This is a genomic window from Amycolatopsis thermalba (genome assembly GCF_003385215.1).
In the GTDB taxonomy this organism is placed as follows: domain Bacteria; phylum Actinomycetota; class Actinomycetes; order Mycobacteriales; family Pseudonocardiaceae; genus Amycolatopsis_E; species Amycolatopsis_E thermalba.
Genome location: NZ_PQHW01000050.1, coordinates 1 through 46921, shown reverse-complemented (window position 1 = coordinate 46921; position 46921 = coordinate 1). Strand labels below are relative to the sequence as shown.

Annotated in this window: 44 protein-coding genes and 2 pseudogenes; 15 read left to right on the top strand and 31 right to left on the bottom strand. The window is 72.0% G+C overall.

From position 1 onward, the window contains the following. Nucleotides 1-159 precede the first annotated feature (159 nt). Nucleotides 160-343, bottom strand: a pseudogene (locus tag D0D15_RS37105) (transposase); the annotation flags it as partial. Nucleotides 344-592: 249 nt separating this feature from the next. Then, complete coding sequence (locus D0D15_RS20265; protein WP_094005279.1) at nt 593-1174, bottom strand: DUF2867 domain-containing protein; 582 nt, start codon at nt 1172-1174, stop codon at nt 593-595. On the opposite strand from D0D15_RS20265, the gene D0D15_RS20260 reads away from it, so the two are divergent. Next, on the top strand, nt 1173-1802 hold the full coding sequence (locus D0D15_RS20260; RefSeq protein ID WP_233157239.1) for a TetR/AcrR family transcriptional regulator: 630 nt from the start codon (nt 1173-1175) through the stop codon (nt 1800-1802). The two genes, D0D15_RS20265 and D0D15_RS20260, sit on opposite strands and share 2 nt — an antisense overlap. 56 nt (nt 1803-1858) lie before the next feature. On the opposite strand, the gene D0D15_RS20255 is transcribed toward D0D15_RS20260, so the two are convergent. Genes D0D15_RS20255 through D0D15_RS20230 form a run of 6 tightly spaced genes read right to left on the bottom strand, consistent with a single transcriptional unit; the run spans nt 1859 to nt 9533 of the window. Further along, a complete protein-coding gene (locus D0D15_RS20255; RefSeq protein ID WP_094005278.1) occupies nt 1859-2527 on the bottom strand; it encodes a TetR/AcrR family transcriptional regulator in 669 nt (222 codons plus the stop codon). 54 nt (nt 2528-2581) lie between these two features. Continuing rightward, nucleotides 2582-4129 carry a sugar ABC transporter ATP-binding protein gene (locus D0D15_RS20250; RefSeq protein WP_094005277.1) on the bottom strand — a complete coding sequence of 516 codons (1548 nt, stop codon included), beginning with the start codon at nt 4127-4129 and terminating at the stop codon, nt 2582-2584. Further along, nucleotides 4126-5247 (bottom strand): SMP-30/gluconolactonase/LRE family protein, encoded by a 1122-nt coding sequence (locus tag D0D15_RS20245; RefSeq protein ID WP_094005276.1) that lies wholly within the window; start codon nt 5245-5247, stop codon nt 4126-4128. The genes D0D15_RS20250 and D0D15_RS20245 overlap by 4 nt, the downstream gene beginning before the upstream one ends. A 9-nt stretch (nt 5248-5256) precedes the next feature. After that, the gene (locus D0D15_RS20240) at nt 5257-7458 is read right to left on the bottom strand and encodes an ABC transporter permease (protein ID WP_233157238.1); all 2202 of its coding nucleotides are present in this window, start codon (nt 7456-7458) and stop codon (nt 5257-5259) included. Between the two features lie 21 nt (nt 7459-7479). Further along, complete coding sequence (locus tag D0D15_RS20235) at nt 7480-8556, bottom strand: sugar ABC transporter substrate-binding protein (RefSeq protein ID WP_094005274.1); 1077 nt, start codon at nt 8554-8556, stop codon at nt 7480-7482. Between the two features lie 38 nt (nt 8557-8594). Continuing rightward, nucleotides 8595-9533: an ABC transporter permease gene (locus tag D0D15_RS20230; RefSeq protein WP_115944659.1), complete on the bottom strand. Its 939-nt coding sequence runs from the start codon at nt 9531-9533 to the stop codon at nt 8595-8597. Between the two features lie 532 nt (nt 9534-10065). Here D0D15_RS20230 and D0D15_RS20225 point away from each other — a divergent pair. Together D0D15_RS20225 and D0D15_RS20220 are read left to right on the top strand one after the other, a co-directional pair. Continuing rightward, entirely contained in the window at nt 10066-11010 is a 945-nt protein-coding gene (locus D0D15_RS20225; RefSeq protein ID WP_094005272.1) for an NAD(P)H-dependent flavin oxidoreductase, read from the top strand. Then, nucleotides 11010-12575 (top strand): AMP-binding protein, encoded by a 1566-nt coding sequence (locus tag D0D15_RS20220; RefSeq protein ID WP_094005271.1) that lies wholly within the window; start codon nt 11010-11012, stop codon nt 12573-12575. The genes D0D15_RS20225 and D0D15_RS20220 overlap by 1 nt, the downstream gene beginning before the upstream one ends. Nucleotides 12576-12579: 4 nt before the next feature. On the opposite strand, the gene D0D15_RS20215 is transcribed toward D0D15_RS20220, so the two are convergent. From D0D15_RS20215 to D0D15_RS20205, 3 genes are all read right to left on the bottom strand, one after another. Beyond that, nucleotides 12580-13443 carry a hypothetical protein gene (locus D0D15_RS20215; RefSeq protein WP_115944658.1) on the bottom strand — a complete coding sequence of 288 codons (864 nt, stop codon included), beginning with the start codon at nt 13441-13443 and terminating at the stop codon, nt 12580-12582. Beyond that, a complete protein-coding gene (locus D0D15_RS20210) occupies nt 13436-13888 on the bottom strand; it encodes a hypothetical protein (RefSeq protein WP_094005269.1) in 453 nt (150 codons plus the stop codon). Before D0D15_RS20210 ends, D0D15_RS20215 begins: the two co-directional genes overlap by 8 nt. 88 nt (nt 13889-13976) lie before the next feature. Continuing rightward, on the bottom strand, nt 13977-14732 hold the full coding sequence (locus D0D15_RS20205; RefSeq protein WP_094005268.1) for a DUF3592 domain-containing protein: 756 nt from the start codon (nt 14730-14732) through the stop codon (nt 13977-13979). A gap of 179 nt (nt 14733-14911) precedes the next feature. Between D0D15_RS20205 and D0D15_RS20200 the strand changes: the two are divergent. Further along, a pseudogene (locus D0D15_RS20200) lies at nt 14912-16161 on the top strand (MFS transporter). A gap of 279 nt (nt 16162-16440) precedes the next feature. Then, nucleotides 16441-16638, top strand: coding sequence for a hypothetical protein (locus D0D15_RS37100; protein WP_233157237.1), 198 nt, complete (start codon nt 16441-16443; stop codon nt 16636-16638). A gap of 20 nt (nt 16639-16658) precedes the next feature. Here D0D15_RS37100 and D0D15_RS20190 read toward each other — a convergent pair whose 3' ends face one another. Then, entirely contained in the window at nt 16659-17834 is a 1176-nt protein-coding gene (locus D0D15_RS20190; RefSeq protein WP_115944657.1) for an NAD(P)/FAD-dependent oxidoreductase, read from the bottom strand. Between the two features lie 249 nt (nt 17835-18083). Between D0D15_RS20190 and D0D15_RS20185 the strand changes: the two genes are divergently transcribed. Beyond that, the gene (locus tag D0D15_RS20185; protein ID WP_094005266.1) at nt 18084-19448 is read left to right on the top strand and encodes a M14 family zinc carboxypeptidase; all 1365 of its coding nucleotides are present in this window, start codon (nt 18084-18086) and stop codon (nt 19446-19448) included. A gap of 367 nt (nt 19449-19815) precedes the next feature. On the opposite strand, the gene catC is transcribed toward D0D15_RS20185, so the two are convergent. The 4 genes from catC to D0D15_RS20165 are packed head-to-tail and all read right to left on the bottom strand — an operon-like array spanning nt 19816 to nt 23009. Next, entirely contained in the window at nt 19816-20097 is a 282-nt protein-coding gene (catC, locus tag D0D15_RS20180; RefSeq protein ID WP_094005265.1) for a muconolactone Delta-isomerase, read from the bottom strand. Between the two features lie 21 nt (nt 20098-20118). Continuing rightward, nucleotides 20119-20964, bottom strand: a complete 846-nt coding sequence (gene catA / locus D0D15_RS20175; RefSeq protein ID WP_094005264.1) for a catechol 1,2-dioxygenase — start codon at nt 20962-20964, stop codon at nt 20119-20121. Nucleotides 20965-21000: 36 nt separating this feature from the next. Next, nucleotides 21001-22104, bottom strand: a complete 1104-nt coding sequence (locus D0D15_RS20170; protein ID WP_094005263.1) for a mandelate racemase/muconate lactonizing enzyme family protein — start codon at nt 22102-22104, stop codon at nt 21001-21003. After that, entirely contained in the window at nt 22101-23009 is a 909-nt protein-coding gene (locus tag D0D15_RS20165; RefSeq protein WP_115944656.1) for a LysR substrate-binding domain-containing protein, read from the bottom strand. Before D0D15_RS20165 ends, D0D15_RS20170 begins: the two co-directional genes overlap by 4 nt. A gap of 217 nt (nt 23010-23226) precedes the next feature. Here D0D15_RS20165 and benA point away from each other — a divergent pair, with 217 nt between their 5' ends. From benA to D0D15_RS20140, 5 genes are all read left to right on the top strand, one after another. After that, nucleotides 23227-24576: a benzoate 1,2-dioxygenase large subunit gene (benA, locus tag D0D15_RS20160; RefSeq protein ID WP_094005261.1), complete on the top strand. Its 1350-nt coding sequence runs from the start codon at nt 23227-23229 to the stop codon at nt 24574-24576. Then, nucleotides 24573-25079 (top strand): benzoate 1,2-dioxygenase small subunit, encoded by a 507-nt coding sequence (gene benB / locus D0D15_RS20155; protein ID WP_094005260.1) that lies wholly within the window; start codon nt 24573-24575, stop codon nt 25077-25079. The genes benA and benB overlap by 4 nt, the downstream gene beginning before the upstream one ends. A 208-nt stretch (nt 25080-25287) precedes the next feature. Further along, nucleotides 25288-27456, top strand: a complete 2169-nt coding sequence (benC, locus tag D0D15_RS37590; RefSeq protein ID WP_115944655.1) for a benzoate 1,2-dioxygenase electron transfer component BenC — start codon at nt 25288-25290, stop codon at nt 27454-27456. 62 nt (nt 27457-27518) lie between these two features. Then, complete coding sequence (locus D0D15_RS20145) at nt 27519-28829, top strand: MFS transporter (protein ID WP_094005258.1); 1311 nt, start codon at nt 27519-27521, stop codon at nt 28827-28829. 9 nt (nt 28830-28838) lie between these two features. Further along, on the top strand, nt 28839-31430 hold the full coding sequence (locus tag D0D15_RS20140) for a helix-turn-helix transcriptional regulator (protein ID WP_115944654.1): 2592 nt from the start codon (nt 28839-28841) through the stop codon (nt 31428-31430). Here the strand turns inward: D0D15_RS20140 and D0D15_RS20135 are convergent. Together D0D15_RS20135 and D0D15_RS20130 are read right to left on the bottom strand one after the other, a co-directional pair. Continuing rightward, the gene (locus D0D15_RS20135) at nt 31425-32660 is read right to left on the bottom strand and encodes a benzoate/H(+) symporter BenE family transporter (RefSeq protein WP_094005256.1); all 1236 of its coding nucleotides are present in this window, start codon (nt 32658-32660) and stop codon (nt 31425-31427) included. The genes D0D15_RS20140 and D0D15_RS20135 overlap by 6 nt on opposite strands. Before the next feature lie 61 nt (nt 32661-32721). Next, entirely contained in the window at nt 32722-32907 is a 186-nt protein-coding gene (locus D0D15_RS20130; RefSeq protein WP_094005255.1) for a CsbD family protein, read from the bottom strand. 43 nt (nt 32908-32950) lie between these two features. Between D0D15_RS20130 and D0D15_RS20125 the strand changes: the two genes are divergently transcribed. The 3 genes from D0D15_RS20125 (at nt 32951) to D0D15_RS20115 (ending at nt 34495) form a co-directional block, all read left to right on the top strand. Further along, nucleotides 32951-33424 (top strand): RrF2 family transcriptional regulator, encoded by a 474-nt coding sequence (locus tag D0D15_RS20125; protein ID WP_094005254.1) that lies wholly within the window; start codon nt 32951-32953, stop codon nt 33422-33424. A 92-nt stretch (nt 33425-33516) separates the two neighbouring features. Next, nucleotides 33517-33909, top strand: a complete 393-nt coding sequence (locus tag D0D15_RS20120; RefSeq protein WP_158224422.1) for an MFS transporter — start codon at nt 33517-33519, stop codon at nt 33907-33909. Nucleotides 33910-33946: 37 nt separating this feature from the next. After that, nucleotides 33947-34495: an MFS transporter gene (locus D0D15_RS20115; RefSeq protein WP_094005252.1), complete on the top strand. Its 549-nt coding sequence runs from the start codon at nt 33947-33949 to the stop codon at nt 34493-34495. On the opposite strand, the gene ligD is transcribed toward D0D15_RS20115, so the two are convergent. The 13 genes from ligD to D0D15_RS20050 form a co-directional block, all read right to left on the bottom strand. Further along, a complete protein-coding gene (ligD, locus tag D0D15_RS20110) occupies nt 34444-35373 on the bottom strand; it encodes a non-homologous end-joining DNA ligase (protein WP_115944653.1) in 930 nt (309 codons plus the stop codon). The two genes, D0D15_RS20115 and ligD, sit on opposite strands and share 52 nt — an antisense overlap. 67 nt (nt 35374-35440) lie before the next feature. Then, nucleotides 35441-36820: an MFS transporter gene (locus tag D0D15_RS20105; protein ID WP_167481524.1), complete on the bottom strand. Its 1380-nt coding sequence runs from the start codon at nt 36818-36820 to the stop codon at nt 35441-35443. Continuing rightward, nucleotides 36817-37404, bottom strand: coding sequence for a dienelactone hydrolase family protein (locus D0D15_RS20100; protein WP_094005249.1), 588 nt, complete (start codon nt 37402-37404; stop codon nt 36817-36819). Before D0D15_RS20100 ends, D0D15_RS20105 begins: the two co-directional genes overlap by 4 nt. Then, nucleotides 37404-39023, bottom strand: coding sequence for a thiamine pyrophosphate-binding protein (locus tag D0D15_RS20095; RefSeq protein WP_094005248.1), 1620 nt, complete (start codon nt 39021-39023; stop codon nt 37404-37406). The genes D0D15_RS20100 and D0D15_RS20095 overlap by 1 nt, the downstream gene beginning before the upstream one ends. A gap of 10 nt (nt 39024-39033) precedes the next feature. Continuing rightward, nucleotides 39034-39813 carry an SDR family oxidoreductase gene (locus tag D0D15_RS20090; RefSeq protein ID WP_094005247.1) on the bottom strand — a complete coding sequence of 260 codons (780 nt, stop codon included), beginning with the start codon at nt 39811-39813 and terminating at the stop codon, nt 39034-39036. Nucleotides 39814-39821: 8 nt separating this feature from the next. Continuing rightward, nucleotides 39822-40556 carry an SDR family oxidoreductase gene (locus D0D15_RS20085; RefSeq protein ID WP_094005246.1) on the bottom strand — a complete coding sequence of 245 codons (735 nt, stop codon included), beginning with the start codon at nt 40554-40556 and terminating at the stop codon, nt 39822-39824. After that, on the bottom strand, nt 40547-41260 hold the full coding sequence (locus D0D15_RS20080; RefSeq protein ID WP_094005245.1) for an alpha/beta fold hydrolase: 714 nt from the start codon (nt 41258-41260) through the stop codon (nt 40547-40549). Before D0D15_RS20080 ends, D0D15_RS20085 begins: the two co-directional genes overlap by 10 nt. After that, complete coding sequence (locus D0D15_RS20075; RefSeq protein ID WP_167481523.1) at nt 41257-42033, bottom strand: aspartate dehydrogenase domain-containing protein; 777 nt, start codon at nt 42031-42033, stop codon at nt 41257-41259. Before D0D15_RS20075 ends, D0D15_RS20080 begins: the two co-directional genes overlap by 4 nt. Then, on the bottom strand, nt 42030-42953 hold the full coding sequence (locus tag D0D15_RS20070; protein ID WP_094005243.1) for a VOC family protein: 924 nt from the start codon (nt 42951-42953) through the stop codon (nt 42030-42032). Before D0D15_RS20070 ends, D0D15_RS20075 begins: the two co-directional genes overlap by 4 nt. A gap of 21 nt (nt 42954-42974) precedes the next feature. Beyond that, a complete protein-coding gene (locus D0D15_RS20065) occupies nt 42975-44018 on the bottom strand; it encodes an aromatic ring-hydroxylating oxygenase subunit alpha (protein ID WP_233157235.1) in 1044 nt (347 codons plus the stop codon). Next, nucleotides 44015-44206, bottom strand: a complete 192-nt coding sequence (locus D0D15_RS20060) for a recombinase-like helix-turn-helix domain-containing protein (RefSeq protein ID WP_094005242.1) — start codon at nt 44204-44206, stop codon at nt 44015-44017. Before D0D15_RS20060 ends, D0D15_RS20065 begins: the two co-directional genes overlap by 4 nt. 4 nt (nt 44207-44210) lie before the next feature. Next, on the bottom strand, nt 44211-45146 hold the full coding sequence (locus D0D15_RS20055; protein ID WP_094005241.1) for a PDR/VanB family oxidoreductase: 936 nt from the start codon (nt 45144-45146) through the stop codon (nt 44211-44213). 4 nt (nt 45147-45150) lie between these two features. Next, on the bottom strand, nt 45151-45660 hold the full coding sequence (locus D0D15_RS20050; protein ID WP_094005240.1) for a cupin domain-containing protein: 510 nt from the start codon (nt 45658-45660) through the stop codon (nt 45151-45153). A 183-nt stretch (nt 45661-45843) separates the two neighbouring features. Between D0D15_RS20050 and D0D15_RS20045 the strand changes: the two genes are divergently transcribed. Continuing rightward, the coding region (locus tag D0D15_RS20045) for an aldehyde dehydrogenase family protein (protein ID WP_115944661.1) at nt 45844-46921 on the top strand (1078 nt) is incomplete at its 3' end.

The following is a 46921-nucleotide window of genomic DNA, read 5'->3' as shown; positions in this document are numbered from 1 at the left end:
GCCCAGACGGGCCAACTCGACGGCGCGCTGACGGAACTCAGGCGGGTGTGGTGCAGGCACCGCAACATCCTCCCCGGTAACCGACGGTCACCTCAGGTCAGGTGTCCGGGCCACAGGGCCAAGCTCATCGTTGGACGATGTTGCGGCGTGTGTGGCGTGGCTGGAGTGGCCCTTGTCGCCAGAACCTGCTCGGCCGGGTCGGCGGACGGCCGGGGCCTGGCCTGCGGAACTCGGTGCCTGCCATGACCTGCGTGAACATGGTGCAGTCGTGGACGTTGCCGCCGGTCAACACGATCGACAAGAGCCGTCCGTGACCGTCGCAGGCGAGGTGGATCTTGGTGGTGGGTCACGCTACGCCACCCGGGTCTTGGCCTTGAACAACATCCCCATTGATCACCCGGGGGGTCATCAACCCGCGGACGTCCCTTCGCCCCCGACGCCGGCAGCAATGGCTCGATCACCCGCCACTGCACATCAGCCAGCTCGCGCCTACGCACCACCCAAGAGCACACCGACTTTGAGGACACGCCCTAGTCCACCCCACGGCGCACAAGGTGCCCACCGCCCAGGAAGACCGCTCAGTGCCGCTGCTTCACCGCGCCAGCCACGCGCGTTCCCACTGCCGGGTCAGCGCCGGGTAGACGACGAGGTACCGGAACGGCGCGATCACGGCCATGTAGAGCCGGCCGAACCAGCCGTTGGGCTTGACGAGCACCGCCATCCGCAGTTCGTGGTCGCCATCCGCGCCGCGCGTCCAGCCGAGGTGCATCACGGGGTGCACGGTCTTGTTCGCCAGCTCGCGCGCGGCTTCCGTGTCCGTCTCGTAGACGGCCTTGAGCGGCATCACGTCGCTGTCCGGGCCGCGCGGGGCGTTGCGGAGGTCGGTGGGCAACCGGTCGCGGAGCGAGGCGACCCGGCGGCCGACGCCCGCGGATGGATCGTCCCAGCCCAGGAGCGCGCCGATCCGCCAGCGCAGGGCGAACAGGAACCTCGCCGCTTTCGGCTGGTGCGCTAGGCCACCTGCGGCGCGCATCGCGGCGAGCATCGCCGGGAAGTCGCCGGGGCCGGCGCCGGGGGTGCGGAACGACCACACGTCCTCGACCGCGAAGTCGCTGGTGAACTCGTGGATCCGCCACGGGTGGCCGGTGTGGGCGGATGCAGGCAGTCGGGACATGGCGCCACCTCGTTTTATACGGTGCCGTATAGTTGATCTGTACGGTACCGTACAGCAGCGAGCCGATCAACGGAGGTGTGCGATTCCCGCCGTCGCCCGCACGACACGTGCCAGGTGGATCGAGGCCGGTCTGGAAGCGCTCGCCCAGGGCGGGCCGGACGCGGTCCGCGTCGAGGCGCTCGCCGCCCGGCTCGGCGTCACGAAGGGCGGGTTCTACGGCTACTTCGACGGCCGTCCCGCGTTGCTGGCCGAGATGCTCGACGAGTGGGAACGCCGGTGCACCAAGGAAATCCTCGCGACGGTGGCGGGTGACGACGTGGTCGAGCAGTACCGGCGCGTCGGCCGGCTGAGCTTCAGCGAGGACCTGCATCGGATCGACCTGGCGGTGCGCGCGTGGGCCCGCCACGACGACTCGGTCGCGGAGCGGCTGCGGCGGATCGACAACGAGCGGATGGACTTCCTGCGGAAGGTGTTCGGCAGTTTCCTGACCGACCCGGACGAGATCGAGGCGCGCAGCACGCTCGCGTTCGCGCTGGCCATCGGGCGGCACTTCATCGCCGCCGACCACCCGAACCGCACGAAGCACGAGGCGATCCACCTGGCGGGCGAACACCTCCTGCGGCGGTAAGGGGGATGACGCCTCGCTCGAGACCGACCGCCGGTGGAGCGAGCTGGGCCTCCGCGTCACCGGTCGGGGACACCCTCGAGGTGTTTCGGGCGCTCGTGGATTCCCACCGTCATCAGGGCGATGTCGATGTAGCGCTGGGCGACCTCCTCGGGCGCCATCGGGCCGGTCGGGTGGTACCAGCGGGCTATGGACTGGCACATGCCGAGCAGGGCGCGGGCCGTCTCGGCGGGCTGGGCCACCGTGAAGATCCCCTGGACCGCACCGTCGGTGACGACGCGGACCAGCAGGTCCTCCACCTCCTTGCGGATCGCCGCGTAGCGCCTGCGGTTCGGGGCCGACAGGTAGCGCAGTTCGACGTCCAGGGTGGCCAGCTTGACGCGGTGCGTCATGTACAGCACGACCGCCTCGATCATGTTCACGAACTGCAGGTCGGGCCGGTCACCGGCGTCCTCCACCGCCGCGCGGGCCCGCCACGCCACCTCGAGCGTGCCCTTCTCCAGCAGCGCGACGAACACGCCCTCCTTGTTCTCGTGGTGGTAGTACAGCGACGGCACCGTCTGGCCGACCCGGCGGGCGATGTCCCGCACCGAGGTGCCGTAGAACCCGCGCTCGTAGAACGCCTGCAGCGCCGCGGCCAGCAGGGGGGTCAGGTCGAGCGGCTCGAAATTGCGCCAGTCGTCCCGCCCGCCCCGCGCGGGGCGGGTCTTCCTCGCTGCTGCTTTCACGCCTGTCCACCCGACTTTCGTCCGTCGCCGGTGCCTGCCAAGGTTACGCCCACCTCAGTAGATCGCGGCGTACATGATCTTCTCCTGCGTCGCCTCCGCGCGGCTGAACTCCGCAACCGCGCGGCCGAACCTGGTGACCAGGATGCGGTCCGACACGGCGAGGATCTCCGGCAGGTAGGAGGATATGACGATCACCGCCTTGCCCTCGTCGGCGAGGGTGCGGATCAGGTGGTGGATCTCGTCGATCGCGCCGACGTCGACGCCGCGCGTGGGCTCGTCGAAGATGACCACCTCCGGCTCGGCGACCAGCGACTTGCCGACCACCACCTTCTGCTGGTTCCCGCCGGACAGCTCGATGATCTTCGCGTCCGCGTTGATCGCCTTGATGCGCAGCTTCGCCGACCACTCGTCGGCGACGCGCCTGCGCTGCGATCCGGCCAGCAGCCACTGCCGGCGGCCCCGGCGGGAGGCGAGGTACCCGAGGTAGATGTTGTCGGCCACGGTCATCGTCTCGAAGAACCCGTCGAGCTTGCGGTCCTCGGTGATGTAGACGATGCCGTCGTCGATGGCCTGCTTGGGCACCCGGTAGCGGACCGGTTTGCCGTTGAGCAGCACCCGCCCGCCGTGGATCCGGTTGCGTTTCAGCGCGCCGGTGATGATCTTCGCCGTCTCCGTCCGGCCGCTGCCGATCAGCCCGGCGATGCCGAGCACCTCACCGGCGTAGGCCGAGAACGACATGTTCTTCACGACGTTGCCCAGGATCAGGTTCTCGACCTCCAGCACCCGGCGGCGCCGGACGTGGCCCTCGCGGGCGGCCGGGCGGTTCCGCGCGGCCCCGTCCAGCGACCGGCCCACCATGTACTTGACGATCTCGTCCCGCGAGGTCTGCTTCGCGTCCAGGCAGGCGACCCGCTTGCCGTCACGCAGAACGGTGACGCGGTTGGCGATGGCGAGCGATTCCTCCAGCGCGTGGGACACGTAGATGATGCCCAGGCCCGCGGTCCGCAGGTCCTCGATCACGTTGAACAGGTGCAGGGTCTCCTCAGGCGTGAGGCTCGCGGTCGGCTCGTCGAAGATGACGATGCGCGCGCCGGTGCGCAGGGCCCGCGCGATCTCGACCATCTGCTTCTTCGCCGCGCCGAGGTTGGACACGTACGCCGTCGGGTCGACGTGGAAGTTCATCGACTGCAGCAGCTGCTGGGCGCCGATGTTCAGCGAGCGGAACCGGGTCAGCAGCTTTTCGTGGCCGAGCTCGATGTTCTGCGCCGCCGTCATCGTCGGCACCAGGCTCGTCTCCTGGTAGACCATCGCGATGCCGTGGTCGAGCGCTTCGTGCGGGCGCCGGAACGAGACCTCCTCCCCGCCGATGCGCACCACTCCGCTCGAATGCTGCACCGCCCCGGCGAGGATCTTGCACAGCGTCGACTTGCCCGCGCCGTTCTCGCCGACCAGCGCGTGCACCTCGCCGGCCCGCAGGTCGAAGTCGACCTCGGAGATGGCGTGCACCCCGCGGTAGGTCTTGGTCACCTTCGCCATGTCCACCAGCAGCGTGCCGCCGCCTGCCGGGTCGATGTCGAGCTGGTCCACCAGCGACTGGCTCATTGCGCGTCACCCGCCCTCGTGATCAGGACCTCGTCGCCACCGCGGACCGCGATGAACAACCGGTCGCCGTACTGCTTCACCGACGTCACCCCGTGCCGCCGACCGCCGCCGCGGCTGTGCAGGCTGCGGAGCGGGTACCCGTCGGGATCCAGCCGGGTCACCAGGCCGTAGGACCGGGGCGGCGCCCACGGTTTGATCACGCCGAGCTTGCGGATCTGACCGCCCTGCAGGGGTTCCAGCCCCGAGTCGAGGCCGCGCAGCGCGGGGCGGATCCACAGGTCCGGTTCGATCGTGCGCATCATCTCCTCGACGTAGTCGCGCTGGGTGAGGACGAACTCGACCAGCTGGGTGCGCAACGCGAACACCGCGAGCCAGTACCCGCCGCCGGAGGCCGGGCTGATCCGCCCCGGGTAGCCGGGCAGGTTGTCCCGCAGCACGTCCGGGCGGCTCGTGTCCGCCAGCGGGTACCGCACCAGCCGGTGCGACCACGCCTCGCTGACGACGAGTGCGTCCTCGTCCGCGGTGAGCGTGACCCCGCTGGGGTGGGCGAGTCCGCGGGCCAGCACCGTGGTCCGGCGGGTCCGCGGGTCGTACCGCAGGAGCCGGCCGAGGGCGTTCTGCTCCATCAGGTCGCGCACCCAGTCCGCGCCGTGGTGGCGCACGGAGCCGTCGGTGAGGTAGATCGTCCCGTCGCCGGCCACCGCGACATCGGTCAGGCAGCGAGTGGGCACGCCGTCGGAGTCGGCGTCGACGAGGACCTCGGTGCCGCCGCCCTGGTCGACGCGGACGAGCCCGAGACCCGCCACGCACACCAGCAGCCCGCCCTCGTGGTCGAGTGCGATCGCGCCGGCGTCACCGGGCACGGTCGCGGTGACCTCGTGGTGGGCGAAGTTCAGGCCGTACCGCCGGACCACCTTGTCGGCCGTGGTGACGTGGAGCGATCCGTACGCGTCGCGCACCACGTCGTCGGGCTCGGGCAGCTCGTCGATCGACTCCTCGATGCGCTCCAGCGCGTCGTTCGGGGTCAGCCCGCCGTCCAGCGGCGGGATCGCCCGCGCGCCGGACCGGCCGGGGAACAGGAACTCCTTGACCAGTTCCCACGCTTCCACTCGTGGCATGGTTCCTCCTCAGCTCACCGACGCGTGGCGCGTCCGGCGTGCCTCGCCGGCGGCCGCGGCGGGGACCTCACGCACCTTGATCCGGCCGATGCGGTTGTTCTCCAGCCCGCCGATGTACAGGTAGCCGTCGTGCTCGCGCATCGACGTGATGGTGGAGTGCTTCTTCCCGCCCGGGTCCCAGTAGGTGTCGAGCACCTCGCCCCGCTCGGACACCCGCACCACGCAGCCGTGGTTCATGCTGGGGTAGAGCCATTCGTCGCGCGGGATGCGCTTCATCATGCGGCGGCGGAACTTCGGCATCCGCATCGCGAGGTCGTAGGCGGGGGAGCGCATGCCGCAGATCGCGACCCAGTAGGCCCCGCCGGAGCCGCGGTTGATGTTGTCCACGTAGCCGGGGAAGTTGTCCATGAACACCTCGAGCCGGCCCTTCTTCGGGCCGCTGTGCCAGTACCGCAGGATGCGGCACAGCCAGGTTTGGGCGATCAGCACCGACTCGCCGTCGTGGGAGCAGCACACCCCGTTGGGGAACACCAGGTCCGGCACCGCGGTGCGGGTCCTGCCGGTGGCCGGGTCGTAGCACAACAGACGCCCGTTGGGCCGCCCCTCGATGCCGTCGAGGACCCAGTCGGCCATCTCGAACCGGTTGGTGGCCTCGCTGAAGTAGATCTTGCCGTCCGGCGCGATGTCGAGGTCGTCGGGCAGGCGCAGCCGCGAGTCGTCCCGCAGGCGGGTCCAGGTCCGGTTCGTCTCGTCGGACAGCTTGCGGTGCTTGCCGTCGGGCGAGACCGCGTACAGGCCCATGCCGCCGACGCAGACGATCAGGTCGCCCGCGGAGTCGAAGGCCAGCCCCAGCGGGTGGCCGCCGATGCGCGCGAAGATCTCCCGGTCGCGGTAGTCCTCGCCGGAGAACCGCAGGATCCAGCCCTGCCGGGTGCCGCAGTAGATCCGGCCCTGGTCGTCGAGGATGACGTCCTCCGGCCCTTCGACCTCACCGAGACCGATCTCCTCGGCGTCGCTGAGACGGTCGTTGATCTCGTACCGGGTGCCCGAGCCGGGCCGCACGTCCGGCGGGGTGCCGTACTCGACGAGCGTGGGGTTGACGTAGGTCTTCTGGATCGCCTTGCCGCGGTTCTTGCCCCACTTCGTATCCAGACCGACGGCGATGATCAGCACGACGGCCAGCGCCGTCTGCAGCACCTCGCCGCCGACGTCCATCAGCAGCAGACCCTTGCCGAGCAGGCTGATCGTGGCCGCGCCGATGAACGCCCGCCACACCGTGCCCTTGCCGCCGGAGAGGCTGATGCCGCCGAGGATCACCGCGGTCAGCACGCTCAGTTCCATGCCCTCGCCGACGCGGGCGCTCGCGCTGCCCAGGCGCGCGGCGTAGAAGACGCCGGCCAGCGCGCACAGGGCGCCGGAGATCACGTAACCCAGCAGCAGCACCCGTTCCACCCGGATACCGGCGTGCCGCGCGGCCCGCCTGCTCGCGCCGACGGCGGTCACGTGCCAGCCGAACCGCGACCGGCTGAGCAGGATGTGCCCCGCGACGAGCACGACGAGCAGCGTGACGAAGCTGAACGGGATGCCGGCCACCTTGCCCGTGCTGAACCAGTCCCACACCGGGTCCATCAGGAACACCGTCGCGGTCTGCGCGGAGTAGTGCAGGTCCAGCAGGTTGAGGACGCCGCGGAAGATGATCAGCGTGACGAGTGTGGTGAGGAACGGCCGCGCCTTGAGGTAGGCCACGATCGACCCGTTCACCGACCCGAGGACCGCGCCGACGACGATCGTCAGCAGGATCGCCGGCACGACGGGCACACCGACGACGGTGATCAGCAGGAGCACCACGATGTTGCACAGCCCGAACATCGAGCCGACGGACAGGTCGATCCCGCCGGAGATCATCACGACCGCCATGCCGAGGCAGACCAGCGAGATCTCGGCGAGCTCGGTGGCCGAGGACAACAGGTTCGCGGTGGTGGCGAAACCCGGTGCGGCGATCGAGAAGAAGACGATCACCCCGACCAGGATCGCCAGCGGGATGGCGGGTTCCATCCACCGCTTCTCGAACAGCTCGGCGAACAACTGCTGCGGGGAGAACCGGTACCGCAGGTGGCGCAGCCGGGTGCCGAGGTTCTCGTTCTCCAGAACGTTGCGCTCCGGAGGCCGGCGCCGGGCGGGCACGGGCCGGACTTCCGTACTTGCCGTCATGGCGGTCCCTCTCGGTGCCGGTCAGGAAACGGTGAGCCCGTCGCTCTTGCCGTCGTAACACATGTTGGGCTGGTTCCAGTTGGTCTTGTCGATCTTCACCAGCGGGGTGTAGTCGGCGATGCGTGCGGTGCCGGGCGCCTGCCCGGACTGCAGGAGGTACTTGGCGATGGCGACGATGTCCTTGCCCTGGGTGGGCACCGAGTAGCCGTAGGACTGGTGGAACATGCCGTCGCGGATGCCCTCGCAGGTGATGGAGCTGTGGTCGGAGGTGAACACCTTGACCTGCCCGAGCTTGCCGGCCTCCTTGATCGCCGCGGCCGAGCCGTACTGCATCTGGTCCCAGAAACCCCAGCTGGCGCACAGGTTCGGGTGCTGCTGGATCACGGTCGCCGTGATGTCGTGCGCCTTGGTGCGGTCCCAGTTCGCCGCCTGGGTGGACACGATCTTGATCTCCGGGTGCTGGTCGAAGATCTCCTTCGCGCCCGCCATCACGTCGAGCGTGAAGCCGGAGGTCGCGTCGCCCTGCACGATCTGCACCTCGTGCGAGGTGGGGGTGTTCGCGCCGCACTCGTTGACGATGTCGGTCGCGATGCGACGGCCCAGGTCGATGGTGTCGGCGCCGACGAAGGCGTCCGACTTGTAGTTGCTCACCATGTTGATCTGGATGACGTAGATCCCGGCCTGCTCGGCCTGCTGGATGAGCTTGGCGAGGATCTGCACGTCGAAGTTGTGCACCACCAGGACGGCGGGTTTCTCGTTGATCAGCGACTGCACCGCTTCGGCCTGTTTCGCGGTGTCCCAGTTGGGATCGCGCAGGACGTAGTTCAGCCCGGCCGCCTTGAAGCCGGTCTCCATCTGGCGGTTCCACTCCTCCATGAGCGGGGTGCCCAGTCCCACCGGGACGAACGCGACCGTCTTGCCCTCGATGCTGCGCAGGGCGTGGTTGCGCAGTTCACCGGCGGAGGCGGTCGGCGGGATCTGGCCGCTGCCCGCCGACGTCGAGTTCGCCCTGGTGCCGGTGGAACATCCGGTGGCGATCAGCACCGCGGCGGCGCCGAGTGCGAGCGCGCGGACCGCGCGGGTACGAAGTGGACGCATGGGAGGACCTCCTTGTCCTTCGGTGGATGTCTGGGGTGTCAGTCGCCCTGGCGGACGGTCTCTTCGTCGCGCGGGTGCAGCCGGTTGTCCAGCACGAGGGCCGCGAGCAGGATGAGACCCTTGACGATGTCCTGCTCGTGGGTGTTCATGTTCATGATCGTCATGCCGTTGAGCATGATCCCGATCAGCGCGGTGCCGGCCACCACGCTCGCGACGCTGCCGCGTCCGCCGACCAGGCTGATGCCGCCGACCACGACGACGAGCAGCACGTCGTAGATCAGCGAACCGTCGATGACCTGGGTGTTGAGCCCGCCGACCGCGCCGGCGGTGACCAGGCCGCCGACGAGCGCGGTCGCGGCGCTGGCCGTGTACTCGAACACGGTCAGCGGCCGCACGGCGATGCCGGTGAGCGCGGCCGCGCCGGCGTTGTCCCCGTGGGCGTAGATGAAGCGTCCCCCGCGGGTGCGGGAGAGCATCAGCTGGGCGAGCACGGCGACGACCGCGAACACGATGATGGGGACCGGGATGCCGAAGACGGTGCCCTGTCCCAGGGCGAGGACGAACTGGCGGTCGCCGGGCAGCTCCGCGATCAGTCCGTCCAGGACGGTGGTGCGGGCGAGACCGTAGACCAGCAGGCCGGAGGCCAGCGTCGCGAACAGGGCCGGGATCTCCACGAAGGCGATCAGGAACCCGTTCAGCAGCCCCATGATGACGACGATGCCGAGGCCGGTCAGCAGGGCGACCGGGGTGCTGACCGGTGTGCGCATCAGCTGGATCGCCACCGCGGTGGCCACGCCCATCGAGGCGATGAGGGACAGGTCCATCCCCCTGGCGATCACCACGACCGCCATGGCCACCCCGAAGATCCCCAGTGCGGACACACTGCGGACCAGGTTGACCAGGTTGTCGACGTTGAGGAACCCGTCGAGGGTCAGGCTGAAGACCACGAACAGGGCCACGACCACGAACAGGACCACTTGCTCCTGGGAAATCCGGTTCGCGAATGACGGTCGGGACCTCGGTAGAACTGCGCTCATCGCTACTCCGTTGTCCGATGCGCGGGCTGTCTAGCGAGCACTAGATAGGATTGACGGAAAAGATACACGGGTTCGTTTTCCAGACAAGTCCGCGTGGTCCGCGGGGGCGAGTTACCACCCGTTGGGGTGAGGTGGGCCGCGCCCGTGGTGGGGTGGCGGGGTAACGCTTCGGCATCGCGGACCGCGTCCGGCCGGTGTCTGCAAGTGCTCCATGTCGAGCAAAAGTCCATGTCGGGCAAGGAAGTTTCAGTCCTGAATGGTCAAAGCTTCAACCGACTACGTGGTGCCGGCCGGGTTGTCCGCGATGCGAACTTGACAAACCGGCCGCTTCATGCCCTACTTATCGGGCGTTAGATAGACACACGAACGCGACCGGGAGCGGTGTGACGTATTCGCCGTCGCGCTGATTTCCTTTTGCCGATTCTTCCCTTTTCTTTTCGTGCCGATCAGTCCTCGCTCGGAGAAAAACCGCATGCTTCCTTCTTCCTGGGCCGCGCGGCTGCGGTTGCCGTTGATCGCGGCGCCCATGACGGCCGTTTCGGGTCCCGATCTCGTCGTCGCCGCGTGCCGCCAGGGCGTCGTCGGCTCGTTCCCGACGCACAACGCGCGGACTCCCGCCCAGCTCGGCCGGTGGCTGACCCACATCCGGGAGGCCCTGCCCGCCGCGGCTGCCCCGGTCGCGCCCAACCTGGTCGTGCACCGGTCGAACCCCCGGCTGCGGGAGGACGTGGACTGTCTCGTGCGGCACGGCGCCGAGGTGGTGATCACCAGCGTCGGATCCCCGGAGCCGGTGATCGGGCCGCTGCACGACGCCGGGGCGCTCGTGTTCGCCGACGTCGCGACCCTGCGCCACGTGGACCGGGCCCTGGCGGCCGGCGCCGACGGTCTGGTGCTGCTGACCTCCGGAGCCGGTGGGCAGACGGGGTGGAACAACCCGTTCGCCTTCGTCCGCGCGGTGCGGGAGCGCTACGACGGGCCCGTGGTCCTCGCCGGCGGCGTCAGCGACGGTGTCGCGCTGCTCGCCGCCCGCCTGCTGGGCGCGGACCTGGCGTACATGGGCACCAGGTTCATCGCCACCGAGGAGAGCCTCGCCGGTGACGACTACCGGCGGGCGCTCGTCGAGGCCTCGCTCGACGACATCGTGCTCTCCCGCGGGCCGAGCGGGTTGCCCGCCAACTTCCTCGCCGCCTCGCTCGCCACCGCCGGCCACGGCCCGGACCAGCCCGCCCGGTTCGACTTCCGGACGCTGCTCGAGCGACCGCGGGCCTGGGCGGCCGGCCAGAGCGCGCACGGCGTGCACCGCGTGCAGAGCGTCGCCGATCTGGTCGAGACGACCCGGGCGGAATACGCCTCGGCCCTCCGGGCCGTTCCCGTCGATCCCCTGCCCGAGGCCTGCGCGGCCGGAAAGGAGTTCTGATGTCGTTGTGGGGAACGCTGCCCAGCGTCCTGGACCGCGCCTGCGCGTACTACCCGGACCGGGTGGCCATCGTGGACGGCGACCGCCGGATCCGGTACCGGGAGCTGCGGGAGTGGTCCGACCGCGTCGGCAACGGCCTGCACGAGCTCGGCGTGCGGAAAGGGGACCGGGTCGGGCTGCTGATGCCGAACTGCCTGGAGTTCATCCCGACGCAGCACGGGATCTGGAAGGCCGGTGCGGCGACGGTGCAGATGCCGGCCCGGGCCTCCGCCGAGGACCTCGCGTTCTTCCTCGAGCAGTCCGAAGCTTCGACGCTGGTCTACCACTCCCAGTTCGAGCCGGTCGTCGGGAAGTTCCGCGGCCGGCTGCCGGGCATCCGGCGGTACATCCGGCTGGGCGGCGGGGAGGACCTGGCGGACACCTGGGACTACGGGATGGTGTTCAGCGCGGCGCCGACGGAGACGCCGGTCCCCGAGCCCGCGCCGGGCGACCTCGCCTACGTCGCCTTCACCTCGGGCACGACGGGCACGCCCAAGGGCGTCATCTACACCCACGAGGCCTGGTCGCACTACATCGTGACGGCGGGCCTGGAGATCGCCGACACCCGCCCCGGCGAGGTGTTCGCCCACGGCGCGCCGCTCACGCACTTCACGGGCGCGTTCGTGCTGCCGACGTTCATGCGCGGCGGGACGAACGTCATGCTGCCCACCCTGGACATCGACCTGCTGCTCGACACCGTGGCGAAGGAGCGGGTCACCGCGACCGCGGTGGTGCCGACCGCGCTGTACCTGCTGCTCGACCACCCGCGCTTGGCGGACACGGACCTCTCGTCGCTGCGCACGGTCGTCTACGCCGGTTCGCCGATCGCGCCCGAACGCCTGCGCCAGGCGCTGGCCGCGCTCGGGCCGATCTTCGTGCAGACCTACGCCGGCCACGAGCCCGGCTTCATGACGACGCTGCGCAAGGAGGACCACCGGTTCGGCACGCCGGAGGAGGTCGCGCGGCTGGCGTCCGCCGGGCGGCCGATGTTCCACGTCGAGATGAGCATCCAGGACGAGTCCGACCGGATCCTGCCGGTCGGCGACGTGGGGGAGGTCTGCACCCGGCAGGAGGGGCAGATGGTCGGCTACCTCGATCCCGCGCTGGACGGCGAGGCGATCCGCGACGGCTGGGTGCACTCCGGCGACATCGGCTACCTCGACGACGACGGCTACCTCTACCTCGTCGACCGCAAGAAGGACATGATCGTGTCGGGCGGGTTCAACGTGTTCCCGAGGCAGGTGGAGGACGTGCTGGCCCAGCACCCCGCGGTCGCGCAGTGCGCGGTGTTCGGCGTGCCCGACCCGAAGTGGGGCGAGGCGGTCAAGGCGGTCGTCGTGCCGAAACCGGGGTCCGACGTGGCTGCCGGGGAGCTGATCGCGCTGGTCAAGGAGCACAAGGGCAGTGTGTGGGCGCCCAAGTCGGTGGACTTCGTGTCCGCGTTGCCCCTGAACGCGTCGGGAAAGGTGGACAAGAAGTCGCTGCGTGCTCCGTACTGGGCCGGGCAGGGCAGGCGCATCGGCTGAGGGGTCAGCATCCGGGGGCGCGCGTGCCCGGTGGGCTGAACTCCAGCCAGAGCGTGTTCGTGCGGGGGAGGACGTACGTGGGGCTCTCCGGGCGGCGCCAGTCGTCCGGGACGAGGACGTACTGGTTGCCCGACTGGAGCAGCAGTTTGAGCCCGGGGTAGCGGTACTGGAACGCGCCGTCCGGGGCGGGGCAGTGCACTTCGCCCGGGAGGTTGAGCTTCTGGGCGCTGTAGAGGACCGCCGCGGGGCGGCCGGCGAGCGCGCGTTCGGTTTCGAAGGCCCGGCGGACGCCGACCTGGCCCGCGTAGTCGGCCACCGCCCAGAACAGGCCGAACGTCACCAGCGCGTACGCCACCAGCCATTCGGCGACCCCGTGCGCGGTCCACCGCCGCCACGCGAAGACCAGCAGCACCACGGCCAGCGCGAAACCGAGCCCGGGCAGCGCGGTGAACCGCCGGAAGGGCACCGGGTCCAGCGCGACCGCCAACGTCACCGCGAGCAGCGCCGCGCCCAGCACCGCGGCCACGGGCGTCGCCCGGCGCAGGAACGTGTGCCAGGCCCGGCGGGAGAGCCGGAAGCGCAGGAACCGGATCACGCCGAGCGCCAGGAACACCGCCCCGGCCAGCTCGGCGATCGGCAGCAGCAGCCCGTCCACCCCGCGCGCCAGTATCTCCGGCGTGGTCTGCCCGAGCAGCGTGTAGTGCACCCGGAAGTAGCTGAAGAACACCTGCGTGGTCAGGAACCCGAAGTAGTAGAGCAGACCGGTCAGCAGCGTCGCGTTCGCGGCCAGCGTGCCGACCACCCGCAGCGCGCGGGCCGGGCCGGCCGCCTGCCGCGGGCGCGGCGGCGACAGCCGGGTCCTAGCCACCGGACTCGGTGGTGTCCGGAGTGGACTCTTCGGCGGTGGTTTCCTCCGTCGTCTCACAGGGTTTCGCCCTGATCGTGATCGTGCCGCCCGGGAGCACCGGGTCCGGCCCGATGCTCGCCGCGCACTCGCCCCGCCCGGAGACCACCACCTTCACCCCGCAGAGGCCGGGCCCGCACTCCTCGCGCAGGGTCGCGAGGATCTCCGCCCGCGCACCCGCCACCCCCGCGAGCAGCAGCGTGCTGTCGTAGTCGATCGGGCTGCCCGGCACCCCGGGCGGCTCGCTCTTCGACGTGCGGGTCGTCGTCGGGTCCGCGCCCGTGCCGGCCGTCTCGGTCGTGGTGACTTCGGCCGGGCTGTCCGCCGGCTGCTCGCCCGGGATCGGCGACCCGCCCGCGCACCCCGCGAGGGCCGCGCCGATCAGCAACGCACCGTGGTAGCTCCGCATAGCTCACCGTCCTGGCGGGAGTTCCTGCCTATCAGGACGCACCCGGAGCGCGACCTGATACAGCAGCCGGCTCCTCCCTTCGGGTGAATCAGCGCGCGCGGGCGGGCAGCAGCGGTGTGCTCGCCCGTGCCGGGACGGCGTACCGGCTCTTCCCGCCGTCACGGGGGAACAACACGGTCATCCAGGTGCCTTCGCCGCCGATCCAGGCCGGCTGCGGCCCGGCGCTCGCGAAGCGCGTCGGCCGGCGGCTCGACAGGTCTCCGCTCAGCTCGATCCCACCGCCCTCGGCGTAGTTCGCGAACACCCGCCCGACCGGGGTCACCACGACCGACGCCGGGTGCCACCCGGTGCGGCGCACCGACCAGTACCTGCGGGCCCAGCTCGCCGCCGCGAACGCGGCGACCGGCGTGCCGGCGAGCCCGGCCAGCAGCGGGACGAGGTTCCAGAAGGACCGGACGGGATCGTCGTTCTCGTCGTCGAGGGTGCGGACGCGAGCGGGGTCCGCGGGGTCGTAGGCGACCAGGACCTGTTGGTACACCTCGAACCGCTGCCCGGTGCTGAGCTTGATCACCGCGGCGCGGCGGGTGTCCCCGACCGGGTAGGTGACTTCGATCGTCGCGTCTCCCCGGCGCGGATGCGGCGCCGTCACGACGGTGGCCGGGACGCGCGTTCCGTGCTCCAGCAGTTCCCGCACGCGGGCCCTGGCGAACCTGTGCCAGTGGACGGCCTCGGTCGCCAGGAGGACGGCCGCCGCGGACAGCAGGATGGCGATCGCCAGCGCGACGCCGGTCTCGCTGCCGGAGAGATCGCCCCCGATCGCTCCCGTCAGGACCACGCCGATCACGGCGACGACGGCGAGGCATGAGCCGGCGAACCGGTTCCGGGTTCTCCGTCGTCGTCGGACGCAATGTCCGTGGTCATGATCCCAAACTACTCACCCATCCGTGTGACTGGTGCCACAACCGCGGCGGAACTCCTCAGGGTCAGCAATTAACCATTTGGTCCATTGAGAGCGAGCACGACGTGGTGGCTCAGCCGGGTGCCGACAGGGCGCGTCCGCGGCAGGCGGCATTCGCCGCCTGGGTCGGCAGCGCTCTGGAGTACTACGCCTTCTTCATCTACGGCACGGCCGCGGCGCTGGTGTTCGGCAAGATCTTCTTCCCGGTCTCGGACCCGGCGACCGGCACGTTGCTGGCCCTGTCCACCTTCGGCGTCGGGTACGTGTCGCGGCCGTTGGGCGCGATCCTGCTCGGCCACCTCGGCGACCGGTTCGGGCGCAAGCGGGTGCTCGTGCTCACCCTGCTCCTGATGGGCGTGTCCACGGTGCTGGTCGGCTGCCTGCCCGGCTACCAGACCGCCGGGGTCGCCGCGCCGGTCATGCTCGTCGCGCTGCGGCTGCTGCAGGGGCTGTCCGCGGGCGGCGAGCAGGCGAGCGCGAACTCGATGCCGCTGGAACACGCGCCGGAGAACCAGCGCGCCTACTACACCAGCTTCACCCTCAGCGGCACCCAGGCCGGGCAGATCGTCGCCACCGCCGCGTGCCTCCCGGTCGCCGCGCTGCCGCAGGACGCACTCCTGTCCTGGGGTGGCGCGTGCCGTTCTGGGGCAGCGCGCTGATGGGTTCTCGTCGGCTACCCGGTGCGCCGCACGGTCGAGGAGACCCCGGTCTTCGAGCAGGAGGTCCGCACCGGCGAGGTCACCAAGCTGCCGCTGATCGTGCTGCTGCGCGAGCACTGGGCCGACGTGCTACGGGTGATCGTCGCGGCGCTCATCGCGTGCTCGCCAACGTCGCCGCCGTCGTCTCGATCCCGCTGTGGGCGAGGCTCGCCGACCGGGTCGGCCGCAAGCCGCTGTTCATCGCCGGTTCGCTGGGCTGCGCGGTGCTGATCTTCGCCTACCTCGGCGCCATCGCGGCCGGCAGCTGGGGGCTGATCTTCGCCGTCGGCATCGTCCTGTTCGGCGTCGTCTACACCGCCACCAGCGCGGTGTAGCCCGCCTTCTACGGCGAGATGTTCCCGGCCCGCGTGCGGCTGTCCGTTACCGCGATCGGCACCCAGATCGGGTTCGCCATCAGCGGCTTCCTGCCGACCGTGGCCGCCGCGGTCGCCGGTGACGGCACCGGCGCGTGGCTCGGCGTGGCGATCTTCACCGCGGCGCTGTGCCTGGTCAACGTGATCGCCGTGGCCACCGCGCGGGAGACCTACCGCGTCCCGACCGCGCGGCTGGGCATCGAGGAAACCGCTCCGGCGGAGCCGGTGGGCGCTGTGCGGTGAGCGAGTACGAGGTCCACGCCCTCTGCTACGGCCGCCGGAACGGCACCCGCGGACAGCACTTCCTCGGGCGGCCGACCGAGCTGCTGGCCTCGATCGTGGTCGCCGCGGCGGGAGCTGGACTACTGGACCGGACCGTGGGCGCTGGACCACTCCGCGGCGACCGGTTGTCCGAAGTGGACGGAGATGTGGAGGTCCGGCCCGGGCTGAGCGTGCACCTCGTGGGCGGGCACACGGCCGGGATGCAGATCGTCGCGCGTCGCGACCGCCGCCGGGCCGGTCGTGGTGGCCTCGGACGCCGGCCACTTCCACGAGAACCTCGACGACGACCGGCCCGCGCCGCTGCTGCACTCGATGCCCGGGGTCTACGGCGCGTTCGACCGGATCCGCGAACTGGGCGGCGTCGTGCTGCCCGGGCACGATCCGGAGGTGCTGGCGCGGTACCCGGCCGTGGCGCGGGACGTCGTCCGCGTCGCCTGAGGCCGGGTACCGGCACGGCGTCAGGCCGCTCGGTCCAGGGCGGCCGGCGCCCCGTCCCGCACCAGACGGCGGCGCTTGTCGTCCGTGGCCCACCACTTCCGCTTGCCCGGGTGGCGCGCCTCGTAGCCCATCTGCCACACGATGCTCCGGCAGATGACCTCCTTCACCACCGCGCCGAGCCGGCCGCCGAGGTAGGAGGCCTTCGCGGTGTCGTCCTTCGTCGAGAACTGGAAGATGCCGTGGCGACGGCCCAGGCTGATGCACTGCCCGGCGAACCCGACGTCGATCGGGGCGGGCTCGGTGCCCGCGATCCGGGCCAGGACCGTCTGGGCGGCCTGCGGGCCCACCTGCACCGCGGCCTGGCAGCTCATCCGGACCGGCAGGCCCGAGGGCGCCGCCGAATCCCCGGCCGCGACGATGCGCTCGTCGTCCACACTGGTCAGGGTCTCGTCGGTGAGCAGGCGGCCCAGCGCGTCGGTGGTCAGGCCGCTGCGGGCGGCGAGGCCGGGCACACCGAACCCGGCGGTCCACAGGGTCACGCCGGAGGTGAGGGTGCGGCCGTCGCTGAGCTGGACGGCGTCGCGGGTCACCGCGGTCACCGCGGGTCCTTCGAGGACGGTCACCCCCAGCTTCGCGAGCCGCCGGGCGACCGACCGCCGTCCACGCGGGTGCAGGTACGGGCCGAGCTCGCCGCCGCAGACCAGCGTCACGGCGCGGCCCCGCCCGGCCAGTTCGGCGGCGGTCTCGATGCCGGTCGGGCCGGCGCCGACGATCGTCAGCTCGGCGGCGGCTTCGACGAGCGGCCGGGCGCGCTCGGCTTCTTCGAGCGTGGCGAGCGGGTGGGCGAACTCGGCCGCGCCCGGCACGCTCGGGTCCGCGCTGCCGCTGCCCACCGCGTAGACCAGGTAGTCGTAGCCGATCGTGCCGCCACCGGCGAGGGTCACGCTCCGCTGGGCGGTGTCGATCCGCGTCGCGGTGTCCACCACCAGCCGGATGCCCTCACGCAGGATCTTGCGGTAGCCGACGACCGCGGGGTGCGTGCCGCCGACGAGCTGGTGCAGGCGGACCCGGTCGACGAACTCCGGGCGCGGGTTGACCACGGTGACGGTCACGTCGGCGCGCTGGGTCAGCCGGTTCGCGGCCATGACTCCGGCATAACCGCCGCCGATCACGACCACTTCGGTGTTGCCGCTCATGGTGTCTCCTTTCCAGGGGGTCGACCATCAGACAAAGCGGCCCCGCGGAGCGTGACAGCGCGTGACCTGGATCACTCCGCTGGCGGACGAGAGATCGCCGTCGCCCGGATCCGCGTGAAGCTGGACCAGGTGGCCGGCGACCTCGGTACCACGTGACGCTCCACTCGTTTCGCCTGGTCGGCTCTCGCCCGCCGCGACACATTCGGATGAACTGGACCGAGCACGAAACGACGGACGAGGAGGGGGCCCGTGGCGCTGCCGGAATGGCTGGTCAAGGAGATCGACGAAGTAGGAGACCACCCGGCGTTCGCGGGCGTCGACGAGCTGCACCGCCGGTTGCGCGGGCTCGCCGCGGGCTACGGCGAGATCGCGACGCTCCAGCGCGTGGGCACGTCCCGGCACGGCGAGCCGCTGCTGTGCCTGACGATCGACGGCGAGCCGGGCGATCCCACCGCGCTGGTCTTCGGCCTGCCGCACCCCAACGAGCCCATCGGCGGGCTCACCGCGCTGCACCTGGCCGAGCGGCTGTGCGCCGATCCCGGGCTGCGGGCGCGGCTGCGGCACCGGTGGCGGATCATCGCGTGCATCGACCCGGACGGGCTGCGGCTCAACGAGGGCTGGCTGGCCGGCCCGTTCACCCGGGAGCACTACGCGCGGCACTTCTACCGCCCGGCCGGTCCCGACCAGGTCGAGTGGACGTTCCCGCTGGACTACAAGGACGCCTACTTCGACGCGGCGCTGCCGGAGACGCAGGCGCTGATGCGGCTGATCGACTCCGACCGCCCGGATCTGGTGTGCTCGCTGCACAACAGCGAGCTGGGCGGGGTCTACTACTACCTCAGCCGGCCCGAGCCCGCGCTGCACCGGGTGTTGCAGGCGCTGCCCGGGCACGCCGGGCTGCCGCTGGACCGCGGTGAGCCGGAGGCGCCCTACATCGTGCGGCTGGACGACGCGATCTTCCAGGGCACGTCGATCAGCCGGGCCTACGACTACCTGACCGGCCGGGGCGAGCCGTGGACCAACTCGGCCGGCGACAGCACGGCGTCCTACGCGGGCCGGTACGGGGCGCTCACGCTGGTGACCGAGCTGCCGTACTGGACGTCGGACACCGCGGACGACGAGAGCCCGGCCGGCATCGGGTACGCGTCGGCGCTGGCCGCGCACGCCCGGGCGGTGGCGGACCTGTCGTCGCTGATGACGGACACCATCGAGGCGGTGTCCGGGGCGCTGATGGTGCCGGACTCCCCCTTCTGGCGGGCGAGCCGCTCCTTCGCGACGATGATGGCGGCCGGGGCGCGCAGTGCCCGGTCCCGCAGCACAACCCCGGAGGCCGACCGCCCGGCGACGGTGGCCGAAGTGGCGTCCCTGGCGGAGGCGACGCACAGTTTCCGGTTGCGGTACGGGGGGATTCTGTTGCGGGCGCTGGACGGTGAGCTGGCGGTGGGGAACACGCGGCCGCCGGTGCGGGTCGCGCGGGACCGGGTGGCCGCCCGGCACGCGGAGTGGCTGGCCGAGGACGCCGCGCTGGGCGACTACCGGACGATCCCGATCCGCCACCTGGTGGCGACGCAGTACGGAGCGGTGCTCGCCGCTGCCTCGCAGGTGGCTGGGTGAGTAGCCGCTACGCGGGTGGTTGCGCTGCGCGCGGCTGACAGCGCCGGCTTCGCTCCGCTACGCCCCGATTTTCCATTGTTTCAACGGCCGAGCAGGGGAGCGGGGGAGGGCTGGGCGGCAGGTGGGTCATCTGCCGTTGCCGGGCGTCACAAACCGCCACCCGGCAACGCAAAGCACCAACCCCCACGAGCCACCCCTCTCCCGCAACCCGATCCCCAGCCAAATCGGTTGCCGAGCAGTCGGGTCAAGGTACTCTTTCCCGCCTTGACGCGACTTCTCGGCAACCGAACAATTGAAGATCGGGTTCGGGAGGGGCAGATCGGGGCGTAGCGAAGCGAAGCCGGCGCAGTAGATACGCGCGTAGCGCCTACTCCACCACCTTGGAAGGATGCGTAGCCAACGGCATCACCCGAATATCCATGTACGGGAACAACGGCAACCCCGACAACAGCTCGTGCAGTTCGTCGTTCGACCCCACGTCGAAGATCGAGATGTTCGAGTACTCACCCACGATGCGCCACAGGTGCGGCCACTTCCCCTCCCGTTGCAGCTGCTGGCTGTACGCCTTCTCCCGGGCGACGATGTCCGCCCGCACCGACGGGTCCATATCGGACGGCAACCGAACATCCATCCGGACGTGGAACAACATGGGTGAGTCCTCCAGAGACGATCAAGCGGGGTCGAGCACGAAACCGTAGGACACCGTCTCGCCGCCGTCGCCCGGTTTCGGGTCCAGCAGCAGCTCCGGCTTGACCGCCGAGGCGATGTCGTCCTCATTGTGCTCGTCGCCGGGGAAGTACAGCTGCGCGGTCAGCAGTTCGTGGCCCGGCGCGGACACCTTGACGTGCAGGTGCGCCGGGCGCCACGCGTGCCAGCCCGCGGCGGCGATGAGCTTGCCGCACGCGCCGTCGGTCGGGATCTGGTACGGCGCGGGCCGCACGGTGTGGATCTCGAACGAGCCGTCCTCCGCCACCGAGAAGGTGCCGCGCAGATTCCACTCCGGGATGCCCGGCGCGAACTGCGAGTACAGGCCGTCGGCGTCGGCGTGCCACAGCTCGACCTTCGCGTCCTTCAGCGGCGTACCATCGACCGAGGTGACCGTGCCGGTCCACACCAGCGGCGTGCCGCCCTCGTCCGCGCGCATCGGCACCGAGCCGCGCGAGCCCTGCTCGGGCGCGCCGGGCACGTAGTACGGGCCTTCGATCGTGCCCTTGTTGCCCTTGCGGTGCGCGGTGGCGACCTCCTCCACCACGTGCTCCACCCACACGTCCAGGAACAGCGGCCACTCGCCGTCCTCGCCGACCTGGATCAGCCACGCCTTCAGCGCGTTGTACTCGTCGTAGGTGACCTTGTGCTTGCGGATCGTCTCGTGCACCGCCGACAGCACCTCACGGGCGAGCGTCGACACCCGCTCCTTCGGGGTGCCGGCCACGGCGGCGAACTTGTCCGTCTTGAACCGCTGCGTGGCGCTGGCACCCGATTCGGCGGCCGCGGGAGCGTGGTGGGTGGCGGTCATGGGATCCTCCTTGATTCCTTGATATCCGGGGAAGTTTCAGCGGTCCTGGCGGTAGCGTTCGAGCTTGGCCGGGTCGATCTCGATCCCGAGCCCGGCGCCGGGCCGGATGTGCAGCTCACCGTCGTGGATCTCCAGCGGTTCGGTGAGCAGGTCGTCGCTCATGTCGAGGAAGTTGGACAGCTCGCCCGCCCGCCGCGAGGTGAGCGCGTAGGACGCGCCGAACGCGACGGTGCACACCGAACCGATCTGGCCGTCGATCTGGTTGCCCATCACGACCTCCAGGCCCAGTCCCTCGGCGAGGTGGTGCACGCGCTGCGAGTGGGTGAAGCCGGTGCGCGCGGTCTTGATGCTGATCGCGGTGGCCGAGCCGGCCAGGATCTCGCGGGTCACGTCGGCCGGGGTGACGGCCGATTCGTCGGCGATGAACGGCACGTCCAGCTGCGACACCAGCCAGCGGCGGCCCAGCACGTCGTCGGCCGGGCACAGCTCCTCGGCGAACAGCAGGCCGAGGTCGGCCATCTCCTTCATGGCCACGGCCGACTCCGAGGCGGTCCAGCCCCGGTTGCCGTCCACGTACAACTCGACGTCGTCGCCCATGCCCTCGCGCAGGGCCCGCACGACGGCGGTGTCCAGGGAGACCGGGCGGCGCCCGACCTTGACCTTGAACGTGGTGATGCCGTGCTCGTCGCGCATGCGCTGGGCTTCGGCGACCATCGCCGACGGCTCGTCGAACCCGAGCATGTGCGACACGCGCATCCGGTCGGTGTAGCCGCCGAGCAGCTCGGTGACCTGCACGTCCAGGGTGCGGCCGAGCGCGTCCCACACGGCCATGTCGATGGCCGCCTTCGCGGCCGGGTTGCCGACCGTGCGTGCCAGGCGCGAGGCCATGGTCTCGCGTTCGAGCAGGGTCAGTCCGATCACCTGCGGGGCGAAGATCTTCTCGATCACCGCGATGATCCCGGCCTGCGTCTCGCCGTAGGTGAACGGCCGCGGCGGTGCCTCGGCCACGCCGGTGATCCCGTCGTCGGTGTGCACCCGCACCAGCACGTGCTCGGCCACGTGCACCTCGCCGGAGGCGAACTTGAGCGGTTTGCGGTACGGGATGGCGAACGGGATCGCCTCCACGCGCGTGATCTTCATCGGCTGACCTCGGATGCTTGTGGTTGCGGGGCGAGGGCGGCCTCGAGGACGTCGAGGACCGACCGGACGAGCGGGGAGTCGTTGTCGCGGCGCCAGGCGAGGGCGAGTTCGACCGTGCCGGCGTCGGCGAGGTCGCGGAACACGACCCCGGCCAGCGGCAGCGCGCGGGCCGACGCGGGCACCACCGCGACGCCGAGCCCGCCGGCGACCAGCGCCACCAGCACCGCCGTGCCGGCCGCTTCGTGCTCGCGGCGCGGGCTGAACCCGGCGGCCTGGCAGCTGCGCATGACGGCGTCGTTGACCACGGAGTCCTTGCCGGCGTAGCTGATGAACCCCTCCGTGCGCAGGTCGGCCACCGACACCGCGGGCTCGACCGCGAGCCGGTGGTCGGCGGGCACGGCGAGGATCAGCGGCTCGACCTCCAGGGTGTGCAGCTCGATGTCCTCGCCCTGCGCGGGCGGGCGCAGCACGGCCAGGTCGAGGCCGCCGTTGCGGAGCCCGTCGCACTGGGCCGGGGTGAGCAGGTCCGCGTGCACCTCGACGGCCACCCCGGGCAGGTCCCGCTTGACCGCGCGGGCGATGCGCGGCAGGTGCGAGAACGCCGAGGTGCCGGTGAACCCGACCCGGACCAGGCCCAGGCGGCCGTCGGCGATGCGGCGCACGCCGCGGACGCTGTCCTCGACCGTGTCCAGCACCCGGCGCGCCTCGGCCAGGAGGAACTCACCCGCCGGGGTGAGCCGGACCTGCCGGGTGGTGCGGGTGAACAGGGGCGCGCCCAGCTCGGCCTCCAGCTGCCGGATCGCGTGCGACAGGGCCGGCTGCGCCATGTGCAGGCGCTCGGCGGCCTTCCCGAAGTGGCAGGTGTCGGCCACGGCGGTGAAGTACCGCAGATGACGCAGCTCCATCGCTGGCCTCCTTCCCGCTCCTCGTGGATTCATTCACCGTAGGTACGGGTATTGAGTCAAGACAAGGAGCGATTCGGTCTGGATTGATCGATGACATCGATTGATAGCACCCTGAGTCAGGACTAGGTAATCGCCCGGTGTGACTGGGGCCACGGGTTGTCATGGTCGGGGGAACACGCAGAGCCGAGCAGTGCCGCTGAGGCCGTTGGAGGTTTCCATGACCGAGACCGTGGACCACGTGTCGGCCGTCCTCGCCGACGCCGTCGTGGAGGACCGCGAGGCCGGGATCTACCGCGCGAACCGCCGGATCTTCACCGACGAGGAGATCTTCGAACTCGAGATGAAGCACATCTTCGAGGGCAACTGGATCTACCTCGCCCACGAGAGCCAGATCCCGAACCCGGGCGACTGCTTCACCACCTACATCGGACGGCAGCCGGTGGTGATCACGCGCGACTCCGGCGGCGAGCTGCACTGCCTGATCAACGCCTGCGCGCACCGGGGCGCGATGATCTGCCGCCGCAAGACCGACAACCGGATGACCCTGACCTGCCCCTTTCACGGCTGGACCTTCCGCAACGACGGCAAGCTGCTCAAGGTCAAGGACCCCGACGGCGCCGGGTACCCGGCCTCGTTCAACACCGGCGGCTCGCACGACCTGACCCGCGTGGCCCGCTTCGACAGCTACCGCGGGTTCCTGTTCGGCAGCCTCAACGCCGACGTGCTGCCTCTGGAAGAGCACCTCGGGGACACCACGAAGATCATCGACATGCTGGTGGACCAGTCCCCGGAGGGGCTGGAGGTGCTGCGCGGCTCGTCCACCTACACCTTCGACGGCAACTGGAAGGTGCAGGCCGAAAACGGCGCCGACGGCTACCACGTCACCGCGACGCACTGGAACTACGCGGCCACCACCGCGCGGCGCAACACCGGTGAGTCCACGAACGACACCAAGACCCTCGACGCCGGCAGCTGGGGCAAGTCCGGCGGCGGCTACTGGTCCTTCCCGCACGGGCACCTGTGCCTGTGGACGTGGGCGGCCAACCCGCAGGACCGTCCACTGTGGAACCGGATGGACGAGCTGAAGGCGGAGTTCGGCGACGCCAAGGGCGAGTTCATGGTCAAGGGCTCCCGCAACCTGTGCCTGTACCCCAACGTCTACCTGATGGACCAGTTCTCCACGCAGATCCGGCACTTCCGGCCGATCGCGCCGGACAAGACCGAGGTGACGATCTACTGCATCGCGCCCAAGGGCGAGAGCGCCGACGCGCGCGCCTGGCGGATCCGGCAGTACGAGGACTTCTTCAACGCCTCCGGCATGGCCACCCCGGACGACCTGGAGGAGTTCCGCTCCTGCCAGCTCACCTTCCGCGCCACCGCCGCGCCGTGGAACGACATGAGCCGCGGCGCCGAGCACTGGCTGACCGGCCCGGACGAGGTCGCGCTGGCCCTGGACATGAAGGGCGTCATCTCGGCGGGGCAGAAGAACGAGGACGAGGGGCTGTACCCGGTCCAGCACGGCTACTGGCGGGACACCCTGCGCAAGGCGATCGGAGCGGCGGAATGACCACCGGGATCAAGACCATCACCCAGACCGACATCGAGCAGTTCCTCTACCGCGAGGCGCGCTACCTCGACGACCGCGAGTTCGAGAAGTGGCTGGACTGCTACGCCGACGACGTCGTGTTCTGGATGCCCTCCTGGGGCGACGACGACCTGCTGACCGAGGACCCGCGGAGCCAGATCTCGCTCATCTACTACCCGAACAAGGGCGGGCTGGAGGACCGGGTGTTCCGGATCCGCACCGAGCGGTCCAGCGCCACGTCGATCCCGGAGCCGCGCACCAGCCACAACATCACCAACGTCGAGCTGATCGAGCGCCGCGGCGACATCGTGGACGTGCGCTTCAACTGGCACACCATGTACTTCCGCTACAAGACGGTCGACCCGTACTACGGCACGTCGTTCTACACGATCGACTTCTCCGGCGAATCCCCGCTGATCCGCCGCAAGACGGTGATCCTCAAGAACGACTACATCCACCACGTCGTCGACGTCTACCACATCTAGGACTGTCACGGGCTGGTTTGCGTGGCGGTGCGGGTGGCGGAACCTCAGACGCCCCCTCGCTGTGGGATCGCCTCCTCATGAATGCCAATTCACCACGTCGGCGCTGTCCTCGCGAGGGGACGTCTGAGAACCCGCGGCGGTGCCGGTTCACGGCCCACCACAAGCGGCTTCGCCGCTTCACCACCTCGCCCGAGCACCAGGAGTCACCATGGCTTTCCAGGTCGCACTGTCCTTCGAGGACGGTGTCACCCGCTTCATCAGGTGCGAGCCGGACCAGACGGTCGCCGACGCGTCCTACCGGCAGCGCATCAACATCCCGCTGGACTGCCGCGACGGGGCGTGCGGGACGTGCAAGGCGTTCTGCGAGTCCGGTGAGTACGACGGCGGCACCTACATCGACGACGCGTTGTCCCCGGACGAAGCGTCGCGGGGGTATGTGCTGCCGTGCAGCATGAAGCCGAAGTCCGATCTGGTGCTGCAGATCGCCAGCACGTCGGCGGTGGCGAAGACGCAGGCGGCGACCTACCCGGCGACGCTCACCGCGCTGGAGCGGTTGTCGCCGACCACGGTCGCCCTCACGCTGGAGACGCCGGACCGCGACCAGCTGGCGTTCCTGCCCGGGCAGTACGTCAACATCGAGGTCCCCGGCACCGGTCAGACGCGCTCGTACTCGTTCAGCAACGCCCCGGACGACAAGCAGCTGACGTTCCTGGTGAAGCTCACGCCGGGCGGGGTCATGTCGGACTACCTCACCGAGCGGGCCGCGCCCGGGGACGAGCTGACCTTCACCGGCCCGCACGGCAGCTTCTTCCTGCGCGAGGCCGACCGGCCGGTGCTGCTGACCGGCGGCGGCACCGGGCTGGCGCCGATCCTGTCGATCGTGCGGGCCCTGCGCGGCTCCGCCCGGCGGGCGCACCTGATCTACGGCGTCACCACCGACGACGACCTGGTCGAGATGGACACGCTCGCCGCGCTGGCCGCCGAGGTCGAGGGGCTCACCTGGGACTACTGCGTCGCCGACCCGGATTCGAGCGCCCCGAACAAGGGTTACGTGACCAGCCTGATCCGCGACGAGCACCTGCACGGCGGCGAGGTGGCGGTGTACCTGTGCGGCCCGCCGCCGATGGTCGAGGCGGTGCGCCGGCACTTCGCCGACACGGGCGTGGAACCGGCGGGCTTCTACTACGAGAAGTTCGCGTTGTCGGCCGCCGCGGTGGCGACCAAGGCCGATCCCGAGCCCGAGGCCGTCCCGGTCACCCCGGCTCCGGCCCGGCCGGCACCGGCCGCTCCGGTTTCGTCTGCCCCGGAACCGGTGGGGGCGAGCCGGGCCGTCGCCGGGCAGCGGATCTTCCCGCTCGCCGAGGTCGCGCCGCTCCACGGCGGCTCGCCTCGGCCCGCGGCCGAGGAGGCGGCCACGGCTCGTGCCATCGCCGGTCAGGTCATCTGGCCGGGACAGGGCACCGGCGGCGCCCTCGACCCCGGCGACTCCCCGCGACCCACCGCGTCCCGCACCATCGCGGGCCAGGAAATGCTGCCCCGGCAGGACATCACCCCCGCGTTCGAGGCGGGGGACCGGCCGGCCGCGCGGCGGACGGAGTTCCTCAGCCCGGGCCGCTTCGCCGGCAAGGTCGTCGTGGTGACCGGCGCCGCGCAGGGCATCGGTGCGCGGGTCGCGCGGCGGATCAGCGCCGAGGGCGGCACGGTCGTCCTCGCCGACCGCGCGGACCTGGTGACCGCCGTCGCCGACGAGCTCAGCGGCGAAACCCTGCCGGTGCTCGCCGACCTGGAGACCTGGGCGGGCGCGCAGGCGGTGGCCGCGGCGGCGCTGACCCGGTACGGCCGCATCGACGTGCTGGTCAACAACGTCGGCGGGGCCATCTGGTTCAAGCCGTTCACCGAGTTCACCCCGGCGCAGATCGACGCCGAGATCCGCCGGTCGCTGATGACCACGCTGTACTCGTGCCGCGCCGCGCTGCCGTCGATGGCCGCGCGGGGACACGGCGTGATCGTCAACGTCTCCTCGGCCGCCACCCGGGGCATCCACCGCATCCCGTACTCGGCGGCCAAGGGCGGCATCAACGCCATCACGGCCTCGCTCGCGCTGGAGTACGCCGACGCGGGCATCCGGGTGGTCGCGACCGCGCCCGGCGGCACCGAAGCGCCGCCGCGCCGGATCAGCCGCGGCGGGTCGGCGCTGGAGACCGAGCAGGAGCGGGCCTGGTTCCAGGCGCACATCGACCAGACCGTGCAGTCGTCGCTGATGAAGCGCTACGGCACGCTCGACGAGCAGGCCGCCGCGATCGCGTTCCTGGCCTCCGACGAGGCCTCCTACATCACCGGCACCGTCCTGCCGGTGGCCGGGGGCGACCTCGGCTGACATCCCCGGCGGCCCCGCCCGGGGCCGCTGTTTCCTCCCCACACCCCACCCCGGGAGCCATCATGTCCGACACCGACGCAACGAAGCGCCGGCGCACCGTGTCCTGGGTGGTCGCCCTGTCGGCGATCGCCCTCGTCTTCGACGGGTACGACCTGGTCGTCTACGGCACCGTCCTGCCCACCCTGCTCGCCGACCCCAGCCAGCTCGGCCACATCAGCGCCGGCCAGGCCGGGGCACTGGGCAGCTACGCCCTGGTCGGCGTGCTCGTCGGCGCACTGGCCGCGGGCGCCCTCGGCGACTGGATCGGCCGCCGCAAGATCATGCTGATCAACCTGGCCTGGTTCTCGATCGGGATGGGGCTGACCGCCCTGACGCAGAACGTCACCGCGTTCGGCTTCGGCCGGTTCTTCACCGGCATCGGGGTCGGCGCGCTGGTCGCGACCGTCGGCGCTCTGGTGGCCGAGTTCGCGCCGGCCGGACGCCGCAACCGGCTCAACGCGATCGTCTACAGTGGAGTGCCCGCCGGTGGCGTGCTCGCCTCACTGCTGGCGATCGTGCTGGCCGACGACGTCGGGTGGCGCGGGCTGTTCTGGGTCGGCGCGCTGCCGATCGTGCTGGTCCTGCCGCTGGCGATCGTCAAGCTGCCGGAGTCGGCGAAGTGGCTGGCCGCCCGCGGCCGGGACGCCGAGGCGCGGGCGGTGTCGGAGCGCACCGGGGTCCCGCTGGTGCCGGAGCCGCCGGTGACCGACCGCGTCGGCTTCCCGGCGCTGGCGACCCGGGCCCTGGCCTGGCCGACCGCGCTGCTCGGGCTGATGAGCTTCGCCGGGCTGCTGCTGACCTACGGCCTGAACACGTGGCTGCCGAAGATCATGTCCGACAACGGGTACGGCAAGAGCTACTCGCTGACCTTCCTGCTGGTCCTCAACCTCGGTGCGATCGTCGGCGGCGTGCTGGCCTCGCTGTGGGCGGACCGGGCGGGGGCGAAGCGGGTCGTGGTCACCACGTTCGTGCTCGCCGCGATCACGCTCGCGCTGCTGCCGCTGGACCTGCCGCTGGTCGCGCTGCTGCTCGCGGTGGCGGTGGCCGGGGTCGGCACGATCGGCACCCAGGTGCTGATCTACGGGCTGGTGTCCAACTACTACCCGACGCGGGCGCGCGCCGCCGGGGTGGCGTGGTGCGCCGGGTTCGGCCGGCTCGGCGGGATCGTGGGCCCGGTCGTCGGCGGCCTGCTGGTCGGCGCCGGTCTCGGCGGGACCACGGCGTTCTTCATCTTCGCCGGGGTGGCGCTCGCCGCGGCGCTGGTCACCGCCCTGGTGCCGCGGGCCGACCACGCCGGCGTTCCGGTGGCCGCGGTCGCGCCGGAGCCCGCCTAGAGTGACCATGTGGTCCACCGTCGCCCGCAGCTGATCGCCCGCGCCGCCGCGCTCGCCGCACTGGGCAGCGCGACGGCGTCGGCGTTCGTGCTGGTCACCGGCCCGGCCGGGGTGGGACGGTCCGCGCTGGCCGACGAGTTCGCCGCCCGGCACGGCGGGGCGAGGCGGCGCGCGGCCGGGGCGCCGTGGGAGACCGGCCGCGCCGGGGGAGTGCTGGCCCAGCTCGGTGGCGCCGACGGGGTGGCCATTGTGGACGATGCGCAGTGGGCGGACCTGGAGTCCTTGCGCACGCTGGTCTCCGCCGTCCGGCACGACCACGACGGCCGGCTGCTCGTGGTCGCCACGTGCGTGAGCGGCGACCACCACGTGCCCGCGGCGGCGCTGGAACTGCTGCACCGCGCCGCGACCACGACCGTGCGCCTGGAGCCGCTCACCGCGTGCGAGGTCGGCGACCTGGCCGCGGCGCACGGCGTCCTGCTGCACCCGTCGATGGCCGAGCGGCTGTGGCGGCACACCGGCGGCATCCCGCGCCACGTCGTGCAGCTGCTCGGCGAGGTGCCGGCCGCGACGTGGGCCCGGTTCGACCCGGACCTGCCCGCGCCCGCCGTGGTCGCCGCGCGGGTGTGCGAGGCCCTGGAGTCGTGCTCGCCCGCGGCGCGGCGGCTGGTCGAGGCGATCGCGGTGCTCGGGCCGGGCACCGCGGTGCGGGACGCCGCGTCGCTGGCCGGGGCCGGCGGCGACGTGCTGCCGCTGCTCGACGAGGCGTGTGCCGCGGGACTGGCCGAGTTCGCCCCGCACGGCCTCACCGAAGCCGGCCCGCCGGACCCGATGGTGCGCGCCGCCGTGCTCGCCGCGATGGGCCCGGCCGCCGCCGCGGACGCGCACCGCCGGGCCGCCGACCTCATCGAGGACCCGGTCCGCCGCATGCACCTGCTGGTCGCCGCGTCCCCGGTGCCGGACGCGGCGGTCGCCGACCGGCTCGACGAGCTGGCCGCCGAACTCGCCGCCGAGGGCGCGTGGGGCGTGGCGGCCTCGTTGCTGTCCGACGCCAGCCGCCTCACCGACGACCGGCTGAAGCGGGAAAGCCGCCTCACCCGCGCGGTGGACGCGTTGATCGGCGCCGGGGACGCGTTCGCCGCGGCCGCGCTGGTCCCGGAGGTGGAGAGCCTGCGGGAGACGCCGCTGCGCAACGCCGTCCTGGGGTACCTGGCGATCGTGCGCGGCCGCGCCGCCGAGGCGGAAACGCGGCTGGGCCGGGCCTGGGACCTGGTCAACGCCGGACGCGAGCCGGACGTCGCGGCGCTGATCTGCCAGCGCTACGTGCTGCACTCGCTGGCGCGGTGCCGCGCCGAGGACCTGGTGCGGTGGGCGGACCGGGCGATCTCGCTGGTGCCCGCGGACGCCCCGGCCGCGGTCGAGGCGGCGGCGATCCGCGGGCTGGGCACGGCCGGCAGCGGCCGCGCGGACGAGGCGCTGGCCGGGTACGCCGAGCTGGCCGGACGGGTGCAGCACGGCGCGCAGGCGCAGCGGATCCAGATGGGCCGCGGCTGGCTGAACCTGATGGTCGACGCGCTCGACGAGGCGCGGGTGGACCTGGAGATCTCGGTGCCCACGACGTTCCTCGGCGGCTCGACCCGGATCTCGCTGTGGGCGCGCGGGTGGCTGGCGCGGGCGCAGTTCCTGGCGGGGGAGTGGGACGAGGCGCTGCGCACGGTCGCGGAGGCGGAGCCGCTGCTGGACCGGTCCGGGATCGTGCTGGCCGGGCCGCTGCTGGCGTGGACGGCGGTGGCGGTGCACGCGTTGCGGGGCGACTGGGAGCGCGCCGAGGAGGCGTTGCGCCGGGCCGACGCCGGGCCGCAGGACTACGAGATCATGCGGGTGCCGTCGTGCCTGGCGCGGGCGCACGTCGCGGAGGCGCGCGCGGACTCGGCCGGGGTGCTGCGGGCGTTGCGGCCGCTGACGATGCCGTGGGCGGGCGGCAGCATCGACGAGCCGGGGCTGTGGCCGTGGGCGGACATGTACGCGCACGCGCTGGTGCTGGCGGGCAAGACCGCGGAGGCCGGCGCGTTCCTCGAACCGCACGAACGCCTCGCCGCCGACCGCGGGCGGGTCTCGGCCCGGGCCCGCCTCGCCGCGGCGCGCGGGCGGCTGCTCGGCACGCGGGGTGACGTGGCGGGGGCGCGGGCGGCGTTCGGCGAGGCGCTGGAGTTGCTGGAGGACCTGCCGCTGCGCTACGACCTGGCGCGGGTGAACTTCGCCTACGGGCAGATCCTGCGGCGGGCCGGCAAGCGCCGCGAAGCCGACACGGTGATCAGCACCGCGCGGGACGCGTTCACCGCGCTGGGCGCGGCGACGTACGTGGCCCGCTGCGACCGCGAGCTGAAGGCCGGCGGGGTGCACGTCCCGCGCGGCCGGGGGTTCGACGAGCTGACCCCGCAGGAAGAGGCGGTGTCGCAGCTGGTCGCGAGTGGACTGTCCAACCGGGAGGTGGCGGCCGAGCTGTTCCTGTCCACGAAGACGGTGCAGTACCACCTGACCCGGATCTACGCCAAGCTCGGCATCCGCTCGCGCGCGGAGCTGGCCGCCCGGCGCCGGTCATGAGCGGAAGTCACCGCGCTCCAGCAGGGCCGACACCGCGAGCCCGGCGACCAGGCCCCAGAACGCGGCGCTGATGTTCAGCGGCTGCACGCCGGACACGGTCACCAGGAAGGCCACCAGGGCGCCGAGCGTGAACTTCGTGCGGAAGGCCGTCACGAACGCGCTCTGCAGTGCCCGCAGCATCGCCAGCCCGCCCAGCACCGCGATGAACGCGGGTGGCGTCGCCAGCATCAGGCGCACGAACGCCGGTGCGAACAGGCCCGTCACCACCGCTCCCGCACCGCACACGAGGCCCGCCGTGTACTGGCGTTCGCGCTCGCCCGAGGCGACCAGCAGGGCGTTCGTCGGCCCGGTCAGGCAGGTGGACACCGCGCCCACCGCCGCGGCCGGCAGCGACCACAGTCCACACAGGACCGTCACCACGTTGGTCGGCGGCTCGTGGCCGGCCTGCTTCAGCACCGCCACGCCCTGGCCGTTCTGCACCACCAGCACGGTCACCGCCAGCGGCACGACCAGCTCCAGCAACGCGGTCCAGGTGAACCGGGGCGCCTGCAGCAACGGCTCGGCCAGCCAGCCGGAACCGGCCGGGGCGAACCGACCCGCCACCGCCACCGCGACCGCGCCCGCCAGCAGCGCCCCCAGGATCGGCGGCAGCCGCCGACCGGCCGATGGCAGCGCGCTGAGCAGCACGAACACCGCGACCATCGGGACCGCGACGCCCGGGTCCAGGCCGAGCGCGGTCACCAGGTCGAGCCCGAACTCCAGGAACACCCCGGCGACCATCGCCATCACGATCGGCATCGGCAGCGCGGCCATCACCGCGCGCACCCAGCCGGTCAGGCCGATCCCCAGGATCAGCAGCGCCGTCACCACGAACGCGCCCAGCACTTCGGCCCAGGTCAGGTGGTTCAGCGATCCGCCGACGACGACCGTGCCGGGGATCGTCCAGAAGAACGCGAGCGGCCGCCGGTACAGCCACGACGCGAGCACCGTGAGGATGCCGTTGAGGAAGAAGACCCCGAAGATCCAGGACGCCAGCTGCGCCGGGGTCAGCCCGCCCTGCACCCCGACGGCGAGGATGACCGCGATCGGCCCGGTCGCGGAGAACACCAGGCCGATCACGCCGTTGGTCAGCGTGGTGCCGGTGAGGTCCCGGCGCACCCGCCGCGGCCCGGCAACCGGTTTCGGTGGTCGCTCGAACCGCGGCGCGCGGGTCTCCTCGTCGAGGCTCATGTACGCATGTTGAACGTGGCGATCGCGATGCGTACACCGGGTTGTGGCGGGTGCCACAGGGTCAGCGGTCGAACACGTCCTTCGCCGCGTCCTTGACCTTCTCGCCCGCCTGCTTGACGTCGGCCTTGCCCTGCTCGCCCTTGCCTTCGGCCTCCCACTGCTCGTTGCCGGTGGCCCTGCCGAGCCCTTCCTTCGCCTTGCCCTTGAGCTCTTCCGCCTTGTTCCGGGCCTTGTCTTCGCCGCTCATCTCGGGTCCTTCCGGTCGGTGAGCGCTCCGGGTACCCCAGTGGATGATCCTTACCCGGCCAGGGCCGACGGCGGGGCTCAGCAGCAGGAGCGCGGTGGCGATTCACGCGCTCACCATGTTGGTGCGCTGGAGTGACCGCTCGCTGACCTCGGCGGAGATCGCGGAGAGCCTGGCGAGCAACCCGGTTCTCGTGCGGCGCATCCTCGGCAGCCTGCGCGACGCGGGCCTGGTGTGGTCCACCGAGGGGCGTGGTGGCGGCTGGTCCCTCGCCCGTGCCGCGCGGGAGATCACCCTCGACGACGCCTACGCCGCCGTCGAGGAGGGGCGGATCCTGTCGCGGCACGCCCATCCGCCCAGTGACGCGTGCGAGGTCGGACGCAACATCTGCGCCCTGCTCGAGGTGGAGTTCCGCGAGGCGGAACAGGCCATGGAAGAACGGCTCGGCCGGACCACGATCGCCCACCTGCTCCGGCAGATGCTGGCCATCGAGCGCGAACACGCGCCGGCGAGTCGCTGACCGGCCGACTGGCGGAGGCACGTCCTCCGCCGTCTTTACCGCCCTGACTGTAACCACAACAGTGGCAGTTCATGCCGCGACGGGACGACCGCATGACAGGCACGCCGACCACCGGACGAACCGGCTCGACGCCGGCCCTGCTGGCCCTGCTCCTGCCGGCCGTGCTCGTCACGGTTATCGCCAGCGACATGGTCAACCTCATGCTCCCGTCGATCGGCGAGCAGTTCGGGGCTTCCGAGGCCGAGCTGGCCCGGGTCGTCACCGGCTTCCTGCTGGTGTTCTCGGTCGGCATCCCCTTCTACGGCCGCATCTCCGACCGCGTCAGCCTGCGGCGTCTGTTCGCTTTCGCCCTGCTGGCCTACGCCGCCGGGAGCCTGGTCTGCGCGCTGGCCCCGGAGTTGCCCGTGCTCGTGCTCGGGCGGGTCGTGATGGGGCTGGGCGCGGCCGCGCTGCCGGTGCTCTCGATCATCGCCGTCACAGGTTGATGCCCGCGGACAAGCGCGGGCCCAGGACGAGGGTGCGGTGAAGCCGGCGACCTGCGCCTGGGTCATGCCGAACAGCACCAGCCCGGCCCCGAGGCCGAGGAAGATGCCACCCGGCAGGTCGAACCGGGCTGGCGGGTCTCACGGCGATGGCGCTGTTCGCCCTGTTCCTGTCGAGCTTCGCGACGGCAGCGTCGGTGATCCCCGCGGGCGTCGGGATCCCCGGGCTCAGCGTCGGGTTCATCTTCGCGCCACCCCGATCATCAGCGCCGCGGCGAGCGCGCTGCCGGCCGAGCAGACCGGTGCCGGGCTCGGGATCCTGCAGGGCGCGCAGTTCCTCGGCGCCGGCACCGGCCCGGCCCTGTTCGGCGTGCTGGTGACCGCGTGGCAGCACAGCGGCGGCGGCGCCGTGAATCCCCTCTTCGCCGGACCGGCGGGCGCGGCCTTCTCCGACGCGTTCCTGGCCATGGCCGTGGTCGCCGTCCTCGCGTTGATCGTCGCGTTCCGGATGCGCCCCACCGCTTCGGTCGGCGGCGGTCAGTCCAGCCCGTCGCGGTCGGCCCAGTCCAGCAGCGTCTCCAGCGAGTAGGCGGTGTCGTCGATGCCGGCGTGCAGGTCGCCGAGCTTGGCGAACCTCGCGGGGACCGTCGCGATCGTGCAGTCGCCCGGTTCGACGTCGTCGATCTCGTCCCACCGGATCGGCGTCGACACCGTCGCCTCGGGCACGCCGCGCACCGAGTACGCGCTCGCGATCGTGTGGTCGCGCGCGTTCTGGTTGTAGTCCACGAACACCAGCGCCGGGTCGCGGTCCTTGCGCCACCACGTCGTGGTCACGTCGTCGGGGGCGCGGCGCTCCACCTCGCGCGCGAACGCCAGCGCCGCCCGGCGCACCTCGCTGAACCCCCACCGCGGCTCGATCCGCACGTAGATGTGCAGGCCGCTGCCCCCGGAGGTCTTCGGCCAGCGCACGGCGCCCAGCTCGTCGAGCACCTCGTGCGCGACGTGCGCCACCCGCCGCACCCGCGCGAAATCGGCCTCCGGGCCGGGGTCGAGGTCGATGCGCCACTCGTCGGGCTTCTCGGTGTCCGCGCGCCGCGAGTTCCAGGGGTGGAATTCCACGGTACTCATCTGCACCGCCCAGATCACGTGGGCCAGCTCGGTGACGCACAGCTCGTCGGCGTGCCGGTCGTAGCGCGGGAAGTGCACGCGCACCGTCTCCAGCCACGGCGGCGCCCCGGCCGGCACCCGCTTCTGGTGCACCTTGTCGCCGCTGACCCCGGACGGGAACCGGTGCAGCATGCACGGCCGCTCCCGCAGCGCGCGCACGATCCCCTCGCCCACGGACAGGTAGTACCGCGCCAGGTCGAGCTTCGTCTCGCCCCGCGCCGGGAAGTAGACCCGCTGCGGGTTCGAGATCCGCACCGTGTGGTTCCCGGCGTCCAGCTCCACCGCCTCGCCCTTGGCCATGGACCGAACCTAGCGCGAAAACCGGCCCGTCGCGGGGTGCCGGGCGGACCCGGCACCCCCGTCGGCGTCAGGGCGCGATCTCCTCCAGCGTGCGGCCGCGGGTCTCCTCCGCGAACACCGCGGCCACGATCGCACCCACCAGCGTGATCCCGCTGATCAGCAGGAACACCGAACCCAGCGCGGTGCCGCCGGCGTAGACCGCGCCGACCAGGATCGGCCCGAGGATCAGGCCCAGCCGGTTCATCACCCCGCCCAGGCTGCAGCCCAGCGCGCGGCTGCGCGTCGGGTACAGCTCGGGCGTGTAGAGGTACAGGCTGATGTTCACGGCGAAGTTGAACACCGCCGCCAGCGACGACCACACCAGCAGCTGCACCGGCGACCCGGCGCCGAGCGCGCCCAGCACCACCAGCATCGCGGTGGTCGCGCCGAGACCGGCGGCCAGCACCATCCGCCGCCCGATCCGGTCGATCACCAGCGCCGCCAGCACGCAGCCGGCCAGGCCGGCGGCCGAGGTCGCGGTGCTGTACCAGAGCGCCTGGCCCAGCGGCAGGTGGAACACGCCGCGGTAGATCGTCGGCAGCCAGGACGTGATGCCGTAGTTGGCGAGGTAGCCGACGAACCAGATCGTCCACACCGTCAGCGTGCGACGCCGGTAGCGTCCGGCGAACAGGTCGCGCAGGGCGTTGCCGCGCTGCTGCGGGGCGGTGACCGGCACCGCGGCGGCCGGCGCGGGCAGCGGCTCACCGGTCGCGCGCTGGACCTTCGCCTCCATCGTCGCCATCGCCGCGGCCGCCCGGTCGTACTTGCCGCGCGAGGCGAGCCAGCGCGGCGACTCCGGCACCTTCTTCAGGATCACGAACGCCATCAGGCCGGGCACGGCGGCCAGCAGGTACAGCGAGCGCCAGCCCCACAGCGGGATCAGCCACGCCGCGACCAGCGCGCTCACCGCCAGGCCCGCCGGGAACACCACCTCGTAGAGCAGCACGAACCGGCCGCGCTTGTGGGCGCGGGTGATCTCGCTGATGTAGGCCGCGGCGGTGGGCACCTCGCCGCCGATCGCGAGCCCCTGCACGAACCGCAGGACGAGGAACGGGGTGAGCGAGTCGCAGGCGGCCATGCCGGCGCTGCACAGGGCGCTGACCGCGACGCAGATCGCGATCACCTTGACCCGGCCGATCCGGTCGGCGGCCCAGCCGGAGACCAGCGCGCCGAGCAGCATCCCGATCGAGCCGATGGTCAGCGCCGCGGTGCTGGTGGCCGCCGACAGGCCCCACTCGCGGGAGAGCACCGGCAGCGTGTAGGCGATCAGCAGCTGGTCGAACGCCTCGAAGAAGGTCACGATGCCGATCAGCAGGCGAACGCTGATCTGCCAGCGCGACATCGGCAGCCGTTCCAGCCGGGCCGCGATGTCACCCTGCGTCATTGCGGGTGTGGCGTCGATGCTCATTCGGTCTCCTCGTCGGGCAATAGTGTGCGGGCTGAATCGAGGAATCGCACTGCTTCGTCCCAGGTGTCGTCTTCGTCACGCAGGGACAGCCAGGACTCGCCCAGGTTCGCGGCGAGCACCGGCAGCTCGGGGAGACCGGGCCAGGGACCTTCGCGCGGCTCGACGCCCACCGCGGGCAGGCCGTGCGTGGTGGCGGCCCACGCGGCGAGGTGGGCGCCCTGGCCGAGCCCGGTGAACGCGGTGGGCGGGACTCGCGCGCGCCGCCGCAGGTGGTCGAGCGCGCCGGCGACGTCGGCGGCGAGGTCCTCCGGTTCGAGGGCGGCGAAGTTGCCGCGCGGGTAGACCCGTCCGCCGGTGTCGTAGTAGAGCAGCGGGGCCACGGCGAGGTACCCGCACTCGGCGAGCGCGCGGCACGCGGCCTCGGCTCCGGCGGTGAGCCCGCGCTCGTCGTGCAGGACGATCACGGCGGCGCGTACGTCGGCGACGGGGTAGCGCACGAGCAGCGGCGCGGCCGTCTTGAGGACGCGGCGCCGCCGGTTGGCGGGGGCGTGTCCGTGGTGGTGGCTGGTCGCCGGGGTGGTCATCAGTCCTCCCGGGGGACGGGCACCGGCGGGACGAACGGGCGCGGCGCCGGGTCCAGCGCCGTCACGTCGACCTCGATCACGGACGGGCCGTGTTGCGCGACCGCCTTCTCCAGGGCCTCCCCGAACAGCGACGGCTTGCTCACCAGCTGGTACGGCAGGTCCAGCGACTGCGCCAGCCGCGAGAAGTCCGGGGTGTAGAGGTCCACCCCGGCCCGCGCGCCGCCGTGGTGGTCCTGCATGTTGCGCAGCACCCCGTACCCGCCGTCGTTGAACACGACCAGCACCAGCCACGGCTTCTCCTGCGCCAGCGTGCCCAGCTCGCCCAGGTGCACGGCCAGCCCGCCGTCCCCGGCCATCACCAGCGTGGGCGCGTCGCGGCCGGCCAGCGCCGCCCCGATGCCGGTCGCCAGGCCCTGCCCGATCCCGCCGCCGACCGGGAACAGGTTGGTCCGCGGGTCGGCGATCTCCAGCAGCCGGTTGCCCCACTGGCTCGACGGGATCGTCACGTCCCGCGCGATCACCGACTCCCGCGGCAGCCCCGCGCGCATCGCGTCGCAGATCTCGGCGTACGGGCCGATCGCCTCACGCAGCCGCGACCGCACGGCGGCCCGCGTCGCCACCGCCCGCGCCCGCCACGCCGGATCGCCCGGCCCGCCCCGCAGGCGCCGGAGCACCTCGGCCGCCTCCCCGGCGATACCGACCGTCGCCGGGTACACCCGGCCCAGGGCGGCGGGGTCGACGTCGATCTGGATGTGCCGCTCGGGCAGCGCCAGGTGGTAGTGCCTGGTCTCGTTGGACCGGAAGTGCGTGCCGATCGAGATCAGCAGGTCGGCCTCGGCCAGCAGGTCCTCCGCCGCGGTCGCGAAGTTGCCCACCACCAGCTCGTGGTCCTCGGGCAGCGTGCCCCGCCCGGAGTTGCTCGTGAACACCGGCGCCCGCAGCCGCTCGGCCAGCTCCCGCACCTCGTCCCGCGCGCCCACCGCGCCACCGCCGGCCCAGATCACCGGCCGGCGCGCCGCGGCGAGCAACTCTTCCGCCCGGGCCAGCGCGGCCTCGTCCGGCGACGGTACCGGCCCGGGGGTCTCCGGACCGCGGGCGGTGAACGTGTGCCGCGCGTACTGCAGATCGATCGGCCACTCCACACTGGAGGGTCCACAGGGGAGGGACACGGCCTGCCGGACCGCGCGCCGCAGCACGTCCTCCGCCTCGGCCACCGAAGAGATGGTTGCGGCGTGCTTCGACACCGCGGTGAGCATGCCCAGCTGGTCGCGGGTCTCGTGGATGACCCCGCGCCCCTGCCCGAGGTAGGGCGAGTCGATCTGCCCGGTCACGTGCAGCACCCGGCTGCCCGCGGTCAGCGCCTCCACGAGCGACCCGGCCGCGTTGCCCGCCCCGGTGCCGGTGCTGGTGATCGCGACGCCGAGGCCGCCGCGGGCGCGGGCGTACCCGTCGGCCGCGTTGACCGCCGCGGCCTCGTGCCGCACCGGGACGAACCGCAGCCGCGCCGCGATCGCCTCCACCAGCGGCAGGTTGTGCACGCTGACGATGCCGAACGCGGTGTCGACGCCGTTGTCGATCAGGATCTGGGCGAGCAAGTCCCCGCCGTTGCCGTGTTTCACGAGTGTCTCCTCAGACGTATCGGGCGACGCCGCCACCGACGTCGAGGGCGGAACCGGTCACATAGGACGCGCGTGGCGACAGCAGCGCCACGATCGGGAAGGCGACCTCGCCGGCGGTGCCGAGCCGGCCGAGCGGGATGCCGCGGTCCTCGGCCAGCTCGCGGGTCCAGTCCTCCCACGACAGGGAGGTGCCGGACTGCTCGTACCGGCGCCGCCACTGCCCGGTGTCCACCAGGCCGAGGCACACCGAGTTGACCCGCACCTGGGGCGCCAGCTCCGCGGCCAGCGTCTTGGACAGGTTCAGCAGCGCCGCCCGCGCCGCCGAGGTCGCGGCGAGCTGGGGTTCCGGCTGCCGCGACAGGATCGCGTTGACGTTGACCACCGCCGCACCCGGCCGCAACCACGGCTGCGCGGCGCGGACCACGTGCAGCACGGAGAAGATCTTCAGGTGCAGCTCGTCGCGCCACTGCTCGTCGCTGGTCTCGGCCAGCCGCGCCATCAGCGAGCGGCCGGCGTTGTTGACCACGCCGTCCAGCCCGCCGAACTCCTCGCCCGCGCCGGTGACGAACCGCCGCACGTCGCCGGCGTCGAGGACGTCGCAGGCCGCGGTGTACAGCCGGGCGCCGGACGCGCGGGGCAGATCGGCGAGCGCCTTCTCCAGCCGCTCGCCGTCCCGCGCGCACGCGGCGACGTGCGCGCCCTCCGCGAGCAGCAGCGCGGCGGTGGCCAGCCCGACACCGGAGCTGGCGCCGGTCACCACCACCGCCCGCCCGGAAAGTCGCAGGTCCATGAAAGCTCCTAGTGGCAGACGAATCCGCCGTCGACGACCAACGTTTGCCCGGTGATGAACGACGCGGCGTCGGAGAGCAGGAACTCCACCGCGCCCACCACGTCACCCGGTCGCTGCGCCCGGGTCAGCGCCCGCCCGTCCGCGTAGAGCTGGTGCCGTTCGCGGGGCACCCGCTCGGTGGCCTCGACCTCGGTCAGGCCCGGCGCGACCGCGTTCACCGTCACCCCGTCCGGCCCGGCGTCGCGGGCCATGGCGCGGGTCATCGCGATCACCGCGCCCTTCGACGACACGTAGTGCACCAGCCGCGGCGGCCCGAACAACGCGACGTCGGAGGCGATGTTCACGATCCGCCCGCCGGTGGCCGCCAGCTGCGGGTACAGGGCGCGGGCGACCAGCCACGGACCGCGCGCGTTCACCGTCATCAGCCGGTCCCACGCCTCGACTTCGAGGTCGGCGAAGTGCTTGCCGCCCACCCCGTCGGCCATCGCCGCGTTGTTGACCAGCCCGTGCAGCGGCCCGATCTCCGCGACCCGCTTGGCCAGGTGCGCCACCGAATCGGGATCGGCGACGTCGGTGTCGATGCGGTGCACGGTCCGGCCGCGCTCTTCCAGCTGCGCCACCCCGCGAGCGGCCCGCTCCGGATCGCTCTCGGCGACCACGACCTGCGCGCCGGACGCGCCGAGGGCGTCGGCGATCGCCCAGCCGAGCCCGCGCCCGGCGCCGGTCACCACGATCAGGCGCATCGCGCGGCCTCCACTTCGGACAGGAACTCCAGCAGGACCTCGTTGAACTCGTCCGGGCACTCCTGGTTGGCCGCGTGCCCGCCGCCGATCACCCGCAGCCGCGCGCCCGGGATTTCCCGCGCCAGCAACCGGCTCTCCGCGACGCCGGTGACCTGGTCGTCCGCGCCGACCACCACCAGCGTCGGCACGCTGATCCGGCCGAGCAGCGGACCGTGGTCGGTGGTGGCCATCGACTCCGCGGCCGCGCGGTACCCGGCCAGGCGCACCCGGGCCATGGTCGCCTCGACCTTCGCGCGGGTCGCCGGATCGGAGCTGAGCCGCGGCGCGCGCCGCCGCGCGAACTCCGCGGCGCCCACCTCGGCCAGCTCGTCCACCCGCGCGCGCATCCGCGCGGCGGCCTCGGGGCTGGTGCCGGAGCCGCGCGTCGAATCGGCCAGGGTCAGCGACCGCACGGGGTGCTCCAGCGCGAGCCGGGTCGCGATCACCCCGCCCCACGACACGCCCACCACGTGCGCGGGCTCGTCGAAGATCCGCGCAGCCTGCTCGGCGTACCAGCCGATGTCGGCCCGCTCCGGATCGGGCGAGTCCCCGTAGCCCGGCGCGTCCCAGGCGACCACCCGGTGACGCTTCGACAGCACGTCCACCTGCGGCTCGAAGGACGCGCTCGACCCGCCGATGCCGTGCAGCAGCAACACCGGAGTCATCGGAACACCACCCGGGGCTCGGCCAGCGCGGCGATCGCGCCGAGCACCGCGTGCGGCACGACCTCGCTGCTCGTCGGAGTCCGCGGCGAGGGCCGGTTGCGGATCTCGAACCGGTACGACCCGGCCGGCCCCTCAGCGGTGATGACGTGCGAGGTCAGCTCCGCGGCCGGATCGGCGATCACCGCCGCCTCGACCACGTCCCAGTCGCCCGCGGCCAGCGCCACCGAGGCCGCCACGTTCGCCGACTTCGGGAACGCCGCGGTCACCTCGCGGGCCGGGCCACGCATCAGCTCGACCGGCTCGGCGGTGGTCCGCAGCCGCTCGGCCTGATCGGCCGGCATCCACGGCTGCACCAGGTTCGCGGCCAGTTTCGTGGTCTCGATCGTCACCCGGGACAGCGGCGCCATCCGGGCCGCCGCCCGCAGCAGGTCCAGCCCGCCGATCGCCCCGGTGGACAGGTGCAGCTCACCCGGTCCGGCGGACAGCAGCTTCGCCAGCAGGGCGTCGTCGGCCAGTGCGCCGACCGACACGACCAGCAGGTCTCGCCCGGCGGCCAGCACCTGAGGTCCGACCTCCGCCAGTGCGCGCTGCCCGGCCGCCTCGACCACCAGGTCCGAAGTGGACAGCAGCTCGTCCAGCGACACCACCGGCAGGTCCGCGGGCCCGGCCGGGTCCACGACGCCGGAGAGCGTCGCACCCGGTACGGTCCCGTCGCGCAGGGCGCGGGCGACCACGCCGCCGATCGCGCCCGCGCCGATCACCCCGGTCCTCATCCCTGCCACCACGCCGAGTAGCCGGGGTCGGGCACGCCCGCCATGTGGGTGCGGACGTCCTTCGACGGCGGGCCCGCGGTGCCCCACAGGTCGGACAGCTCGGGCGTGCGCCGCCACACCCGGCACAGCCACGCGTCCTCCACCACCTGCTCGACCTCGGAGGTGTACTCGCACACCAGCCCGGCCGGGTCGGCGAAGTAGCCGAACGTGTTGCTGCCCGGCCCGTGCCGCCCCGGGCCCCACAGCGGGGTGATCCCGTTGTGCCGCAGCCGCCCGATGCCGCGCATGAAGTGGTCGATCGAGGCCATCTCGTAGGCGACGTGGTTGACCGACGCGAACGGCGCCTGGTTGAACGCGATCACGTGGTGGTCGGCGTTGCAGCGCAGGAACGCCATCTGGTGCTCGGACCAGTCGGAGATCCGCATGCCGAGCACGCGCGTGTAGAACTCGCAGGCCGCGTCGATGTCGGCGGTGTTGAGCACGACGTGCGCCAGCTTCCGCGGCACCGCGGGGTGCCCGTCCGGATCGTCCGGGGTCACCGCGAACACGTCCGCGGACAGCTCGATCAGCCTGCCCTCCGGATCGGCGAAGCGCAGCCCGTAGCCGCCGCCGACCTGGTCCAGCTTGCCGGGCTCGGTGACCAGCGGGATGCCCTGGGCGGCCAGGCGCGTGGCGGCCTCGTCGATCTCGCGGGGCGTGGCGACCGCGAAGGCCACCTTGCCGAGCGCGTTCTGCTCGGCCTGCTGCAACTGCAGCACGTGGTGTTCGCTGCTGGTGCCGCGCAGCCACACCGCGCCGGTGTCCTGCTCGACCTGCCGCAGCCCCCACACCTCGCGGTAGAACTCGCCCGCGTCGGCGCACGCGGTGGAGCGCAGGGTCACCGACCGCAGCGCCCGCAACCGGACGACGGGTTCGGACATGGTGTCCTCCAAGGGAAGTTGTCAGGCGACCGGGACCGGCGGGGCGGTCGCGGGCTCGGTCAGGCGGGCCACCTGTTTCGCGGCTTCGGCCTTGAGCAGGCGCCGCATGCGGACCAGCGCGATGTCGTGCTGGTAGAGGTTTTCCCGGTCCCACGCGTCGGCGGGCATCGCCTCGGCCATTTCGCGGTCCTGCTCCAGCACCGCGTAGTGCCGGGCCTCCAGCCGGTTGCGGTAGAGGAAGCGCCAGCTGTCCCGCTCCCAGCCGGACACCTTGCGGCAGCGCCAGAAGAACCCGGCGTGCCGGTTCTCCGAGATCGCGCACAAACCGGCGACGATCGAGAACGGACCGCCCGGGCCGGCGGTGTCCGGGTACGGGATGTCGAGGGTGACCCAGTCGGCGCCGCCGTGAGTCAGCTCCACCCAGTCGAAGTTGACGCCGCGCTGGTCGGTCTTCTCGAACACGAAACCCTTGTCGGTCGCGCGGATCTGGAAGACCGCCTCGCGCTTGCCGGCGAACATGGTGTGGCTGTTGCGGTGCAGGAACGCGCCGTGCATGGGGTCGAGCAGGTTGTCCAGCGAGTACAGGTAGGGCGCGTCCCATTCGACGTAGCAGAGGAACTGCGACCACTCTCCCCCCGCGATCGGCTCCGGCACCTCCAGCGGGGCCGGCGGTGCCGATTCGTCGACACCGAACCAGGCGAAGATCGCGCCCGCGTGCTCCTCGGCGGGGAACGTCCGCAGGACGCGGCGGCCCTCCAGCGCGCAGCCCGGGCTGCCCGGCACGGACACCACCGTGCCCTCGGCGTCGAGCTGCACGCCGTGGTAGTTGCAGGCGATCCGGTCGCCCATGTGCACGCCCTGCGACAGCCGCGCCCCGCGGTGCGGGCAGCGGTCCTCCTGGACGTGCACGGTTCCCGCGGCGTCCCGCCACAGCAGCAGCTGCTCGCCCGCGCGGTCGATCCGGACGAGTTCGCCGGTGCGCACGTGGTCCGACGGGCACAGCGGGTACCAGCGGTCCCGCAGCCCGAACGTCAGCAGGCCCTCGGGGGTGTGCAAGGGGTTCACGCGTGGTTCTCCGTTCCGCTCAGGCGGGCCAGTTCGGCGGTGAACGACGACTCGGTCCAGTCCTCGCCGCCCGCGGGGCGCACCCCGGAGGAGTTGAGGGCGGCCACGACACCGGGCAGGTCGTGCACGCCGCGGCCGTAGATCGCCTCGAGTTCGTCGCCGAACGCGTTCTCGTAGCTGGAAGGCATGTCCTCAGTCCTCCACGTCCAGGACGAGCTCGGCCGACCGGCTGCGCGACACGCAGATCAGCATCGTGCCGCCGGCCGCCTTCTCGTCGTCGCTCAGCAGGAAGTCGCGGTGCTCCGGTTCCCCGGAGAGCACCTTGGTCTCGCACGTGCCGCACACCCCTTCCCGGCAGGAGTTCGGCACGGACACCCCCGCCCCGGCGAGCGCGTCCAGGATGGACACGCCGGCCGGAACCGGCACGCGCCGCCCGGACCCGCCGCACACCACGTCGAAGCCCTCGTCAGGGGCGGGCGGGGTTGTTGTGGGCGCGCGGAACCGCTCGACCCGCAGCATCGAGGTGTCCGGGAGCGCGGCCTCGACCGCGGCGATGAGCGGTTCCGGGCCGCAGCAGTAGACCAGCGTGCCCGGCCGGAGACCGGCCAGCTCCACGGCCAGGTCCGGCGGTCCGCCGTGCTCGTCGTCGGCGTGCACGCGCACCCGGTCCGCGGGCAGGTCGCCCAGGAAGGCCATGCTCGCCCGGGATCGTCCACAGTAGAGCATGCTCCAGTCGGAATCCCGCTCTTGCAGGCGGTTCGCCATCGCCAGCAGGGGAGTGATGCCGATGCCGCCCGCGATCAGCAGGTGCGCCCGCGCGTCTTCGAGGGCGAAGTTGTTGCGCGGCCCGTCGATCTCGATCAGCGTGCCGGGCGTGAGGCGCTCGTGCACCCACGCGCTGCCGCCGCGGGAGGACGGCTCGCGCAGGACGGCCACGGTCCAGCTGTGCCCGTCCGCCGGGTCGCCGCACAGGGAGTACTCCCGGACCAGCCCGTTGGGCAGGTGCAGCGACAGGTGCGCGCCCGGCTCCCACGCCGGCAGGGCCGCCCCGGCGGGGTCGCGCAGCTCGACGCGCACGACCCCGTCGGCCAGCCAGGTGCTCTGGTGAACTCGTACCGTCCGGGGCATGGCGTCAGTCGCGGGTCACGCCGTGCATCGGCGAGGTCGGCGGGTAGGTCGGCAGCTGCGGCTTCTGCGCGCCGATGATCACGGCGAACAGGGCGTCGGTGTCGCCGATGTTGCGCAGGCTGCGCGGCACCCCGGCGGGGACGCGGATCAGGTCGCGGTAGCCCAGCACGCGGCTGGCGGTCTTGGTGCCGTCCTCGACGTCGTGCACGGTGACCTCGAGGGTGCCCTCCAGGACGAAGAAGACCTCTTCCACGTCGTGGTGGGTGTGCTCGGGACCGATCGCGCCGGCCGGCAGCCGCATGTTGGAGAAGGTGAAGTGCTCCGAGGGCAGGATGCGGTTGTCGGTGTCGTGGTTGCCGGTGGCGCCGGAGCCGATGTAGCGGACCTGGGCGCGGCGGAACTGGTCGCCCGCCTTGGCCTGGAAACCGAGCGTGTCCCAGTCCTCGTAGCGCGATTCGCGGGTCGCGATGCAGGAGTCGATCAGTTCCTCGAGGCCGGCTTGCGTCGTCGTCACGGGATCTCCTTGGATGTCTTAGCTCTAAGGGAACTTGGGAAGAGTTTGTAGCACCGCCTCCCGGTCGCCGACAACCCTTAGCGCTAAGTTTTCTGCGGGTTTGTTTCAATACCGTCAACACCTTCCAATTAACTTAGAGCTAAGTTATTCTGCCGAGCCTGGACGGCGTGTGGAGGTGGCTCGATGACAGTGCCCGCGGACGAGATCCTGGTGGCCGGGCGGTGGCGGCGGGGCGGTGGCGCACCGCTGGAGTGCGTGGACCCGGCGACCGGTGAGCCGATCGCGGTCGTGCACGGCGCGTCCGCGCGGGACGTCGACGAGGCGGCCCGCGCGGCGTCGGTGGCCGAGTGGGCGGCGTTGCTGCCGCACGAACGGGCCCGGGCGCTGGCCCGGGTCGGCGACCTGATCGAGCGGGACGCGGAGTCGCTGGCCCTGCTGCAGACCCGCAACACCGGCAAGACCCTGCGGGAGACGCGGGCGCTGGTCGCGAGCGCGGCCGGGACGTTCCGGTTCTACGCGGCGGCGCTGGAGACGATGGAAACCGCGCTGACCCCGCAACGCGGGCCGTGGCTGACCATGTCGGTGTACGAGCCGATCGGGGTGGTCGGCGCGATCACGCCGTGGAACTCGCCGATCGCCAGCGACGCGCAGAAGATCGCGCCCGCGCTGGCCGCGGGCAACGGCGTGCTGCTCAAACCGGCCGAGGCGACCCCGCTGGTGTCGCTGGCGCTGGCGCGGCTGGTGCTGGAGGCGGGGGTGCCGGCGCCGTTGCTGTCCGTGCTGCCGGGCCCGGGGTCGGTGGTGGGGGATGCGATCGTGCGGCACCCGCTGGTCGGCAAGGTCGCGTTCACCGGCGGCACGTCGACCGGGCGGGCGATCGGGCGGATCGCGGCGGAGAAGGTCATGCCGGTGACCATGGAGCTGGGCGGCAAGTCACCGACGATCGTGTGCCCGGACGCGGCGGTGGAGCAGGCGGTGGCCGGGATCCTGTACGGGATCTTCTCCTCCAGCGGCCAGAGCTGCATCGCCGGGTCGCGGATCTTCCTGCCGGAGCCGCGGTACGCCGAGTTCCGGGACCTGCTGGTGGCGGGGGCGTCCCGGCTGAGGATGGGGCCGGGCACCGCGGCGGACACGCAGGTGGCGCCGCTGGCGACGGTCGCGCACCGCGACCGGGTGGCGTCGCTGGTGGACCGCGCGCGGGGCGAGGGGGCGCGGGTGCTGTGCGGGGGAGAGGTGCCGTCCTCGGCGGGCGCGTACTACC

Excerpts from the sequence above, each read along its gene's own strand:
- D0D15_RS20260 (WP_233157239.1), top strand. The coding sequence starts at position 1,173 with ATGGCGCCACCTCGTTTTATACGGTGCCGTATAGTTGATCTGTACGGT.
- D0D15_RS20265 (WP_094005279.1), bottom strand. The coding sequence starts at position 1,174 with ATGTCCCGACTGCCTGCATCCGCCCACACCGGCCACCCGTGGCGGATC.
- D0D15_RS20250 (WP_094005277.1), bottom strand. The coding sequence starts at position 4,129 with ATGAGCCAGTCGCTGGTGGACCAGCTCGACATCGACCCGGCAGGCGGC.
- D0D15_RS20245 (WP_094005276.1), bottom strand. The coding sequence starts at position 5,247 with ATGCCACGAGTGGAAGCGTGGGAACTGGTCAAGGAGTTCCTGTTCCCC.
- D0D15_RS20240 (WP_233157238.1), bottom strand. The coding sequence starts at position 7,458 with ATGACGGCAAGTACGGAAGTCCGGCCCGTGCCCGCCCGGCGCCGGCCT.
- D0D15_RS20235 (WP_094005274.1), bottom strand. The coding sequence starts at position 8,556 with ATGCGTCCACTTCGTACCCGCGCGGTCCGCGCGCTCGCACTCGGCGCC.
- D0D15_RS20225 (WP_094005272.1), top strand. The coding sequence starts at position 10,066 with ATGCTTCCTTCTTCCTGGGCCGCGCGGCTGCGGTTGCCGTTGATCGCG.
- D0D15_RS20220 (WP_094005271.1), top strand. The coding sequence starts at position 11,010 with ATGTCGTTGTGGGGAACGCTGCCCAGCGTCCTGGACCGCGCCTGCGCG.
- D0D15_RS20210 (WP_094005269.1), bottom strand. The coding sequence starts at position 13,888 with ATGCGGAGCTACCACGGTGCGTTGCTGATCGGCGCGGCCCTCGCGGGG.
- D0D15_RS20190 (WP_115944657.1), bottom strand. The coding sequence starts at position 17,834 with ATGAGCGGCAACACCGAAGTGGTCGTGATCGGCGGCGGTTATGCCGGA.
- catC (WP_094005265.1), bottom strand. The coding sequence starts at position 20,097 with ATGTTGTTCCACGTCCGGATGGATGTTCGGTTGCCGTCCGATATGGAC.
- catA (WP_094005264.1), bottom strand. The coding sequence starts at position 20,964 with ATGACCGCCACCCACCACGCTCCCGCGGCCGCCGAATCGGGTGCCAGC.
- D0D15_RS20170 (WP_094005263.1), bottom strand. The coding sequence starts at position 22,104 with ATGAAGATCACGCGCGTGGAGGCGATCCCGTTCGCCATCCCGTACCGC.
- D0D15_RS20165 (WP_115944656.1), bottom strand. The coding sequence starts at position 23,009 with ATGGAGCTGCGTCATCTGCGGTACTTCACCGCCGTGGCCGACACCTGC.
- benA (WP_094005261.1), top strand. The coding sequence starts at position 23,227 with ATGACCGAGACCGTGGACCACGTGTCGGCCGTCCTCGCCGACGCCGTC.
- benB (WP_094005260.1), top strand. The coding sequence starts at position 24,573 with ATGACCACCGGGATCAAGACCATCACCCAGACCGACATCGAGCAGTTC.
- benC (WP_115944655.1), top strand. The coding sequence starts at position 25,288 with ATGGCTTTCCAGGTCGCACTGTCCTTCGAGGACGGTGTCACCCGCTTC.
- D0D15_RS20145 (WP_094005258.1), top strand. The coding sequence starts at position 27,519 with ATGTCCGACACCGACGCAACGAAGCGCCGGCGCACCGTGTCCTGGGTG.
- D0D15_RS20135 (WP_094005256.1), bottom strand. The coding sequence starts at position 32,660 with ATGAGCCTCGACGAGGAGACCCGCGCGCCGCGGTTCGAGCGACCACCG.
- D0D15_RS20130 (WP_094005255.1), bottom strand. The coding sequence starts at position 32,907 with ATGAGCGGCGAAGACAAGGCCCGGAACAAGGCGGAAGAGCTCAAGGGC.
- D0D15_RS20125 (WP_094005254.1), top strand. The coding sequence starts at position 32,951 with ATGATCCTTACCCGGCCAGGGCCGACGGCGGGGCTCAGCAGCAGGAGC.
- D0D15_RS20120 (WP_158224422.1), top strand. The coding sequence starts at position 33,517 with ATGACAGGCACGCCGACCACCGGACGAACCGGCTCGACGCCGGCCCTG.
- ligD (WP_115944653.1), bottom strand. The coding sequence starts at position 35,373 with ATGGCCAAGGGCGAGGCGGTGGAGCTGGACGCCGGGAACCACACGGTG.
- D0D15_RS20105 (WP_167481524.1), bottom strand. The coding sequence starts at position 36,820 with ATGAGCATCGACGCCACACCCGCAATGACGCAGGGTGACATCGCGGCC.
- D0D15_RS20100 (WP_094005249.1), bottom strand. The coding sequence starts at position 37,404 with ATGACCACCCCGGCGACCAGCCACCACCACGGACACGCCCCCGCCAAC.
- D0D15_RS20090 (WP_094005247.1), bottom strand. The coding sequence starts at position 39,813 with ATGGACCTGCGACTTTCCGGGCGGGCGGTGGTGGTGACCGGCGCCAGC.
- D0D15_RS20085 (WP_094005246.1), bottom strand. The coding sequence starts at position 40,556 with ATGCGCCTGATCGTGGTGACCGGCGCCGGGCGCGGGCTCGGCTGGGCG.
- D0D15_RS20080 (WP_094005245.1), bottom strand. The coding sequence starts at position 41,260 with ATGACTCCGGTGTTGCTGCTGCACGGCATCGGCGGGTCGAGCGCGTCC.
- D0D15_RS20075 (WP_167481523.1), bottom strand. The coding sequence starts at position 42,033 with ATGAGGACCGGGGTGATCGGCGCGGGCGCGATCGGCGGCGTGGTCGCC.
- D0D15_RS20070 (WP_094005243.1), bottom strand. The coding sequence starts at position 42,953 with ATGTCCGAACCCGTCGTCCGGTTGCGGGCGCTGCGGTCGGTGACCCTG.
- D0D15_RS20060 (WP_094005242.1), bottom strand. The coding sequence starts at position 44,206 with ATGCCTTCCAGCTACGAGAACGCGTTCGGCGACGAACTCGAGGCGATC.
- D0D15_RS20055 (WP_094005241.1), bottom strand. The coding sequence starts at position 45,146 with ATGCCCCGGACGGTACGAGTTCACCAGAGCACCTGGCTGGCCGACGGG.